Origin of the sequence: Myxococcus sp. CA033 (genome assembly GCF_013336625.1) — a bacterium.
Lineage (GTDB): Bacteria > Myxococcota > Myxococcia > Myxococcales > Myxococcaceae > Myxococcus > Myxococcus llanfairpwllgwyngyllgogerychwyrndrobwllllantysiliogogogochensis.
In genome coordinates this window covers 459647-514706 of sequence record NZ_JABUMU010000001.1, presented here as the reverse complement: position 1 = coordinate 514706, position 55060 = coordinate 459647, and the positions used below count along the sequence as shown (strand labels likewise).

The following is a 55060-nucleotide window of genomic DNA, read 5'->3' as shown; positions in this document are numbered from 1 at the left end:
AGGACACTCCGGGCGGACACCTGTGGGCGTCCTCCCACCCGGGGCTATTGCGATGGCCGTGCCAGGGGCCTGCCCCGAGGGCATGAGACAGGGTGTGTCCCTGGGGCCGCACGCGAGGGGAAAACCGTGGCGGGGGCGTGGGTGTCGTGCGACGGTGCCCGCGATGAAAATCGCCACCTGGAACGTGAACTCGGTGAGGGCCCGTCAGGAGCGGCTGCTCGAGTGGCTGAAGAGCGCGCAGCCGGACATCCTCTGCCTTCAGGAGCTGAAGTGCACGGAGGACGACTTCCCGATGGAGGCCGTGCGCGACGCCGGCTACCACGCGGCGGTCCACGGGCAGAAGACCTACAACGGCGTGGCCATCCTCGCGAAGGAGGAGCCACGCGACGTGGTGAAGGGGCTGTCGGACGGCGTGGATGACACGCATGCGCGCCTCATCGCCGCGACGGTGGCCGGCATCCGCGTGGTGAGCGCGTACGCGCCCAATGGCCAGACGGTGGACTCGCCCCAGTACGAGTACAAGCTCGAGTGGTACGGCCGCCTGCGGCGCTACCTGGACACGCGGCACAAGCCCGACGAGGCGCTGGTGCTCGGCGGCGACTGGAACGTGGCGCCCGAGGACATCGACACCTACGACCCGAAGCTGTGGGAGGGCCAGACGCTCTTCACGCTGAAGGAGCGGGATGCGCTCCAGCGGCTGCGCGCGTTCGGACTGACGGATGCGTACCGGAAGCTGTACCCGGACACGCAGCGCTTCTCGTGGTGGGACTACCGGATGCTCGGCTTCCCGAAGAACCTGGGGCTGCGCATCGACCACCTCTACGTGTCGGCGCCGCTGGTGCCCAGGCTGACGGGCTCGGACACGGACCGCGAGGCGCGCAAGGGCAAGCAGCCCTCGGACCATGCGCCGGTGTGGTTGGAACTGCGGGACTGAAGTGGGGAGGACAGGCGTGATTCAGCTGCGATGGCCGATGTTGTGCGTGGGGCTGGGGATGTTCCTCGTGGGCTGTGCGTCCGCGGGCAAGCCGCCCGAGGCCGCGGAGGCGCCCGAGCCCGTGCCCGCGCACCAGACCTTCACGCTGGAGTCCGCGAAGCTGAAGGAGGTCCGCCACATCGCCGTCTACACGCCTCCTGGCTACGACGCGGCGAAGGACACGCGCTTCCCGGTGCTCTACATGCCCGACGGTGGGCTCAAGGAGGACTTCCCTCACGTCGCCTCCGCCGTGGACGCGGCCATTCGCGCGGGCGAGCTGCGGCCGCTGCTCGTGGTGGGCGTCGAGAACACGGTGCGGCGGCGCGACATGACGGGCCCCACCACGGTGGCCACCGACAAGGAGGCCGCGCCCATCTCGGGAGGCTCGGACGCGTTCCGGGCGTTCTTTCGCGACGAGCTGATGCCGGAGGTCCGCCAGCGCTATCGCGTGACGGAGGAGCGGGCCATCATCGGGGAATCGCTCGCGGGGCTGTTCATCGTGGAGACGTTCTTCCTGGAGCCGGAGCTGTTCGGCACGTACCTCGCGCTGAGCCCCAGCATCTGGTGGAACGCGGAGTCGCTGGTGCGTCAGGCGGGTGAGCGACTCACGGCGCGCTCGGACCTGAAGGCCGCGCTGTACGTGTCCTCCGCGAACGAGGTGGATGACATCGTCCCCGCCGTCGAGCGGCTGCGCGAGGTCCTCCGGGTGAGCGCGCCCGCGGGCTTGAAGTGGGAGGTCGAGCCTCGGCCGGACCTCCGCCACGACAACATCTACCGGTCCACCGCGCCGGCTCTGCTGCGCAAGTGGCTGCCTCCGGTGGCCGCCGAGACCGCGCGGTAGGGCCGTTGTCGCGGGGGACCGCCGAGAGCGCCCCGCCTTCACTCCCGGCCTGGATTAGAGTCGGCGCCCCATGCCCGTCATCCGACTCGACTGTACGAAGTGCGACCGGACGTTTGCGCCGGGCTCCGTGCTGAACCTGTGCACGTCCTGCAGTGCTCCCCTCTTCGCGCGCTACGACCTGGAGCGCGCGGCGAAGACGCTTCGGCCCGAGGCCCTGGCGACGCGGGAGCGCTCCATGTGGCGCTATCACGAGGTGATGCCCGTGGAGGACCCCGCGCAGCGGCTCAGCCTGGGCGAAGGCTACACGCCGCTGCTCCATGCGCCGCGCCTGTCGGAGTGGCTGGGGCTGAAGCGCGTCATGGTGAAGGACGAGGGCGGAAATCCCACCGGCTCGTTCAAGGCGCGCGGCCTGTCGGCGGCGGTGTCCATGGCGAAGGTGCTGGGGGCGAAGGCGGTGTGCCTGCCCTCCGCGGGCAACGCCGGGAGCGCGCTGGCGGCCTATGCGGCGCGGGGTGGCCTGGAGGCGCACGTCTTCGTGCCCAAGGACATCGCGAGCCTCTTCCTCATGGAGACCCGTGCCTACGGCGCGCACGTCGAGACGGTGGACGGCCTCATCACCGACGCGGGCAGGGTGTGCGCCAGCCTCGCGCGTGAGCATGGCTGGTACGAGTGCGCCACGCTGAAGGAGCCCTACCGCGTGGAGGGCAAGAAGACGATGGGCTACGAGCTGGCGGAGCAACTGGATTGGACGCTGCCGGACGTCATCCTCTACCCGACGGGCGGAGGCACCGGACTCATCGGCATGTGGAAGGCGTTCGAGGAGATGGAGACCATGGGGCTCATCGGCTCGAAGCGTCCCCGGATGGTCGCGGTGCAGGCGGAGGGCTGCGCGCCCATCGTGAAGGCGCATGCGGAAGGTCAGCCGGATGCGCCCATGTGGCCCGGGGCGACGACGCACGCGCACGGCCTTCGCGTGCCGAAGGCGCTGGGCGACTTCCTCATCCTCCGCGCCGTGAAGGCCAGCGGAGGGACGGCCATCTCCGTCACCGAGGAGGAAATCGTGCAGGGCACGAAGGAGCTCGCGGCCTCCGAGGGACTCTTCGCGGCGCCCGAGGGCGGGGCCTGCGTGGCCGCGCTGCGCAAGCTCCAGTCCGCGGGCCAGGTGGCGCCGGACGAGTCGGTGGTGGTCTTCAACACGGGCACGGGCTTCAAGTACGTGGAGAACATGGCCCCGCTCTGGTGAGCGCGGCCACGAGCCCCGTCGACAGCGGCGTCGCCTCCTTCGTCGAGGTGCGCCGCGATTCCCAAGCGGGCCTCGCGACAAGGTGCGGTGCGTCAAGCCTGGCCGAGTCCCTCAAGGGGCAACAAGTCGCACCTGAATCGCGGTGTGGCGCCCATGATGAGCGACGCGCTCGATGCGCCACTCGAACGGCGAGCACCCGTGCAGGAAGCGCCGCGGGTGGCCCAAGATGGGGAGTGCGCTCAATAGAAGCCACGCTCGACTCGTGACGCGCCACGGGTGCGCCTCGAACGGTGAGGAGTCTCCCTTGAATCATGTCCCGCGCCGCCTGCTGAGAGCCGCACCCCGCGATGTTTCCTCCAGCGCGAGCAGTCCCTCGCCCGGAGAGCCCGCCCTCCTGTGTGAGGGCACCGGCCGCGCGAAGGTGCGCCGGGAGGTTCGGGGGGACTCGGGGCGGCGGGTGCGTGTCTTCGTGGGTGGAGTACTGGCCCTGTGCCTCACCCACTGCGCGACCTCACCCACGGCCTCGCGCACGGCCCCACCGCCACAGGTCCCTGAAACGCCCACCGTGGCCTCGGATGGCCGCGTGCACGCCCGACCCCATGCGGCGACCACCGAGCCAGGGCCGCTGGGGCTGCATCCGCTGGGCCTTGGTGGCGCGCGGGACGGACTGCTCTACGTGCCTCGCTCCTATCGTCCGGAGCAGCCCGCGGCGCTGATGCTGGTGTTGCACGGCGCGAGGGGAAACGCGGGACAGATGCTGGAGGCGATGCAGGCGTTCGCGGAGGCCGAAGGCCTCATCCTGTTGATACCGGAGTCGCGAGGCGTGACGTGGGACCACAAGCTGGCCACCCCGGGCGCGGACCTGGCATTCCTCGACCGGGCCCTGGCCCATGTCTTCGCGCGCTATGCCGTGGCGAAGGAACGTCTCTCCGTCGCGGGCTTCTCGGATGGGGCGTCGTATGCGCTGGCGCTCGGCATCCTCAACGGAGACCTGTTCCCGCGCATCCTCGCCTTCTCACCCGGGTTCGTTCACGCGGCGGAGCCTCGAGGCGTGCCGCGCGTCTTCATCTCCCACGGGGACAAGGACGCGGTGCTCCCCGTCGAGCAGGCGGGCCGGCGCATCGTCGCCGAGCTGGGTGCCGCGGGCTTCGACGTGCGCTACCACGAGTTCGCGGGCGGCCACTCCCTTCCCGCAGACGTCCTCCGCGTCGCCGCGCAATGGCTTCGCGAGACGACCGCGCCCGTGAGCGCGGAGTGACTCACGGGCGGGGCTTCCGTTCAGCTCACAGCCACTTCGGACGAACCCAGTCCAGGAGGCCATCCTTGGCGCGCTTGAAGGGCTCCGTCACGTTGTCCCAGACCTCCTTGCCCGCGTCCTTCACGCCGTCGACAACCTTGTCCTTGAGCTCCTTCAACTCCCCCGTGGCCTTGGAGAAGTCCCAGTTCGGGTCGCCCTTGCCCTCGCGCAGTTGCTTCACCGCGTCGTCGAGGTAGGCAGTGTGGTCCTTGCCGCCTTCGCCGACGAACGGGCGCTTGCCGTCGAAGTAGCCCTGTTTGACGGCGTCCTGGATGATCTCGCCCTGCTGCTCGGGGTTGAGGTCTCCCCACTTCTTGCCGGACTTGATGCCCTCTTCCCAGTTGTAGCCCTGCCCCGCGCTCTGGGCGACCAGGGCCTTGGCCGCGTAGTCCGCGCCATGGTTCTGGTATTGCCAGACGTGGGTGGCCTCGTGGGTGAGGAGGTCCTTGGAGGGCGGGAAGTTGGACGAGCCGTCCTGCTTCGTCGGGTTGACGAGAATCTTGTTCCCCACCGTGAAGGCGGGCGTGTAGCGCGTGAGGTTGTCGAAGAGCGCGGCCGGGCCGTTGACCACGCTGACCTTGTCCAGGTCCACGCTGTCGCCGAAGACGCCCTTCAAGTCCTTCTTCTGCGCGTCCGTCAGCGCCTGACCCTCGACCTTGTCGGCCGCATCCTGGACCTTCTTGAGGAGCTCCTTGCCGGGGATGGGCACGGAGGGAATGAAGTCATCCACGATGTTCCGGGTCACCGCCTGCGCCACCGGCTTCGCCTGCGGCTTGGGCGCTACTTCTTCCTCGGGCCGGCGGTAGACAGGCTGACGCTTCTCGATACGAACAGGGGCCATTGCGTGACTCCTCTTGGGGAGGGGGGCTGAGTCATTTGAATTGTCTGAAGTTGCCTCCGCTTTGTTTCCTCAAATTGTGAGATGTGTGAGTCCATGACGACGCCACCGCCCGAGTCCCTCCCTTTTCCGGAGAGTCTCTGCCATCGCTGCGCGGCGCCCCCGCGCTATGTCCAGACGCGGACCTCCGTCTTCATCCTGTGCCCGCTGTTGCCCGGGAAGTATCCGCCGCAGCCGGTGCGGGCTTGCGCGCTCTTCCGCCCCGCGGAATCCAATCCCAGTTGAAATGGATGAGGGCAACGGAGGGAGCAAGCCCTCGTTGTCGCGGGCAGGTGGGCGAGGAGGGTAATTGCGAGTGCTTCCGGCCGTCCCCAACTGTGGCGCGCAGTCCAGTCACTGGGAGGAGGGACTTGATGGTCGCCAGGAAGAGCACGCGCGCCTCGACGCGCACCCGTACGATGACGCCCCGGAAGAAGCGGACCGTTTCCCGCACGAGCCGCGCCAAGCCGCGTCGTGTCAATGCGACGAGTCGGCGCCGCGTGGGGGCCCGAGTCACCACGGCCAGCAGCAGGTACACGCGGCCCGCGCTGAGGGAGCGCATCAAGAAGCGCCTCATGGCGGGCACCCGAGGCGGACGCGCGGGCCAGTGGAGCGCTCGCAAGGCGCAGCTTCTGGCGACGGAGTACGAGAAGGCCGGGGGCGGCTATCGCGGCCGGAAGACGGGCACCCAGAAGTCGATGGTGGCGTGGACCCGCGAGGCGTGGGGGACTCGGACCGGCGGCACACGTGCGCGTCGCGGGGCCACCACCGCTCGCTACCTGCCGAAGGAGGCGTGGGGCCGGCTCAGCGCGCGGCAGAAGCAGGCAACGGACCGCCGCAAGCGGATGGCATCGCGTCGCGGGCAACAGTACGTGGCGAACACGCCTGCCGCGCGTCGCGCTCGCAAGATGGCGTCACGGCGATGACGCCCAGGAGTCCCGCCGTGGGGTGATGCACGGCGGGCTCCCGGTTCAGGGGCAGCGTCACGATGTTCCCTGGAAACGCCACTCGAGGCGACGGGCGCGGTGCCACTTTGGGAGGAGGCGTGTTGGCTTCTCTCCACTCGTCCTCCGCGCGGCCGTGTTGTTCGCGGACGTGGAGCCTCAGGCCGCCTCGGGTGAGGAGGGCTGGAAGTTCGGCGCGACGATTCGGGCGAGCTGGGGCATCCGGCCGTGTTTGCACTCCACGAGGAACGCGTGGAGCGACTCCGCGGACAGGCCGTGCAGCATGAGGCGGAAGCCCGCGCGCAGCGTGGTCAGGGGCACCATGGGGTGGCGGTTGTTCACCAGTGCGACGAGTCCCGGGGCCTGGAGCAGCGTGGCCACGTAGATGGCGATGGTCTCGTCCAGTTGCAGCGAGTTGCTCGCGCGCCAGAAGTCCCGGTCGGTGAGGAACAGTTGGTAGACGGGGGTGAAGACCTCAATCGCGGACTGGAGGTCGAGGAAGTTCGTCCACCGGTCGGGCAGCTCCTCCAGGGGGAACTCGTCCGACACGCCGCTGAAGTCCAGCCGCGTGGGAGGGGTGAGCGTCTTGCCCTGGTCTCTGAGCGCGCGGTTCAGGCGGATGACGAAGTTGAAGAGGTTGAGGTCGTGGTTGAGGAAGATCTCATCCTTGACGTGCTCGAGGTTCGTCGGACGGATGGGGCTGGTGGGGACGTTCAGCTCCTTCGTGTTCCGGGCGATGAAGTCGAGAATCTCCGAGCCCACGTGGAAGTGACGCAGGATGAGGAAGTTCGCCTCGGGGCTGACCCAGACGCGCAGGCCCCAGGCGAGCAGCCGGTGCAGCCACTTCGACGAGGTGAAGCGGTTGGGGATGAAGATCTTCATCACCTGGAAGAGGACGATGTACATCCGGGCGAGTGGCCGGACGACGGGCAGCAGGAACTGTCGCGAGCGCGAGCGCTGGTCCACGAGCAGGGCCGCCTTGGTGCGCTCATGCATGGGCAGGCTGCGGTCCAGGAACAGCGCCACCCAGGGGTCAGGGTCCCTCGGGTCATGCGGTTGATTGTTCAGCAGCTCGATGGGGTCCATGGTGTGCCTCTCGCAAGGAGCTTAGCGGCTGGGCAGCTCGCGGAAGATGAGACCGTCGAGACCCAGCCTGCTGACTGTCTCCCTGAAATGCTCAGTGCCGATGACCATGGAGGCGAAGTTCCCCACGCGAAACAGGTCCAGCTCGGACGGGAGTGAAGCCGCGTCGAGGATGGGGTCCTCGGGGCGACTGAATCCATGTCGCCCGCAGGTGGGGCAGGGTGGAGGTACCTCTGGGGGAATGCAGTCAGGATGAAGTCGACCGTGTGGTTCGACCTGTAGCTCGAGGAGGTCCGGTCCGTTCTTGCTTCGGAAGCGCAGTTCGGTGGGGCAACCGAGCAAGCCACGCACCCGTTCCGCGACCAGCGCATCAAGGACCTCGCGCTGCACGAGAGGCTTGAGCCCCGCCACCCAGGAGATGCGAGCGAACTGGCCGCTGGCCCTGCCCGTCAGCGGTCCGAAGCCTGTTCCAGGGGGCAGCAATGCATGCGGCGGCGCAAGGGGGCGCACCAATTCTCGCAGTCGAGCGAACTCGGGGATTGGCTCGGGCCTGGCCCTCTCGAACTCCCGATGCTCTGGCAGTCGCGAGAGGTCAACGGCGGGGTACTCGTATCCCACGTCACTCCAGTTGGCGCCGCAGTCGTGGCAGCTCACACCGGGCAGGGCCCACTTGTGCCAGCCGTCCACGTCTCCGCTGTACTTCGCCCTCAGCGCTTTGTCCTCGCGCACCCAGAAGAAACGCCTCATCCGTCTTCACGCTCCCGGGCGGGAATAGTAGGGCTGGATGGGGCCGCCGACGAGGTCGAACCGATGAATGAGCTCCCCCGCGTGCTTGAAGATCTCCGGAGGAGCGGCTCGTGGGTTCTGCTCCTTGAAGTCACGCCACGCATCGTTCCACGCGCCCCCTCCACGCCTCAGACATTCCCCAGCTCCTCCAACTGAAGCAGGTACAGGCGTGCTGTCACCTTCGCCGTCTTCACGATGCGCGCGGCCAGCTCCGGGGTGAGGATGCCCGAGCCGAGCGCTCCGTCCAGTCTGTCCAGGTGCGTGGCGTCGTTGTCGCCGTGGTAGAGGAAGAAGCGCACCTGCTCGTCTTCCAGCGAGAGCTGCTCCCGGATGGCCATGCCCCAGCGCCGCGCCACGCGACTGCCCAGGCCCTCGATGATGAACATCGCGCCCAGCAGGTCGAACGGATTCTCCTGGCTGGCGCGATGGAACATCCACGCCGACAAGGCCTCACTGCCGATGTTCTTCGGCGCACGGGTGATGGCCTCGTGCGTGCCCCCCACCGACACGTAGTGCCGCTCCAGCATCTCGTAGTCCCGATGCTCATCCCGTGCATGGCGGATGAAGGACGAGCGCAGCGCCAGGTGCTCGGCGGTGATGCTCGACGCCGCGCGGGCAATCCAGCGCGAGCCCTCCACCACCTGCTGCCGCATGTTGATGAGCAGCTCGCGGTAGTCCTCCACCGTGAAGACGCCACGTGACAGCTTGTCGAGCACCGGCACACGCTGGAGCTTCGCCTCGAAGTCCACCCAGACACGCGTCAGCTCGCGCACCAGCTTCTCTCGGACCGGGTCTCCGCCCTCCTTGGGGCTCAGGGGCAACGGCCCCAGCTCCTCGGTGGCTCCGTTCGCCGGTGTCTCGGGGCCCGACACGATGTTCTGCGTGTTGGCCGCCGGAGTTGTGACGCCCACGTCGGGGACGACGGCTCGGCCCGGAGCAACGACAGTGAGCATCGCATAGCAGGCGATGAAGCCGCCGCTCTCCGGGACCATGCAGAAGATGCGCTGACCCGGGCGCACGCGGCCCTCGTTCACCAGCTCCTCCAGCATGAGGAAAATGGACGCGCAGCCGGTGTTTCCTCGCGTGGAGAGGTTGGTGAACCACCGCTCCTCGGGGATGCGCACGCCGCCCCGCTCCAGCAGCTTGACGATGGGCTGCTTGAAGAAGTGCGAGGAGTAGTGGATGCAGAACCAGTCCACCTCGTCCGGCTTGAGCCGGCCCTGGTCCATCAACGCGAAGAACCCATCCACGCCCAGCCCTACCAGCGACTCCAGCCGGCGGATGTCCTGCTTGATGTTGAAGGCCCCCGACGCGGCGGCCTCGGCGAACGTGGGCGAGTCAATCCACCCCGGCCCGAAGCCTCCATCGGCACCTCGGTTCGCTCCCACGTACATGCCCAGTTCGTGCCGGTTCGCATGGGAACGGATGTCCATCCACTCCACCTTGAGGCTGGGCCGGGTGGGGTGCGGTCGGTCCTGCACCACCGCGGCGCCCGCGCCGTCGGAGAGCATCCAGCGCAGGAACTCCGCCTCGAACGGCACGGTGTCCTCACCCGTGACTTCCTCGTAGTGGCTGGCCTTCAGCAGCCGGCTCACCAACTCGCTGGCGCAGACAACGGCGCGTCGAGCCTCTCCGCTGGCGACCTGGAGGGTGGCCGCGCGCAGTGCCTGCATCCCGCTGGAGCAGATGCCATGAAGCGAGGCCACCTCGCACGCGGGCCCGCCCAGCGCACGGTGCACCTGGCTGGCGAAGCCGGGAAGCACCAGGTCCGCCTGCGTGGTCGCGGTGACCAGCAGGTCCATCTCCCCCAGGGAAATGGGCGAGCGCGACAGCGCATCATGGATGGCGTGGACCGCCAGGTCCCAGTTCCTGAACAGGCTGCGCTGCTCACGGTCGATGGCGTAGTGGCGCTGGGTGATGCCGTTCTGCGACAGGACGCGGGCCCGGGCCCGGGAGGGACGTCCTCGAACCTTGCCGAGATAGTCCTCCATCTGCTCGTTGGAGATGGGCTCGCCCGGCAGGAACTTCCCGAGGCTCGTGATGAATGCGTCGTGGGGCATGGCCGGACCATATGTCGTCATGCCACGGGAGTCCCTGGGGCTCCTGTGCCGGGGAGGTGGCGCTTCAGGTCAGCCGGGACTTGAGTCGCGCCGCATACCGACGGCTCATGGAGAGCGGCGCCCCCGCGCCCCGGACGTGGACGCGAAATCCCTCGTCGCCTTCGCTCTCCACGCGCTCCACGCAGCCCAGGTTGATGATGGTGCCCCGGTGGATGCGGACGAAGTGCTTCTCCGGCAGCCGCGCTTCCCACTCCGAGAGCGGGCGGGGGAGCAGATGGCGCTGGCCGTCACGCGTCACCAGCTCCGAGTAGTCCCCGGCGCTGCACACGGCCGAGAGGTCCGAGACTTGAATGAAGCGCACCCGGCGCTCCCCGGACAGGAAGAGGTGGTCATCGAGCGCCAGCGGCCGAGGCGCTTCCTCCGGTGTCGCGGGCATCACGCGTTGGAGCACCCGGTCCACCGTGGCGCGCAGGCGCTGCGGGTGCACGGGCTTGAGCAGGTAGTCCAGGGCGTTGACCTCGAAGGCTCGCAGCGCGTGCGCGTCGTAGGCGGTGACAAAGACGACCTGGGCCCGGACCTCCACGCGCGACAGCAGGTCGAAGCCCGAGGCGCCCGGCATCTGCACGTCTAGGAAGAGCACGTCGGGGTCCAGCTCCGCGATGCGCTGCGCGGCCTCGTCCGCGTCCGCCGCTTCGCCCACCACCTCCAGCTCCGGGTGGGGCTTGAGCAGCTTGCGCAGTTCGTTGCGCGCCAGTCGCTCGTCATCCACCAGCAGCACTCCGAGCTTCGCGCTCATGCCGCCTCCCGCCGTGCCAGCTCCACATGAAGGGAGGCCTTCACCCAGCCGCCATCCGCGCCCACGGTGAAGCGATGCCGGCCCGGGTACGCGTGCTCCAGTCGCTCGCGGACATTGGCAAGGCCAGTGCCGGTGCTCTCGGGCCGAGACGTCGGCTCGCGCCATGAGCCGGTGTTGGCCACCTCGACCTCCAGCGTGTCGCCCTGTCGCGAAGCTCGAATGCGCAGCTCCAGCGGTCCCTTCTGACTGTCGAGTCCGTGCTTCACCGCGTTCTCCACCAGGGGGTGAATCAGGAAGCCCGGCAGCCGTGCCTCTTCCGCGCCGGGCCCCACGTCGAACGTGACGCGCAGCCGTTCCTCGAAGCGGATGCGCTGAATCTCCAGGTAGCTGCGAATCGCGCGCAGCTCCTCTCCGAGCGGCACCTCCCGCTCTCGCGTCTCCAACAGTGAGTAGCGGAAGAAGTCGGCCAGCTCCGTGATCATCTGCCTCGCGCGTCCGGGCTCCTCGTCCACGAGTGCGCGGATGGAGTTGAGCGCGTTGAAGAGGAAGTGGGGGTTCACTTGATAGCGAAGCATCTGCCAGCGTGCCTCGGTGGCGAGCGACAGGGCTCGCAGCGCGCGCTCCCGCTCCGCCTCCAGGTCGAGCCGGTAGGCATTGCCCAGGAACAGCGCGCTCCACGCCAGGAGGACGATGGTGCAGTTGAGCGCATCGTGCGTGAAGGCCGGATGGAACACGGGGACCAGCCCGAAGCTCCAGCGCAACAGCCCCAGCCACACCACGGCCAGCAGCGAAGAGAGCGTCAGGCCCACCGTGCCCAGCACCCAGGCCGGTGCGCGCCGCGCCCACAGCCGTGAGAGCACCCTCGCCATCGTCAAGCTGATGCCCAGGCCCAGCAGGGAGCGCACCAGCTTCAGTCCGATGACGAAGAGGTGCTCCTTCGTGCCGCCATGCTCCAGGTTGGGGATGGACAGGACATAGCCGGCGAGCGCGTACGCCCCCCAGCCCCAGAGCTGGACCTTCCAGAACCGAGCACCAAGCCGCATGCTCGGGGTTCTAGCGCTTCTGGATGTGAACCACCTTGTTGATGATCTTCCAGGCGCCGTCGGTCTTGATGACGGTGAGGTAGTCCGTCATGAACGCGTCGGGGTGGTCGAGCTCGACCTTGGCGACGCCCACGTCACCGGTGACGTCCAGGCTGACCAATCGGCGCTTGCGCTTCGCTTCGTCCGCGGCGGGCTTCCCGTTCACACCCGCGAGGTACTCGGCGGTGGTCTTCCTCACGAGCGCTCCATCCCGGTTGAGGAACATCTTCATCTCGTCGTGCATGGCCTCCCGGAAGGGGGCCACCTGTCCGGTGGCGTGGCCTTTCAGATAGAGTTCCACGGCGCGTCGCGCGCCAGCCTCGTCTTCCGAAGGGGCGGGCGTGCCGAGCGCGCTGCCCGAGGCGAGTACCGCTCCCACGATGACCGAGCCCACGGCGACCGCGTTCCTGAGGTGCTGCTTCATGGGGTGTCTCCTGTTTGCGTCGAGGTGTCGGCGACAGGGGTAACGGAGACTCGCCTGTCCGCACAGCGCGCTTCTTCCAACGGCGTCAGACACCGCTGGACGGTGCTGGCAGGCGACGAGCGGCGCGCCAGGAGCCGCCGGTTCCCACGAAAAGCGCACCGAGAAATCCCGATTTATGTCTCCTACCTGCCAGACAGGCGGGCAGCGGGGAGCGGTACGCCTGCTTCTCGGAGCCCTGGTGGTGGAGGTGTTTCGCATAGAGTGCTGCCGCCCGAGCAGGTCGCCCCGGTTGCGACGGTTCGGGATGGTGGCGCATCGGAACATGAGGACGGGAGACGCATGGACTGCGACTGGCTCATCATCGGCTCGGGCTTCGGCGGCAGTGTCAGCGCGCTGCGGTTGACCGAGAAGGGCTACCGCGTGGTGATGCTGGAGAAGGGCCAGCGTCTGCTCGCCGCCGACTTCCCGAAGACGAACTGGGACCTGAAGCGCTGGTTGTGGATGCCCCAGCTCGGCTGGCGCGGCCTGTTCAAGATGACGTTCTTCCGCCACGTCACCGTGCTGTCCGGCGTGGGGGTGGGCGGAGGCTCGCTCGTCTACGCGAACACGCTGCCCGTTCCGAAGGATGACTTCTTCGAGGCCACCTCGTGGGGGCACCTCGCGAACTGGAAGGAGGAGCTGTCCGGGCACTACCGCACCGCGCGACGGATGCTCGGCGCCACGCTCAATCCGCTCACCACGGTGCCGGACCGGGTGCTCGAGGAGGTGGGCAAGGACATCGGCCGTCAGGGCTTCGAGCCCGCCACCGTGGCGGTCTACTTCGGCGAGCCGGGCGTCACTGTGAAGGACCCCTACTTCGGAGGCGAGGGCCCGGAGCGCACCGGCTGCATCGCGTGCGGCGGCTGCATGCTCGGCTGTCGCCACGGCGCGAAGAACACGCTGGACCGGAACTACCTCCACCTCGCGGAGAAGCGCGGCCTCACGCTGCACGCCGACACCGAGGCGACGTGGGTGCGCCCGCTGCCGGAGGGGGGCTACGAGGTGGAGGCGCGCCAGGGCACCGGCCTGTTCTCCCGGAAGACGCTGCGCTTCACCGCGCGCAACGTCGTCTTCGCCGGGGGCGTGCTGGGCACCGTGGACCTGCTGCTGCGCTTGAAGGAGCGTCCGGACGGACTGCCCCGGCTGTCGGAGCGACTGGGTGACAGCGTGCGCACCAACTCCGAGGCCCTGGTGGGCATCGTGAGTGGGCACAAGGACCAGGACCTCTCGAAGGGCATCGCCATCGGCTCCATCCTGCACACCGACGAGCGCTCGCACCTGGAGCCGGTGCGCTACTCGGCGGGCTCGGGATTCTTCCGCCTGCTGATGGCGCCGCAGGTGCGCGGGACGACGATGCTCACGCGTGTGGCGCGGCTCTTCGCGCTGCTCGCGCGGCATCCATTGCGCTTCCTCAAGGCCTGGTTTGTTCCGGACTTCGCGCGGCGGACGATGATTCTCCTCTACATGCGCACGCTGGAAGGTCACCTGCGCATGCGGCGCGCGAGAGGGCTGACCACCGGCCTGCGCAGGGGCCTCACCACGGGCCTCCAGTCCGGCCCCGCGCCGACCTCCAACATGCCGGAGGCGTTCGACCTGGCGAAGCGCGTGTCCGACAAGCTCGACGGGTATCCCATGACGATGGTGAGCGAGACGGTGCTGGGCATCCCCACCACCGCGCACATCCTGGGTGGCTGCTGCATGGGGGACTCGGCGGAGACGGGCGTCATCGACCATCGCCACCGCGTCTTCGGCTACGAGGGCCTGTACGTGGTGGATGGCTCGGCCATCTCCGCCAATCCGGGCGTCAACCCTTCGCTCACCATCACCGCGCTCGCCGAGCGCGCGATGACGTTCATCCCAGCCGCGCACGCAGGCGACGAAGTGAAGAGGACCGTGTCGCCGGGTGTGTCGGAGACGGCGCCGCAGCTCACGCGCTGAGTTTGGGTTCAATCCCGGCAGTGCATTCGGACGACAGTGCCGTCGGTGGAGTGACGGCACCGGCCTTCGTAACTGAGGCGCTGAAGACGGCTACACGCGGATGACGGCGCGGAGGGGACAGCGCCGCCGAGGGTGACGGCGCCGACCTTCGCAACTGGCGTGCTGACGACGGCTACAGGCGGACCTGGAGCTCGTAGCGGCGGTTCTTCGCCTTCTTCGCCTCGGTGTTGTCCGGCTTCACCAGGGGGCGATCCGCGCCCAGCCCCACGGCGGTGATTTCGCTCCGGGAGATGCCTCGGGCGACCAACTCCTTGACGATGGCCTCCGCGCGCTGCTCGCTGAGCTGCTTGTTCTTCGCGGCGTCACCCGTCGAGTCGGTATGGCCAGAGACCTCGAACTTGTAGGTCTTCACTCCCGCGGCGGTGAGCTGCTTCTTGGCGTCGACGAGGGCGTTGGCGAGCTTCTTGAGCTTCGCGTCGCAGCCGGGGGCCAGCTCCGCGGTGCCCGTCTTGAAGCTGCACTGGTTCTTCTTCGCCTCGTCCGTCAGCTTGGTGTTGACCTTCTTCTCGACGGTGGACTTGCCCGCGTCACCCGCGGCCTTCTTGATGGAATCGAAGGGGCTCTGCGCGGCGGCCACGCTCGGGACGGCCAGCAGCGACACGGCGATGCACAACGCCTTGAGCTTCATACGTGGGACTCCTTGGGTTCCAATGGGGAAGGGAACCGGGGACGCAGGCTGCCCAGGGACTCCTCTGCCGTCCAGCACCACGATGCCTCCCGGCCGATGGAGCCGCCGCCCGCCTGCCGGGGTGGGAGGGAGTACCCTCGGGCTGGAGGTCCCGGGAAAACTTGCCTCGGCGTGTGGGCGGAGCAGCATGGACACCCGGAGTCCTTCCACGCAGCGACAGTGAGGCATCCGTGGGCAGCGGCAGTCGGACGGAGCGGTGGCGGCAGTTCCTCTCGGGGCACCGGGTGGGCTCGGACGTGAAGCCGGTGGAGGCGTTGGTGGAGAAGGCGCCCACCAGCTACGAGCATCTCCCGTTGGACGAGCGCACGCCGTACGACGTGGACTACGACCGCATCGTCTTCTCCAGCGAGTTTCGTTGCCTGCATGACAAGACGCAGGTCTTCCCCCTCTCGTCGAGCGACTACACGCGCACGCGGCTGACCCACAGCATCGAGGCGTCCTGCGTGGGGCGCTCGCTGGGCCAGCTCGCGGGCCGGGGACTGAAGATGCAGGACGTGAAGGTGGAGCCCTCGCACCTGGGCACCATCGTCGCCGCGGCGTGCCTGGCGCACGACATCGGCAATCCGCCCTTCGGCCACTCCGGCGAGGCGGCCATCCAGCACTGGGTGGAGCAGCGGCTCATGGCCCCGGGAAGCGCGCCTTCAAACCGCCCGAGCCCCTTCGGTTCTCGGGAGGAGTGGAAGGACCTGGAGAGCTTCGAGGGCAACGCTCAAGGCTTCCGAATCCTCAACCGGCTCCAGTCGCGCGAGCGACGGGGCGGGCTGCGCTACACGGCGGCGACGCTGGGCGCGATGAGCAAGTACCCGCGCCCGTCCGTCCTCCCTGGCGGCCGCGAGCCGGTGAAGGGGCGCGTGTCGGAGAAGAAGTTCGGTTACTTCCAGGACGACCGTGTCCTGGCGCTGGAGGCCTATCGCGCCGCGGGCCTGCGAGAGCGCGAGGAGGGCGTCTTCTCCCGGCACCCGTTGGCCTTCCTCGTCGAGGCGGCGGACGACATCTGCTACGCGGTCATCGACCTGGAGGACTCCGCGAAGCTCGGCCTGATTCCGACAAAGGACGCCTGCGAGCTGCTGGACAAGGTGCTGCCGTCACCGGTGAAGGGCGAGGTCCGGCCGCCTCCGGCGCACCCGGAGACGCGGATGGCGCAGGCGCGGGCTCGGGCGATTGGCGTGCTCATCCAGGCGTGTGTGCGCGTGTTCCTGGAGCACGTGGAGGCGATGGAGGCGGGGGAGTGGGAGACGCCACTGGTCTCCGCGCGGGACGAGGTCCGCGTGCCGCTGAAGGTCATCAAGGAGCTGACGCGGCGCCAGGGCTACGAGAGCGAGCGCGTGCTGCAAATCGAGAGCGCGGGCTTCAAGACACTGGGCGGCCTGCTCGACATGTTCGCGGGGGCGGTGGTGACGGACACGCCCAATCGCGAGGAGAAGAAGCTGCGACAGCTTCTCCCCCTGGAGCTGTTTCAGCGGCCAGACAATCCGCTGAAGAGCGAGGACATCGGTGAGGCGCTCGCGAGGTTGTCCATGTACCAGCGGCTCCTGTGCGTCACGGACTACATCTCCGGGATGACGGACGGCTTCGCGGTGGAGCTGTACCAGCGGTTGTCCGGCATCAAGCTGCCGACCTAGCGGCGCCCTCGCCGTGCCTCAGGCGTGCAAGTCCTCCGAGCGTGCCCCCGCGCGGCGCTCACGTCCGCGCTGGTCCAACTGGGACAGTGAGTTGTCGATGGCCAGGATGTTGCCCGACGGGTCCTTGAACCACGCGGACTTGATGTCCCCCATGGTGGCGATTCCATTGCGCGTCTGGATGCCCATCTCCGGAATGTCGTAGTCCTCGAGCTTCACGCCGGCGCTCCGCAGGCTGTCCACCGTCGCCTCCACGTCCTCCACGGCGAATGAGCACGCGGTCGCGGTGGAGCCGGAGGGCGTCGAGCGCTCATAGAGCAGCAGGTAGGAATCCCCGCCCGCGCGGAACATGGCCGCGCCTTCCTCCCCCAGCTCCGACACTTCTTCCAACCCCAGCACCTCGCTGTAGAACCGCCGGGCTGTCTTCAGGTCCGTCACCGCCAGGGTGGGCACCGCCTTCGTTCGTCCAAGTCCCATGGGCCTCGAGCCTCCTTCCGGGACAGGTGGGCACCAGGCGCGAGGCTCGCAAGCGATACCCCCGCCCGAGCCCCGGCTCTCCGAGGTGGCGAGGGAGGTGCGTCTCTCGGGTACCCCTGGCGCGACGTCGACGTAGGCCCCTCCTGGGGGCTCCGCTACACTCGGCGGCATCGTGACACCGCTGGAAGAAGAGACGCCGTCCTCCCCATGGCGGCGATGGCTGAGTCAGGTCGCGGTGTGGACCGTGCCCGGGACGCTCTCCGCGCTGGAGACGTACTTCTTCAGCCTGTCGAGCCCCAAGCCGCTGGAGCCTTGGCGCGCCTTCGTGTCACAGCTGCCAGCCTGGTACGTGTGGGTGCCCGCCACGCCCATCGTCTTCCACCTCGCGCGCAGGTGGCGGCTGGGGCGGCCCTTCCGTGCGCGCGCCTGGGCGAGCCACCTGTTGGCCTGTCTGGGCGTGGGGTGTCTCTTCGCGCTCGTGTACACCGCCTTTCAGCGCGCCTTCGTGCCAGCGATGGGCGCGGGTGGGCCTTCCTTCGCGATGATGCTGCTGCGCTACTCGCTGGGCTGGCTGCCGATGATGGCGATGACCTACGCGGCGGTGGTCGGTGTGGCGCAGTCGCTTGCCTCCCAGCAGAGGGCTCGGGAGAAGGAGCGTCAGGCCGCGGCGCTGGCCATCGAGCTCTCCGAAGCCCGGCTCCAGGCCCTCCAGGTCCAGCTCCATCCGCACTTCCTGTTCAACACCCTCAACGCCATCGTCGTCCTGGTGCGCGCGCAGGAGACGGACACGGCCGCGAGGATGCTCGTGCTGCTCGGTGACATCCTGCGCGGGTTGTTGAAGCAGGGCGCCACGCAAGAGGTCTCGCTGCGAGAAGAGGTGGCGGTGCTGTCGCGCTATCTGGAAATCCAGCAGCTTCGCTTCCAGGACCGCTTGCGCGTCGACTGGGACGTGGCCGATGCCCTCCTGGACGCGCGGGTGCCGCACCTGGTGCTCCAGCCGCTGGTGGAGAACGCCATCCGCCACGGGGTCTCCGCGCGCACGGCGGCGGGCGTGCTGCGCATCCGTGCGCGTCGCCAGGGAGACGCGTTGTCGCTCGAGGTGGAGGACGACGGGCCGGGGCTCCCGGCTGGCTTCGACCTGGAGCGCAGCCCGGGCATCGGCCTGTCCAACACGCGGGCGCGCTTGTCGCAACTCTATGGCGACGCGGGGCGTGTCGTCGTGGCTCCACCGAGAGAGGGCGTGGGCACGGTGGCCACCGTCACGCTGCCCTTCCACGCCGTCGTCACGGTGCCCGAGGCGGGAGCCGCGCGTGGCTGAGCTGAGCGTCCTGCTGGTGGACGATGAGCCGCTGGCCCGACGGGGACTGCGACAGGCGCTGAGCCGACACGCGGACGTGACGGTGTGTGGCGAGTGTCGTGATGGACGCGAGGCGGTGGCCGCCATCCACTCGCTGCGGCCTCACCTGGTGTTGCTCGACGTGCAGATGCCGGAGCTGGATGGCTTCGGCGTCATCCGGGAAGTGGGCGCGGCGCGGATGCCCGCGGTCATCTTCGTCACCGCATACGACACCTTCGCCGTCCGCGCGTTCGACATGCACGCGGTGGACTACCTGGTGAAGCCCTTCGCGGACGAGCGCTTCGACGAGGCGCTGCACCGGGCCCGGCAGCGGCTGCGGCAGGGCGAAGCGGTGGAGCTGGGGCGGAAGCTCGCGGCCCTGCTGGCGGACGCGGCGGGTCCCGCTTTTCCCGCGCAGGGGACAGGGGCCACTGAGCCACCCCCTTCGGAGCCCGCGCGTCCGGGCGAGCCCATGGAGCGGTTGCTGGTGAAGGTGGGCACGCGCTCGGTGCTGGTGCCGGTGGCGGACATCGACTGGATTGGGGCCGACGACTACTGCGTCACGTTGCACGTCGGGGACCGGGAGCATGTGCTGCGAGAGAGCCTCGCGGCCCTGGAGTCCCGTCTGGACGCGGAGCGCTTCGTGCGCATCCATCGCTCGGTCATCGTCAACGTGGAGCGCATCCGTGAGCTGCACCACGACTCGCCCACGGAGACGGTGGTGGTGTTGAGCACTGGCCAGCGGCTGCGCGTGAGCCGCACTCGCAAGGACGTGCTGGAGCGCAGGCTTGGCCGGGCCCGCTGAGCGGACCATTCACGCGAACGCTGGCGGCATCCTTCCGGGGCAACAGGGAAGGGTGGTCATTCAGTCTCCGAAGCGGGCGCGGCGACAGGTGAACCCATCGACCTGTCCACCGCGATGCCACCCCGGTGACCTGTCTGGGGCGGCGTCAAACGTCGGAGACGCGCACCACGAGCTTGCCGAAGTTGCGTCCCTGGAGCAGGCCGATGAGCGCTGTCGGCGCGTTCTCCAGGCCGTCGACAACGTCCTCACGCAGCTTCACCTGTCCGGCGGCGACCCACTCGCCCATGTCGCGGAAGAAGGCGTCGAAGCGGTCGGCGTAGTGGTCGAGGATGACCAATCCCTGCACGGTGATGCGCTTCTGCAACACGGCCGTCATCACCCGAGGCAGCAGGTTCGGCCCCGCCGGCGGCGTCTCTTCGTTGTAGTGCGAAATCAACCCGCACACCGGCACGCGCGCGCCGACGTTGAGCAGCGGCAGCACCGCCTCGAACACCGCGCCGCCGACGTTCTCGAAATAGATGTCGATGCCGTTCGGGCAGGCGGCCGCGAGGTGTTCGGCCAGGCGAGGGTCTCTGCGGTCGAGGCAGACGTCGAAGCCGAGCTCCTCGACCGCGTAGCGGCACTTGTCCGCGCCGCCAGCGATGCCGACCACGCGCGCGCCCTTGAGCCGGGCGAGCTGCCCGACCACCGCGCCGACCCCGCCGGATGCCGCGGCCACGACCACGGTTTCGCCCCGCTGGGGGCGGCCGATATCGAGCAGGCCCACGTAGGCGGTGAACGCGGGCATGCCGAGCACGCCCAGCGCCAGTGACGGCTGCGTCAGCGCGCCGAGCGGGACCAGGTCCTGCCCGTCCGACAGCGCGTAGTCCTGCCAGCCCGCTCTGCCGAGCACCAGGTCACCGGCGCGGAATCGCGGATGCCTGGACGCGACGACGCGGTTGACCGTGCCGCCCGCCATCGTGTCACCCAGCGACACCGAGGGTGCGTAGACCGGAGGGACTTCATCCATCACCTGGCGCATGTACGGGTCGAGCGACAGGTACAGCGTGCGCAGCAGCACCTGTCCTTCGGCGGGCGTCGGTACGGCGACTTCGTCGAGACGGAAGTCCCGGGGCGTCGGCGACCCGCGTGGACGCGCGGCGAGGACGACACGGCGATTGACGGCGGCATCTGGCTTCATGGGCTTGCTCCTGGGGTGTGGCGAGACGTTCTGCTGGAGCGCTCTGGCGCCGCCGCATGCACATGCACGGACGTCGCGAGAGCGGTGTGCGGACTGGAATAGACCGGTCGTCTAGTGAACTGGCAAAAAAGGGGGCACACCCGTGCCCCGTTCCCGTTCAGCGGGCTTTCGTGAGACCCAGCTGCTTCCGTGTGGCGGCCATGACCGCGTCCAGTGGCGCGCGGTCGCGAGAAATCTTGGCGAGCAGGCTGGCGCCAAGCCAGCTCTGGTAGAGCGAGGCCGCGACAGCGTGCGAGTCCAGTGGGGCAGACAGAGAGCCGTCCGTCCTGCCCGCTTCGATGCAGCGAGCCAGGCGTTCGACGACTCCACGCGTCCCCTGTTCCAGCTCCGCGCGCATGCTCTCGGACAAATCGCTGACCTCCGCGCCGAGCTTGACCACGAGGCACCGGCTCTTCGCGTCGTCACCAGTCTGCGAGTCGAGCCAGTCGCGGAAGTAGGCGGTCAACCGCCGTGCGGCCGTGCCCCGCTGCGACAGCAGTGCGTCCATTCGCCCCAGGTAGTCGGTGAAGTACGCCTCGATGACCGCCTGCCCGAACGACTCCTTGGATCCGAAGTAGTGGTAAAACGAGCCCTTTGGCACCTGCGCCGCCGTGAGCACCTCGGTCAGGCCGACTCCCGTGAAGCCCTTGCGCAGCAACAGTGGCTTGGCCACATCGAGGATGTGCTGGCGGATGTCGGTCGCGGCGGCGGGCGCGGTCATGCGTCGAACATAACGGCGAATTAGACCGGTCGTCTACTGAATCGGAACCCCAGTCCGTAGAACTCCACCCGCGCCGCGACGTCATCCACGGTCACGGTCCGCTCCTGGAAGACGCCGCGCTTACGAAGGAAGGTCTCGACCCTGGCATCCAGCGCCCCCATCCACGAGGGGATGGGCTGCGCGGTCTCCCAAGTTCTTCCAGGTGGCGTCAGTCCTCGCACACCCGTGGCCGGCGGGCGTGGAGCGTCACGGGGCCGGTGCGCGCACCTTCTCCACGGCGGTGGTCACGTCGGACCACTCCCTGGCGCTCAGGTGCATGCCGAAGACGCGACCCACCTCCAGCTTCTCGCGCGCGACGACCTCCACCGTCTCGGCGAGCTGTTGCACGTTGAAGAACGAGCCATCCGGCATCGGCTGCACCAGGTCGCTGGTGTACAGGAGGCGGTGCTCGGGCAGTCCGACGAAGAGCATGCGCTCGCCCGTCTCGGTGCGCACCGGCACCAGCTCCATGCGGTTCTTCCCGGAGCCCAGCGTGGTGCGCGTGCCGACGGGACGAATCGCACTGGAGCGAGGCGACTTCGCGAGCGCATCCGGCGTGAGGGTGCGGGGCGACTTCAAGAGGCGCTCCACCAGTGGACGGTTGAGGTCCAGCACATGGAGGGGCACCCCGCGAGCGACGTACTCCCGCAGTCCGCCGATGTGGGGCCACGCATCGCTGGTGGTCACCACGGCCTTCACCTTCACGCCCGGGAAGCGCCGCTGGGCCTCATCCATCACTCGCGCCGAGTAGCCCGAGGACAAGGGTGCCTCGATGATGACCAGACCGTCGTCCTGCTTCACGAGGACGACGTCCCAGGCGCCGGGCAGGTGCACCACGCCAGGCACCAGCTCGACGGCGGGCCGGTCGGGCCGGCCCAGTGGAGCGGTCTCCGCCGTGGTCTTGCTCCGCGCCGCGAAGCCCTTGCGCACGTCCTCGGGAATGGAGAAGTCCGACTCGGACAACTTCGGCTCCAGCTCCAGCCGCGTCACCGTGAAGGAGTGATAGGCGTTGCCATTGCGCTCCCATTCCCAGTGTCGGGGGTAACGCAGGCCCCCGGACTCCAGGGACCAGGACTGGAACGACAGCCGGGTGCGCACGTCACCCCAGACGCTCCAGAAGAAGTCACCAGGGTGCGCGTCCACGGTCTCCACCTGAGTGGGCAGCCCGGTCCGGGCATTGAGGAACAGCTTCGCCGTCGCGCTCCCACGGTGGAACGTCACCACATGGTGGGGCACGTCCTGCAACATGGTGTCGGGAAGAGCGCGCAGGTCGGCGGCCTCCAGCGCGGTGAAGAGGACCCGCTCGGGAGCGAAGTCCAGGCGCTCCTCCATGTCCTGGAGCTGCGCGGCGCCGGCGGGGAACAGCTTTCCACCGCGCTCCATCGCCACCACGCCGTCGGCCATCATCATCGTCACGGCCTGCCAGGAGTCGAGGCCCGCGGCCCCTCGGCTCTCCGTCTTCTGACGCAGGCGCCGGTGGCGCAGGTCCCGAACCTCCTCGAGCTGTTCGTACATGACGAGCCAGGGCGCGGCGGGGCGCTCGGACTGCTCCAGCAGGTTCCAGTGGCCGATGCCGTGAATGCGCAGGCTGGAGAGGGCCCGCAGCCGTGCTTCACCGCCCATGGCCTCCAGGGCGGCCTGGACGCGGGGCCGGGCGGTGTCTTCGGCGGAGCGCGCGGTGGAGGCGAACAGCAGCGTGGCGAGCACGAGTGACAGTGGAAGTCTTCTCATGCCCGCCAGGATGTCGCCGCGCGCATCGCCCTTCCGAGGCGTGCAGGGAATGGCGTGAAACGCGCGGCGAGTGGTGAGCCCGGTGCGGCGAACGGCGTCGCGGGCTTCAGTCTCCGGAGACGGCGAGCTGCCAGTCACCCGTCTTGCTGATGCCCACGCGCAGGCCGTAGTAACTGTCGCGCGTCTCCCGCATGCCCTTCAACTCCGCCTCCGAATAGACGTCGGAAAGCGCCTTCCAGTCCTCCGGGTTCTTGACGCCGGTCACGTGAAGCCAGGGCCAGTAATAGATGCCGCCTTGCAGCGCGTAGGGAAGGTCCAGCACGTTGACGAGGCGCGCGAGGATGGGCTCGCCCTCGGCCTCTCGTTCCTTCCAGTACGCCGCGACGTCGTCGCCATCGCCGAAGGTGAAGCGCACGCTCTTGCCCTTTTCGTCCGCCAGCTTGGAGAGCTGCGCGTAGTCACAGGCCCTGGCGGCGGCGATGATGCGGCGGCGCATGTCCTCCACGGCCTTCGGCGGCGGCGGCGGGCCCGTGCGCGGCTCCGGGAGAGGCAGGTCCATCGCGGAGCACTTCACGGCGCCCGCGTCGCCAGGGCTCCCAGCCAGGAGGCCCGCGTCCGTGGTGCCCGCGTCCTCCACGCGCGAGCCAGAGTCGGAGCTTGCGACAGTCCCACCACCCTCGGCCCGAGGACTCGCGGGCGCGGCGGGGGGCTGAGTCTCCGTGGACGGAGGCGGTGTGCTGGCATCCTCCCCCGACGGCGGAGTGGAGGCGCGCGGGGTACAGGCGAGGAGCGAGGCCGCGGCGCAGACGGACAGGAGCGTGAACCGGTTCATGGCCCGCCTATGTAGACCAGGGGCGGCGGGCGAAGGTCCGGTTTCAGTGCGCCGTGTCGTTCAAGTGCCGCCTTCTGGTGACTCGATGACGACCGCGAAGGGGTCGAAGGGCTTGTCGCTCTTCTTCTTCGTGGACGTATTGGGCATGCCGTACTCGCCGGTGGGGTGCTCCGGTCGCACGGAGGTGTACGGGTCGATTTTCACGGGGACGCCGAACACCTTCGGGTTCTTCTTCGGCTCCGACGGCCCGCCAAAGTTCGAACGGTTGTCTTCGCTCATTCCCGCAGTCTACCGCGTCGGCCGGCCGGTTGCTTTCGGGCCAGCCCTGCACGGACTGCTTGGGTCTCGTCGTGGACAGGGCGATACTCCCGGCCCATGTGTGGCCGTGTCACCGTTCGGACTTCTCCAGACCAGCTCGTGGTGGAGCTGGGGCTTGCTGGCATTCGCGCGGCGGTGGATCGCCCGCGCTTCAACCTGGCGCCCACGCAGTTGATGCCCGTGGTGCCCAATGACGGCGCGCGGATGTTGGATGCGTTTCGTTGGGGGCTCATCCCTTCGTGGGCGAAGGACGCGAGCATCGGCAACAAGCTCATCAACGCACGCGGTGAGACGGTGGCGGAGAAGCCCAGCTTCCGCAGCGCGCTCAAGCGGCGGCGGTGTCTGGTGGTGGTGGACGGTTGGTATGAGTGGAAGCAGTCCACGAAGCCAAAGACGCCCTTCCTCTTCCACCGTGAGGACGACAAGCCCCTGGCGCTCGCCGGGCTGTGGGAGGAGTGGACGGCGCCGGACACGGGTGAGGTGCTGCGCACGTGCACCATCATCACCACGGGCCCCAACGCGCTGATGGCGCCGATTCACGACCGGATGCCCGTCATCCTCTCTCCGCAGGCGCAGGAAGTATGGCTGCGTCCGGAGCCCCAGGAGGCGGCGGTGTTGTTGCCGCTGCTGGTGCCCGCCGTCGATGGCGGGATGGAGGCCTACGAGGTCTCGCGCGTGGTCAACATCCCCACGAACGACGTGCCCGCGTGTGTGGAGCGCGTGGCCGCATAGCGCGAGTGCCGTTACGCCTTGCGCCGCACGCGTGAGTCCAGGCTCCAGGGCCCTCCGCCGATGAGGGCCACCGCCACCATCACCGTGAGATAGAGCAGCGCCAGTTCCATGCGCCCGAACGGGTCCGCGCGGTGGCGGAACAACGCCACCAGCATGGTGAAGCCCGCCATCGCCGCGGCCGGCCGTGTGAAGAGCCCCACCGCCACGAGCACCCCGCCCACCAGCTCCGCCAACGACGCGCACCACGCGAAGAAGAGCGGAAAGGGGAACCCCAGCTCCGCCACGCCCGCGGCGAATCGGGACATGTCTCCGGTGACTTTCGGCAACCCATGCCCCAGTCCCAGCGCGAGCCCAAATACAGCCCGCACCAGCGTCCAGCCCAACGCCATTCTTCCCACCATGTCGTAGTCCTCCAAAGCGTTGCCGCATCCTCGCATGACGTCGTCGTGCCTCGAACCGAAGGATTCCCAGCGAGGCGTTCATTCCCTGTCGCGTCGCGAATCGCGGCGGACATTCCAGAAGGAAAAGGGGCGCCCTATGAGCGAGCAGCGAAGGTCGTCGTGTGTCCAGCGCAAGGGGATGCGACTGGGGCTCATGTCATGGCTGTGTCTGAGCGCGGTGGGCTGTGGCGGAGTCGCCGAGCCCGAAGTCGCGGGGCCCGAGCAGTCGTCTTCCGCGTCCGCGATGCAGGTGGAGCGCGTGCGTGATTCGGCGGAGCTCGCGAAGATGCGGGACTACGTCGATTCGCTCTACGACGCGAAGTCCGTGGTGCACCGCTTCACCAGCAAGGGAGGAGATGGCATCGACTGCGTGCCGTTGTACGCACAGCCCGCGCTGCGGCAGCCTGGCATGGAGAATCACCGCATCCAGCTCGCTCCGGGAACCGAGCCCGTGCTCCCGCCCGAGCGCCTCGCTCCGTCCCCCACCGCGCCCTCTGAGAAGTGGCGGGCTCAGCCCGCGACGCTGGAGGGCCTCGAGACGGCTCCGGACGACCTGGACGCCACCGGCGCGCTGCGCCGCTGCCCCGTGGGCTCCGTGCCCATTGTCCGACTGACGCTCGACACGCTCAAGCGCTTCGAGTCGCTGGAGGACTTCCGTCAGAAGGTGCCCGGTCACCTGCGGGGCAACGTCTCGGTGGAGACCGACAAGCTCCGCTCGCTGGCGAGCGCCACGCCGTCCGCGCGCTCGGGCCCCACGGACCTGCACCAGTACGCGCACACCGCGCAAGGGGTGAGCAATTGGGGCGCGGAGGCCATCTTCAACATCTGGAGCCCGTACACGGAGCTGTCCAGCGAGTTCAGCCTGTCGCAGATGTGGGTCGTCCGCGGCTCGGGCTCGAACCTGGAGACGGTGGAGGCGGGCTGGCAGAAGTACCGCGACCTCTACGGTGATGACCGGGCGCGCCTCTTCATCTACTTCACGCCCGACAACTACGGCAGCGGCGGCTGCTACAACTTGAGCTGCGGCGCGTTCGTCCAGGTCAACAACACCGTCAGCATCGGCGGAGGCTTCAACAACTACAGCGTCACCAACGGCGCGCAGTACGAGTTCAAGTTGATGTGGTTCAAGGATGGCACCACGGGCGCCTGGTGGCTGAAGTTCCAGGACATCTGGGTGGGCTACTACCCGCGCACGCGCTTCGACGCCGCGGGGTTGATGGACCGGGCCGACGTCATCGACTACGGCGGTGAAATCATCGACAACCGCAATGGCAACCTCCACACGTCCACGGACATGGGCGGCGGCGCCTATCCCGGCGTGGGCTGGGCCAATGCCGCCTACACGCGCAACCTGCTCTACGTGGACACCACCAACGTCTATCGGGAGCCGACCTCGCTGGGCGCCTGGCGCAATGACAGCAACTGCTACGACATCATCCAGTACAACAACCCCGGTGGCTGGGGCCGGTACTTCTACTTCGGTGGCCCGGGCTACAACGCCAACTGCATGTAGTCGCCCCGCGTGACGGGGGTGGGGAGCGGGCGCAAGGCGGGCCCGTTCCCCGTCGGAGTGCTCTGTCGGAGGGTGTCGGGGCAGGGGCGCGGGCCATGGCTGGCCCAGGACACGCGTCGAGGTCAGGTTGAAGGCTGGATGGGGGCCTCCTCTCACCGTGTCGGCCGGGCAAAGGGGCTCGGGCTCGCCCGGTGGTCAGGGTGGAGCCGAGCGGGGAGCCTCCGGAACGGGAGCGCCATGCAGACCGAGAACCCAACCCTGGACTTGGACAAGGTGGACGAGGCGGTGAGTGGGAACATCGTCGACGCGGGGCCGGACCACCTCACGGTGCACGACATCGGCGCGGGCGAGGACCTCACGCTGCGCATCGACGACCGCACCACCTACGGCTGGACGGATTCGCGCTACCGGGGGCAGTTGACCGACGCGGCCCAGGTCCGGGTGGGCTTCTATATCGCCGGAGGCGTGCACACGGCCGCGGAGATCATCGTGATGGACCCGGGGCAGGGCGAATCCATCGCGGCGGAGGTCCTGCCCAGCCAGTACCAGTGAGCACGCACCGGAAGGGGCGTAACGCCGCCTCCCGTAGACCCTGGCGCTATGACGCACGCTTGGGGGCGCGCAGGTCGGTGATGGCCAGGGGGTGGCGCGCGCCCTGGGGTGAGACGAGGGCCGCGTTGAGGATGAAGTCCTGGCCCATGCGCAGCTCCAGGGTGGTGGGCCCCTTGTGCGTGGTGCGCCAGTCCAGCTCGATGCGCACGGTGCCCAACAGCTCGCGCTCCACGGTGGTGGTGTCGAGCGACTCGAAGAGGGCGACGGAGATGGGGCCGGGGATGAGCGGCAGCTCCAGCGTCACGGACTTCGTCGCGGGAACCGGCGTGTTGGCGGGGATGACCTCGTGCTGCGCGCCGCCGGGCACCATGATGCCAATGGGCATGGGCACCACGTCCGCCAGCCCGTTGATGCCTCGCGCCAGGTTGCGTCCGAGGATGGCCGCGCCGACGGCGACACCCAGCTCCGGGTTGACCTCCTTGTCCGACGACAGGCGCTTGAAGTGGGAGAAGCGCTCGCGGATGACCGGCATGCGCGTCTGGCCGCCCACCAGCACCAGCTCGTCGACGTGCTCGGCCTTCAGCTTCGCGCGCTCCAGCACGTCGTCGCACGCGGACGCGGCTCGCTCGATGAGCTGGAACACCATCGACTCCAGTTGCTTGCGCGTGAGCGTGTAGTCGAAGTCGACGAAGCCGCCGTCCTTCTGGGCGATGCAGGGCACGCGCAGCACGGTGGAGTCACGCGCGCTGAGCGTCATCTTCGCGGACTCGGCGGCGAACACCAGCCGCTGCATCACCACCTGGTTGCCGCGCAGGTCGATGCCGTGCTGACGCTGGAAGTCCGCCACCAGCATCTCGACGATGCGCTCGTCGAAGTTGGCACCGCCCAGGAACGCGTCGCCGCCGGTGGCCAGCACCTTCACGATGCGGTTCTGCACCGCGAGCAGCGTGGCGTCGAACGTGCCACCGCCCAGGTCGAACACCATCACCGTCTGCTCGGGGTTGCGCAGATTGGCGTAGTAGAGCGCCGCCGCGGTCGGCTCGTTGATGATGGCGCGCACCTGGAGCCCGCACTGCTCGGCGGCCTGTCGCACCGCCTCGCGCTGGCGGATGCTGGCGTGCGCGGGCACGGTGAGCACGCACTCGCGGAAGGGCTCTCCGGCCGCGTGGGTCGCCAGCGTGAGAATCTGCCGGATGACCAGCTGGGTGACGTCCGTCAGCGACGTCACCTTCCCGTACATCTTCACCGCGGTGTAGCCGTCGGGTGCCTCGACGAGTTCGAAGGCGTACTTGTCCTTGTGCTGCGTCACGTACTCGGACTGGTAGCGGCGTCCGAGGAAGCGCTTGGCGCCGAAGACGGTGTGCCGAGGGTCGTCGATGATTTGCCGCCGCGCCGCGTAGCCGACGATGGCCTTGTCCGCCGCGTGGAACCACACCACTGAAGGCAGCGTGAAGCTCTTGTCCGTCACGGGCACCAGCCGCAGCTTGCCCGTCTTGTCGAAGAACGCCGCCGACGTGTTGGTGGTCCCGAAGTCGATTCCGAGGATGGGGGCCGTGCTCATTCGCCCCCGACTCTCCCACGTCCTGAGCAACGGTTCAGCTCCGGAGATTCCATGCTCTCCAGGCTCGCGGATTATTGCGCCCACGAGCTGTCCGTTCCACCACACCCGGGGTGGGTGTCCCTACACGTGCTCCATCACCATGACGGCGACGGTGTGGGGTGCGAGCGCCTCGTAGATGTGGGGCACGTCGCCGGAGAAGGTCGCGTAGTCGCCGGGGTTCAGCTCGACGGGAGCGTCGCTGGGGCCCGCGCGCAGGCGGCCCTTGCTGACGACCAGGTGTTCGACGCTGCCCGGAATGTGGGGCTGGGCGTGGCGGGCGGCGCCGGGCTCCAGGTTGATGACGTAGAGGTCCCTGCGCGCGCCCGGGGGGCAGGCGGACAGCATGATGCCGGTGAAGTGGGCCTGCTCGGAGCGGATGGCCGCGCCCTCGCCCGCTCGGATGACGCGCACCTCGCGGGTGGGTGGGTCGACGAGGCGACTGAAGGGCACACCCAGGGCCACGGCCAGCGCCCAGAGCGTCTCGATGCTGGGGTTGCCGGTGCCGGCCTCCAGTTGGGACAGCGTGGACTTGGAGAGGTTGGCGCGCCGGGCCAGCTCCGACAGCGACACGTCCGCGCGCTCACGCTCCCGGCGCAGCGCGATGGCGATGGCGTCCAGGGGGCGGGGTGGCTTGGGCGTTCGTTTTACCGGCATGGTCGTTCTTATTGACGAACGACAGGCTTCTGTCCACATTGATGCGCATGGGAAATGTGGATCGCGCCCTCGTCCGGGATGTGGGCGCCGTGGCGCTGGCGTCCGGAGTGGTGGGCGTGTCGTTTGGCGCGCTCGCGGTGGCGGCGGGGCTGTCGGTGTGGATGGCCCTCTTCATGTCGGTGGTGGTGTTCGCGGGAGGCGCGCAGTTCGTCGCGGTGGGCATGGTGGCGGCGGGCGCCACGCCGGTGGCGGCGGTGTTCGCGGGGCTGTTGCTCAACGCGAGGCATCTGCCGTTTGGAATGGCGGTGGCGGACGTGTTGGGGAAGCGGTGGCCCATGCGGCTGTTGGGCGCGCACCTGATGGTGGATGAGTCGGTGGCGTTCGCCCTGGCGCAGCGTGAGCCCGCGCGTAAGCGCGCGGCCTACTGGTTGTGCGGCGGCATGTTGTTCGTGGCGTGGAACCTGGGCGTCGTGGTGGGCGGGTGGGCGGGACGCGCGGTGGGCAATCCCGAGCTGCTGGGGCTCGACGCGGCGTTCCCCGCGAGCATGCTCGCGCTGCTGCTCCCGTCGCTGCTTCCTCCCAAGGAGGCGGACGCGTCCGATGCGGCGAAGAGCAGGGCCACGAAGGCGCGCCGGGTGGCGCTGGTGGGGGCGCTCATCGCGCTGGTGGCGACGCCGCTGTTGCCCGCGGGTGTGCCGGTGTTGTTGTCGATTCTCGCCGTGGGAGTGGCCCTGCGATGACGCTGTTGCCCATTCTGGTGCTGGCCCTGGGGACGTTTGGTTTTCGCATCGCCGGGCCGCTGCTGAGCGAGCGGCTCCAGTTGTCCGCGAGGGTGCAGGAGTTGATGTCCATGGCGACCATCGCGATGCTGGCGGCGCTCGTGGCCACGTCGACGTTGGTGGCGCAGGGAGGCTTCGTGGGGTGGTCGCGGCCGGCGGGGGTGTTCGTCGGCGCGCTCCTGGCCTGGCGGAGGCTGCCCTTCATCGCGGTGGTGGTCGCGGCGGCCGTCACCGCGGCGGGGCTGCGCCTGCTCGGAGTGCGGTAACTCCGAGGGGAAGACGGCCCGCTCCAGGACAGGGAGCGGGCCGTGAGCCACTCAGGGACAGGTGCCCTGGTTGTACCGCTTGGGATAGGGCGTCAGGGTGCCCGTGAAGACTGGATCCGCGCCACAGGCGCACTGCATCGTGCCGAGCACCGTCGTATAGGTCTTGTCGTAGTACTTGATGACGTACTGGCTCTCGCAGATGGCCTGTGCGGACACCTCACCCTCGGGCGAGGGGACTTCGTCTCCGCCTTCGTTGCCACCACCGCAGCCCACCAACAGCGCCGCCGCCAGCAGTCCTCCGAGAATGCTTCGCATGCGTCCTCCAGGAACGGGTCTCAGGTGCGTGTTGCACTTCGAGACTAGGTCATTGAACTCATCGCTGAAACCACGCCTCCGATGACGCAGCGCGCGCCCAGGCTTTCAGACAACCGTGGACGAAACCTTCAGCCTGTCTAGACGACAGCGTCCCGATAGCTCCCGCCCTGAGTACGGTCCGAGGGCGAAGTCCTCACGAGTTTGTGCGCGTGCTTCGAGTGGGAACGGTTCGTGATTGACGAATCGGGCCACCGTCGTGGAGCCAGACACCGTGGGTCGTGATAGCTGCGACACATGCGAACCAACGGACGATGGCTCGAATTGACGTTGCTGACGACAGCCCTCTGCCTGGCGGCCTGTGACTCGGATGACGACAACCCGGGTCCGGATGATGCGGGCGTGAGTGACGCCGGCACGGCGGACGCGGGTGGCTCGGATGCGGGCGTCAGCGACGCGGGCCCTGACGGCGGCCCCACGGACCCCGGCTTCGAGCAAGGTGACGGCGTCTCTCGCGAGTCCACCACGGTGGGCGGAATCGCGGTGGACCGCTACACATGGACGGACTCGCAGGGCCGTCCGCGCACGGTGTCGCTGAAGCGGCAGACGTCCGCGGGCAATGGCGGCTATGCCGTCCAGGTGACCTATCAGGTGCGGGCCGGCGGAGACTGGCGCACCGTGACGGTGGATGGCACGGCCGGCGGTGAGAGTGGCTTCGGCTACTTCGTCGGGCACGAGCTGTACCGGCAGTTCGACAACGGCTCGTCCGGCACCATCGCGGGCCTGCATGGAGAGGATGACTCACCGCTGGGGTATGGCTTCGCGGTGCAGGGCACGCACTCGGCCATCCTCCCGGGCTCCACGTTCGCGAGCCACACCTTCACCACGGCCTATCCGAAGTGGGGCACCCGGGTCGCCATGGCGGATGTGACGGCGAGCACTCCCGCGGCGTCGGCGGCCCATCAGAAGTTCATGGTGCCGCTCACCCTCCGGTGGGTCTTCCAGAAGGGCATGGACTTCCCGCGCATCGACACCCGGATGGACTTGGGCGAGGCGGTGGCGGGGCAGCTCTCGTTCGACATGCGCGGCCCCTACGGTGTCGTGGAGTTCGCGGACTCGGACACCCAGGCCGCGCTCAGCAACGTGCAGTGGGGTGACACGCGCAACCACTTCACCACGCAGGCGCCCGTGGCGAACCCGCTGACGACGCAGGCGGGCTGGACGTGGAACGAGCCCATCGGCACCACGCGCAAGTATCACAGCCTGCTCGCGCGGCACTCGAGCACGGGCGTGTTGTACGAGCTGGGCCTCGTCGAGCTGAAGCTGGGGCAGGACCCGGGACTCGTCTATGGCGGCTACAGCACCAACAACGGAACGACGAAGGCGGCCACGGGACGGGCGCTGTTGAGCGGGGACTTCTCCGCGGGCGAGTGGCCCTTCCAGTCCGCGCAGTACAGCGGGCTCAACGCGAACACGGGCGTGACGGGAAAGAAGTTCGCATGGGGCTCCAGCCCGTTCTACGGCTCGGCGCTCTCCTCCGTGTACTTCAACCCCGACTTCAGCACGTCCATCAACGCCTTCCCCGTGGGCAAGACGCTGCTCTACCGGACGTGTCTGGTGCTGGGCGTCTCCCCCTTCACCGACGCGAGCAGGAAGTCCCTGACGCGCGGGGTGGCGGAGAGCGCCTCTCCGAGCTGCGCGACGGCCGAGCCGCTCTGAGCCTTTCCTTCGAGGCCCCGTGACGAACGTCCGTCACGGGCCTCCAGCGGGGGCGGGCAGCAGCACGTCGACGACCTTCATGGCGAAGTTGTCGGCGTGGCCGTTGCCCCGGTTGGACAAACACACGACGGTGAGCCCGTCGTCGGGGAAGCGCACCATGTCGCTGCTGAAGCCCCAGTCCCCACCGGCGTACCAGAGGATGCGACGTCCGGCGTGACGTCCCCAGACGAGTCCAAAGGCATCATTGGCCTTGTGGTGCTCGAGTTCTCGCGGACGCCGCTACTCTCTCAGCCGCGTCTCCGGTGCTCCATCGCGGCAGGCGGAGGTGGTGTACGTCTCATGTCGTGAGCGGACACCCCAGGAGGCGTGTTGGCCCTGGCAGTTCTGGCTGCGCCAGCCGACCAGGACGGTGTGGCCCTGGTCCGCGAAGTATTGATAGCGCTCCTCCCTGCGGGCATTCCCCGCCGTCGGCCGCTCCTGTCTGACTTCAAGGGCTCCGGCTCCCTCCTCGATGGGGGCGCTGGTGCACGCGCTCAGCAGGAGTCCGGCTACGAAAACCAGGGGCAGGGCGCGGCGCTTCCTGTCGAACGTCATCGTGCTTCTTCCTCCCGGGGGTTGAGTCCCGAGGTTCGCGTTCAGGGCGTTGATGACGGTTCCAGTGTGTTTCCCGGTGTGGCCCCTGTAGGTCGCTCGCCCGCAGGCGCTCGAAGGCGGAGCGATGGATGTTCCACTGCTGAAAGGGACTGGGCTGGCAGTCCGCCCGGAGGGTGATGCGCGCGCCGTCAGCGACAGGCTCCGGAGCACCCTCCACGCACGCGCCTGTCGCCGCGTTCTTCAGTTGGACCCCTCGAAAGCCCGGCGGAGGCGCGGCCCCCACGGCCTCGAAGGGCGTGAGGACCCACTGCTGCTCCAGCCCGCCATTGCAGCTCACGGCGGTCAGACGTCCGCCTTGTGCGCTCAGGCACAACCCGCCCTCCCGGATGACCTCCCAGCGCGCGGGAGCGCCGGACACGGGCGCGAACTCCCAGTCGAGCGCGGGGGCATGGCAGGGCGCCGGGCCCACCCCGCCGGGGCGCTGCTTGGAGGGCATCAAGCAGTACTGCTGTTTTTGATGATGGAGGACTGTCAGCGGGCCTTCGCCCGCACGCGCGGTCCGGGCCTCGGCAAGCAGCACCCCGAGGGCGATGACGCGGACAGTCAGGCGACCACGGGTTCGTGTCTCCAAGGGGCCCCTCCCCACGCGTCAGGACAGTGCCAAACGCGGACAGGGTGGGCGGGGCGAGCCGGGCAGGTCCATCCCAGAAAAATGGGATTCTCTGGAATAGGTGGCCGATGGGTGTGATTGGCTCCAGGCATGGTGACCCGTTCGCGGATGGAGCGTGAGTTGCTGGGTGTGCTGCGGGACCTGGCGGCGGCGGAGCTGCCGTTGGGCAAGCTGTTCACCCAGCTCAACCTGATGCTGAAGGAGCCGCTGGGCGTCGATGCGAGTTGTTGGCATGGGACGGACCCCGCGTCGGGGATGGTGACGTCCACGGTGATGGAGAACCTGGACCCGCGAGGCTTCGAGCGCGCGGCCTATCTGGAGTTGTGGGCGCCGGAGCCGCTGACGTTCGCCGGCCTGCGGGCGTTGGGGAAGCGGGTGGACTCGCTGAGTCACGCGGCGAAGGGGAAGCTCGACGACAGCGCGCGCTACCGGGAGCTGATCGCCCCGTTTGGCTTTGGCGACGAGATGCGCGTCAACTTCGACCTTCCGTCGGGATGCTGGGGCGCGGCGACGTTCCTGCGCGCGAAGGACCGGGGTGCCTACACCGAGGCAGAGGTCGGGATGATGGACCGGTTCTCCTCGCACATCGGTCAGATGCTGTGGCGGTCCTACCGGGGCACCGTGCCCCAGGGCGAAGGGCAGCCGCTCCCGGGCATCGCGGTGCTGGGGCCGCGAGGGCATTTGATGTCCGCGGACCCTCGGGCCGAGGCCGTGCTGGCGGAGCTCGCCGAGACGTCACCCTCGTCCACGGGCGTGCCGTCCGGACTCATCACCGTCGCCGAACATGCGCGAGGGCTGGGCGCCGCGGGACGCATGGACGTGCCGTCGCGCTCCCGGGTGCGCACGAGCACGGGGCAGTGGCTCACGCTGCATGCCTCGTTGCTGGAGGGACGCCCCGATGGTCAGGTCGCCATCGTGGTGACGCCCGCCACGCCGGCGGAGGTGCTGCCCATGGCGTTGATGAGCCTGGGGCTCACCGCCCGTGAGCAGGACGTCGCCATCCTCGTTGCCCGAGGGAACAACACCAGCACCATCGCGCGGAGTCTGTTCATCACCCCGGCGACGGTGCAGGACCACCTGAAGTCCATCTTCACCAAGGCGGGGGTGCGCAGCCGTCGAGAGTTCATCGCCCGTCTCGTGGGCACCTCTGCGGGCCAGGCTCCGGCGGGTGTCACGGCGCGAGGAGCATGAAGCGCGCCGTGTCCCGTGTGGCTTCCGTGTGAGGATTTCGAGCCCGCCTCCGTCACGGAGCAGACGCTATGTCTCGGATTGGCCGCGCCGCAGGCCCAGGGCCTTCATCTTCTTGTAGAAGTGGCCCCGCTCGAGGTCCAGCAGCCGGGCCGCCTCCGTCACGTTGTCGTGCGTATGCGCGAGCACGTACAGGATGATCTCCCGCTCGGCGTCCTCCACCTGCTCGCGGAAGGTCTTGTCCGCGCGCGGATGGAAGCCCGCATGCACCGGGGCCGACAGCGGGGGAGGGGGCGCCACCAGGGCCGGAGCCGGAGTGCTGGCCGCCGCCACCACGGCCGAGTCCAGGGTGGGCGGAGGCGGAGTCCACGCCGTTGACGTCTCCACCACCGGAGGAGGCACGCCACCGCGCCCCCGAGGCAACAGCTCCAGCGCGTCCGTCCGGGTGACGATGGGGCCCTCGCAGAGGATGGCCAGGCGGTCGACCAGGTTGCGCAGCTCGCGCACGTTGCCCGGGTAGTCATAGGCGCTCATCACCGACAGCGCATCCGGCGACAGCGTCAGCGGGCGGCGCCCGTTCTTCGCGCAGGCCTCGCGCAGGAAGGTCCCGATGAGGTCCGGCAGGTCCTCGCGCCGCTCGCGCAGGGGCGGCGAGTGAATCTGTACGACGTTGATGCGGTAATACAAATCCTCGCGGAAGCGCCCGGCGGAGATCTCCTTCTCCAGATTCTTGTTCGTGGCCGCGATGACCCGCACGTCCACCTTGAGCGTCTCCGCGCCGCCCACCCGCTCCAGCTCGCCTTCCTGCAACACGCGCAGGAGCTTGGCCTGCATGGCCGGCGGCATGTCCCCAATCTCATCGAGGAACAGAGTGCCTTCGTGCGCCAGCTCGAACTTTCCGCGCCGCACGCTCACCGCGCCGGTGAAGGCGCCCTTCTCGTGGCCGAATAGTTCGCTTTCAATCAACTCGTGCGGCACCGCCGCGCAGTTGAGCTTCACGAAGGGGTTGGCCTTGCGCCGGGAGTGCTGGTGCAGCGCGCGGGCGATGAGCTCCTTGCCCGTGCCGTTCTCACCGGTAATCAGCACCCGCCCCTCCGAGGGCGCCGTGCGCTGGATGAGCGAGAAGATGCGCTGCATGGCCGGGCCACTGCCCACCATGTCGTAGCGTCCCAGCTGCTCGCGCAGCTCCCGCAGTTCCTCCATCGCCGCCTGGTGCTTGAGCACGTTGCGCAGCGCGACGAGCAACCGCTCCCGGGCGATGGGCTTCTCCAGGAAGTCGCGCGCCCCCAGCTGCGTCGCCTTCACCGCCGTGTCGATGGTGCCGTGTCCCGACATCATGATGACGGGCAGCTCCGGCTTGAGCTCCGTGAGCCGGGCCAGCGCCGTCAACCCATCCATGTCCGGCATCTTCACGTCCATCAACACCGCGTCCACCGGACGCGCGCTCACCACGTCGAGCGCCACCTGACCGCTGGCCGCCAGATGTGTCTGATACCCCGCCAGCTGCAACGACTGGCTCAGTGTCAGCAGAATGTTCTTCTCGTCATCGACGATGAGGACGGATGCGGGCATGTGGGGCGCTCCCGGCCTGGGGCCACGTCACGCGGCCACTCACGGGCAAGGGCCACAATCTCATGGAAATTATTTGGACATTCAAGGGTTTCGGCGCGCCGAGGCGTGTCTCGAAAGGGACAAATGCTTTGACTCACCCTGGCGACTGCGACTACACGCGACCCGAATACCCGCCCCCTGCGGGTGCTTATTTCGTCTTCAAGATTTTCGGGAGGAATGATGCGTCGGATTTCTCTTTGGGCGGGCCTCGGCCTCGCCATGGCCGTGCTGACCGGCTGCCCCCCCAGCTACCCCAACTGCAACGATGACTCGACCTGCTCCGAGAAGGGCGAGGTCTGTGTCCAGGGCCAGTGCCAGGAGTGCGCCACCGACGCGAACTGCAAGGAGGGCTTCACGTGCCAGGGCAACAAGTGCGCGCCCAAGCCCCCCGAGTGCACGGTGGACAACCAGTGTGGTGATGGCCGCATCTGCGAGGCCGGCAAGTGCGCCGAGGCCCAGTGCAAGGACGACTCCAGCTGCCCCTCCGGCGGCAAGTGCCAGGCGGGCCGTTGCCAGGCCCCCACGGACACCTGCGCGTCCAACTCCGACTGCGGTGAGGGTCAGGAGTGCAGCGCCGGCCGTTGCGTGACGGCCTCCGCGGACAAGTGCGACTGGAGCCCGGTGCGCTTCGGCTTCAACGAGTCCTCGCTGACCTCCGAGGCCCAGCAGCGCCTGTCCGACCTGGCCACGTGCCTGAAGACGGGCCAGCAGGGCAAGCTGACCCTCGCGGGCCACGCCGACGAGCGCGGCACCGAGGAGTTCAACCTCCAGCTGTCCAACCGCCGTGCGCAGGCCGTCAAGCGCTACCTGACGGACCTGGGCGTGAAGTCCAACGCGGTGACGACGGTGGGTTACGGTGAGACCCGGCCGGCGAACAACACCTCGTCCGAGGACGCCTGGTCCGAGAACCGCCGCGTCGAGTTCCAGCGCTAGTTGAGGCTGGGGTAGGCTGTGCGCCACATGGCCGTCCACGAGCCGGAAGCGCGGCAGTCCTATCTCGTTTTTGCCTGCGGTAGCAGCTGGTACGCGGTGCCCGCGGAGAGCGCGGCGGAGGTCGTTACCTTCCCCGAGCTCACGCGGGTACCGGGCTCCCCTGCCCATCTGCTGGGCGTGTTCGCCCACCGAGGAGAGGTCATCCCGGTGGTGGACATGGGCCTGCTGGTGGCGGGGGTGAGCCAATCCTCGCGGCGGGCCGTGCTGGTGCGGCTGCCGCGCGGCACCCTGGGCCTCACGGCGAGCACGGTTGCGGGGGTCTCCCCGGTGACGGGCGCGCTGGAGCCGCTGGGCTCCACTGGCGTCCAGGTCCACCTGAAGGGCCCCGCCAAGAGTGGTCCCCGGGATGTGGCCGTCATCGACCCCGAAGGGCTCTTCGACCATCTCAGCCAGGGGGCTTGACCCATGGCTCCAGCCAGTCCCGTCCGGGGCATGCTGTTCTGCCATGCGGGCCCGCATCGGCTCGCCTTCGCCGCGCATGAGGTGCTGTCCATCACCTCGCCGGGCGAGGAGGCGGATGCGGCCTCCGCCGGGCTGGCCTTCCACGCGCCGGCGGGTGCAACCCGGGTGTTGGTGGCGATTTCGGGCGGCGCGGTAGGGGTGGACACGCTCGAAATCGACGCGGAGTCGCATCCGGTGCTGCCCGCGCCCTGTGTGACGGTGCATGCCTCGGGCGGCAGTCTGCGGGGCTTCGTGCTGGCGCGTGGGGTGTTGTGGCCGTTGTTGGGGCTGGCGGACTTCGAGCGCTTCCTGCGGGGCGTGGCCCGGGGGGCGGCATGACGGCGCCCACGGACTTACGGGGCCTGGCCCGGTGGCTGGCGCGTCCGGTGGCGCCGGCCAGCACCCTGGGCATCTCCCTGGCGCTGCTGCACGGCCTGCTCACGGATGCGCTTCCCGTCGCTTCCTGGATGCGCTTCCTGGTGCTCGTCGTCGTCGTCACCGCGCTGTCGCTGTGGCTCATCCAGCAGCACGCGAGGCGCTCGCTGCGGGTGCTGTATGCCGTGGGGGCCGGGCAACTGCAGGCCACGCCGGAGCATCTGAAGTCGGCGCTGTTGGAGGCCCGGGGTTTTCCCGAGCGGTGCTTCTCCTTCGCCCTCCAGAGCTGGCTCGTGGGCGCCGTCGTCGTGGCCTTCGTCTTCATTCCCTGGGCGGATGCGCCGCTGTCGCTGGGGCCGCGCATCCTGCTCGTCGGTGCGTCGCTGGGCTCGCTGACGGCGCTGCTCATCTACCTGCTGGTGGTGCGTCGCTGCCGGGAGGCGGTGGAGCTCATCGCGGCCCGTGGCCTGTCCCCGCTGGAGGTGGTGGCCACGGCGCCGCCCCGGCGGTTGCACATCCGCCGCCGCATGGTGCTCTTCACCGCCATCGCGGTGCTCACGCCGTCGCTGTTCATCCTCGACGCCACCGTCACCCGCACCCTGCGCGCCATGGATGACGTGGTGCTGGCCCGCTCGCCGCTGGAGCAGGACGCGGCGCTGCGGCGGGCGGATGACGGGCGGGGGCTGGCGGTAGCGGGGCTCGTCGCCATCCTCGTGCTGCTGACGGCGCACCTGGGCGGCACGGTCATCGCGGCGCCCCTGCGCGCCATCACCGAGGACGCCACCCGTATCGCCCAGGGCGACCTGCGCCCCCCTCGGGTCATCGCCGCCGAGGACGAGGTGTGGGCCACGTCCGCCGCCTTCGCGCAGATGCAGGCGCAGCTCGGGCAGGCGCTCACCCAGCTTCGGCGCGCGGGCCTCCAGATTTCCACCACGACGGAGCAGCTCGTCGCTACGTCCGGCGAGCAGGAGTCGGGCGCGGACGAGCAGGCCAGCTCGCTCAACGTGACGAGCGCGACGACGGAGGAGCTGGCGCGCTCGGCGCAGCAGATCGCCGGCAACGCGGAGTCGGTGTCCACCATCGCCGAGTCCACGTTCGCCGCCGCGCAGACGGGCCAGCGGGGCGCCGCCGCCTTCCTGGGCGCCATGCAGCGCATGAAGCAGGACAACCAGGCCATCGCCGACGCCGTGGTGCGGCTCAACAAGCGCGTGCAGCAGATTGGCAAGGTGGTGGAGTTCATCAACGAGATCGCCGACAAGTCGGACCTGCTGGCGCTCAACGCGGAGCTGGAGGGCACCAAGGCGGGCGAGGTGGGGAGGGGCTTCTCGCTGGTGGCCGCGGAGATGCGGCGGCTGGCGGAGAACGTCATCCGGTCCACCAAGGCGATTGAGCAGCTCATCGCGGAGATTCGCGACGCGACCCATGCGGCGGTGATGGCCACCGAGGCGGGGCTGAAGGCGATGGATGCGGGCACGGTGCTGGCGGCCGAGGTGGACGAGAGCCTGAGCCTCATCCTGGAGCTGGCGCGGCAGACGTCCCATGCGGTGCGCAGCATCTCCCTGGCCACGCAGCAGCAGCAGACGGGCACCGACCAGCTCGCCGCCGCCATGGGGGACATCCTGCGCGTCACCGAGCAGAACTCGGCGGCCACCAAGCAGATGGCGGTGGCCAACGCGGACCTGTCCACCCTGTCGAGGGACCTCAAGCGCGTGGTGGAGCGCTTCCACGTCGTGGCCGGGGAGGACGCATGAGCGCGCGCGGTGGCTCCCGGCGGGCCTCGTTCAGCCGACACCTGATGATTCCGGTGCCGCTGGCCAACCTCATGGGCGCGGCGCTCGGGCTGCACTACGCCCGGCTCACGCTCTCCGATGCGCTGGCGGAGGAGGGCCGGCTGTCGTGGCTGCTCCAACTGGGCGGATTGCTGTGTGGGCTGGCGATGGCGGTGGGCGCGGCGGCGGCGCTGGGCCGGCTGCGCACCCTGCGCGGGCTGGAGCGCGGGGATGTCCCCGTGACGCCGGAGTCCCTGAAGGCGGCGGTGCTGGAGGTGACGCGCGCGCCGGACGAGGCCTTCCTGGGCTCGCTGGGGCTGTGGCTGCTCACCACCGTGGGCCTGGGGGCCTCGCTGTGGGGGCTGGCGGGCGCGGACATGGACATGTCCCGACGTATCGCGGGGCTGGGGCTATTGTTCGGCCCGCTGACGGCGCTGCTCGTCCACTGCCTGGTCATCCTGCGCTCGCGCAAGGTGGTGCTGTGGCTGGCGGAGCTGGGCATGACGCACTCGCAGCTCATCGCGGCCATGCCCCGGCGGGCGGAGATTCGCGCGCGACTGGTGGCCTTCGCCTTCATCTCCGTGGTGACTCCGGCGGTGTTGTCGGTGCAGCTCTCCTCGGCGCTGGGGGAGCGGGCCCTGGCCCAGTTGGTGGCGTATGGCGAGCCCACGGCGGCGCTGGCCTCGGCGCTGCGTCTGGAGGCACTGGCCTCGGGAGGGCCGCTGGTGCTGCTCGTCTTCGGACTGGCGCTCACCACGGCGTACCTGGGAGGCACGCTGCTGGGGCGGCCTTTGCGAGAGCTGTCGAGCGAGGCGCGGCGCATCGCCGAGGGTGACCTGGCGAGCCCGCGCGTGGTGCCGGCGGAGGATGAAATCTGGGACGTGTCCGCCGCCTTCACGACCATGCGCGCGCACCTGGCGGACGTGATGTCGCAGTTGCAGCGGGCCGGGGCGCAGATTTCCGCCACCACCGAGGAGATTCTCACCACCTCCGGGCGCTACGAGATGGGGGCCGCGGAGCAGGCCAGCTCCCTGGACCAGACGAGCGCGACGACGGAGGAGCTGGCGCGCTCGGCGCGGCAAATCGCCGAGAACGCGGGCTCGGTGGCGCAGATTGCCCAGCGCACGCTGGGGGCGGCGCAGCAGGGGCAGCGCAGCGCGGAGTCGTTCCTGGGGTCGATGGAGCGGATGCGCCAGGACAACGGCGCCATCGCCTCCGCGGTGGTGCGGCTCAACAAGCGCGTCCAGCAGATTGGCAAGATTGTCGAGTTCATCAACGGCGTGGCCGACAAGTCGGACCTGCTGGCGCTGAACGCGGAGCTGGAGGGCACCAAGTCGGCGGAGGTGGGCCGGGGCTTCTCGCTGGTGGCCGCGGAGATGCGGCGGCTGGCGGAGAACGTGCTGGAGTCGACCAAGGAAATCGAGGGGCTCATCGAGGAGGTCCGCGAGGCCTCGGCCGCGGCGGTGTCCGCCACGGAAGGCGGCGTGCGCGCGGTGGAGACGGGGACGACGCTGGCGCAGCAGGTGTCGGAGTCGCTGCGGCAAATCACGAAGCTCGCGGGGAAGACGTCGGACGCGGTGCGCAGCATCTCCCTGGCCACGCAGCAGCAGCAGACGGGCACCGACCAGCTCGCGGAGACGATGGCGGACATCCTGCGCATCACCCAGCAGAGCCTCAATGCCACCAAGCAGGTGAGCAGCGCGAACACGGACCTGCTCGTGCTGGCGCGTGACTTGCGGGAAGTGGTGGAGCGGTTCCAGATTGGGCAGGAGACGCTGCGGGAGGAGGGCGGGTGAACCCGAGCGAGCGCCTCCTCAGGCAGTTCCGGGACCTGGTGACGGTGCGCCTGGAGCGCATCAACCGGGCGCTCATGGAGCTGGAGGCGGGGGCGAGCGTGGAGGCCGGGCGGGGCGCGCTGCGCGAGTTGCACGGGCTCAAGGGCGAGGCCCGGATGATGGGCTTCGACGACATCAACGTGCTGGTGCACGAGATGGAGGAACTGGTCCGCTGCACGGAGCCTCGGCGGTATGCGTTGTCGGCCGACTCCACGGACGCGTTGCTCAGCGCCGCGGACGTGGTGCTGGTGCTGTCGGGTGCCCAGCCCTCGGCCGAGGCGTCGCCCGAGGTAGGGCGGCTCGTGGTCTGGCTCCAGACGTGTACTCGCGCGGAGGCGGAAGGGCTGCCGGCCGTGGGGAGCCCGACGGAGGCCGCCAGGCAGGAGTCCCCGGTGTCCCGTCGAGTCGACGCGGGCGAGTCGCTGGCCGCGCTGGCTCGAGCCGCCGCCGTGGCTTCCGAGTCGAACTCCGCGGGGTCATTTCTGGGGGGCGCGGAGGGCAAGGGCGTCGCGACTCCTGGGGCACCTCGCGACACATCGTCTCCGAGCACTGGGATGGGGCGTGTCGGAGGAGCGCCCTTCGATGGGACTCCTCGAAGCGAGTCGATGGGCACTGGGGTGGGAAGGGCCGGCGGCGGTGCCTTCGCTTCCGTCGATGAGGCTGTTCGGAGTGGAACGGGCGCTGGGATGGGGCGTGTCGGAGGAGCGTCCTTCGATGGGACTCCTCGGATCGAGTCGACGAGCACCGGGATGGGAAGAGCGGGCGGCGGCGCTTCCGTCGATGGGACTGCGCGGGGCGAGTCGGGCAGCGGAATGGAGCGTGTTGGAGGAGGCGCTTCCGGAGAGGGAACTCCTCGGCGTGGCTCGGGCACGGGGATGTGGCGGGTCAGTGGTAGCGCGCCCATGGAGAGCCCGCCTCGGACCACGGCGGGAACCCAGCTGCCGACGGGCGGCACGTCTGCGTCATCGCGTGCACGGAACTGGCCTTCCGTGCCCCGTCCGGAGGGTGCTCCCGCCGCGAGCCCTCCTCGGGCCGGTCCCGGCGCGGGGGCCTTGCTGACGGCCTCGCCGGCGACTTCATCCAGCACGGGAACTCGCGCTCCTGTTCCCGCTGGAGGGCAGCAAGGCGGTGCCACGGCGGTGTCCCGTCAGCCCGAGACGCGCATGGACGCGGTGCGCATCGATGTGGCCAGCCTGGACCTGTTGACGAGCGCGGTGACCAACCTGGCCCAGGTGGCGCGGCGACGTGAGCGCGCCAACGCTCGGCGGCTGGCCCTGGCCCGGGAGCTCGGGCAACTGGCCCGCGCGGCGGAGGACCTGGGCCCGGCGGCGGTGGCCCTGGTGGCCCGTCTGGGCACGGCCAAGGAGCTGGCCGCCGACCTCCATCGCGAGTCCAAGCTCCTGTCCAACGAGGAACTCCGAGACCTGGGCCTCGTGGTGGAGGAGGTGCAGGGCCTGCGGATGCTGCCGCTGTCCGTCCTCTTCGAGCCCTACCCGCGCATGGTCCGCGACCTGTCGCGCGCCCTGGGCAAGGAAGTGGAACTCGTCGTCGACGGAGAGGACACGCGCGCGGACCGGGCCGTGGTGGAGGCGCTGCGCGAGCCGCTGATGCACCTGGTGCGCAACGCCCTGGACCACGGCCTGGAGACGCGGGTGGATCGGGTGACGTCGGGCAAGCACCCTCGGGGGTGCCTCACGCTGCGCGCCGCGCGAGAGGGCAGTCGCATCATCCTCCGCGTCGAGGACGACGGCCTGGGCCTGGACCCCGCCGAGCTGCGCCGGGTCGCCGTGCGCCGGGGCACTCTGGACGAGAGCGCCGCCAACGCGCTGTCGGATGCCGCGGCCCGCGAGCTCATCTTCCTGTCCGGCTTCACCTCGCGCGAGGTCGTCACCGACGTGTCCGGTCGGGGCGTGGGGCTCGATGCCGTGCGCGCCTCCATCCAGGGGTTGGGCGGCGACGTGGGCGTGGAGTCCGCGCCAGGGTGGGGTACCATCTTCGAGCTGCGCGTCCCCGTCTCCCTCACCGTGGCTCCGCTGCTCTTCGTCCAGGTGGGCCAGGAGACGCTCGCGCTGAGCGCCACCCACGTCTCGCGAGCGCTCAAGGTGGAGCCCGTGCACCTGTGCGAGGTGGCCGGCCGGCCCTCGCTGCTGGTGGAGGGCAGGGTGCTCCCGCTGGCCTCCCTGGGCTCGCTCCTGGGCCTTGCTCCGGAGCGGGAGGTGCGCGAGGGCGAACTCGTCCTGGTGGTGCGCAGCCAGAGCGGCGCCGCCGCCGTCGTGGTGGACCGTGTCCTGGAGGAGCGTGTCCAGGCCATCCTCCCCCTGCGTGGCGTGCTGGCCCGGTTCGGCCACCTGGCGGGGGCCACGTCCCTGGCGGACGGGAGGCTCGCGATGGTCCTGTCCGCCGCCTGGCTCACCGCCAGCGCGCATGGGACCTCCCCCCTGAAGCTGCCCCGCTCGGCCGTGCCTGGGGCTGAGTCCCGGCGACGCCGCATCCTCGTCGTGGACGATTCGCCGCTCACCCGGGAGCTCATCTCCAACCTCCTGGAGGCCGTGGGGTACGACACGGTGATGGCCGCCGACGGTGCGGACGCGCTGGACGCCCTGGAAGGGGCGTCGGTGGACCTTGTCGTGACGGACCTGGAGATGCCGGGGATGGACGGCCTGGAGCTGACCCGGCGCCTGAAGGGGCACCCCACCCAGGCCCGGCTACCCGTCGTCATCCTCACCACCCGTGGTGGCGAGGAGGACCGGCGGCGTGGGCTGGCGGCCGGGGCGGACGGCTACATCACCAAGGGAGATCTGGTGCGCCAGGACCTGGTGGATGTGGTGGGCCGGCTCTTGTCCTGAAGGGTCCCCTCTCAACCTCCTGAGGACAGGGCGAGCATTGGCTATACTCGCCACCTCGCGTACGGGGTATGGACAGGGCATGGGCAAGAAAGTGTCGGTGCTGGTGGTCGATGACTCACTCATCTGCCGACAGCTCATCTGCGAGGCGCTGAGCAAGGACCCCGACATCGAGGTCGTCGGTTCCTGCGCGGACGGCAAGCAGGCCGTGGAGATGACCAAGGAGCTGCGCCCTCACGTCATCACCATGGACGTGGACATGCCCGTCATGGACGGGTTGACGGCCACCGAGCACATCATGGCCGAGTGCCCCACCCCCATCCTGGTGCTGACGGCCGACCCGCGCTCGCAGGCGCCGGAGCTGACGTACCGCGCGCTGGAGCTGGGCGCGCTCGCGCTGCAAATCAAGCCCGCCATCGACGCCGGCCCCGAGGCGTGGAACCTGGTGCGGGAAATCAAGCTGCTCTCCTCGGTGCGCGTCATCCGCCACCTGCGCCGCTCCCAGAAGGGGAACATCACCCCTCCTCGGGTGACGACGTCGGTGCTGCCCGCGGTGTCCATGGGCGTGGTGGTGGTGGCCGCGAGCACGGGCGGACCGCAGGTGCTGTACCGGATGCTCTCCGAGTTGCCGCCGGACTTCCCGGCGCCCATCGTCATCGTCCAGCACATCAACGCCGCCTTCGCGGAGTCGCTGGCGGGGTGGCTGGGCAACACGAGCCGGTTGAAGGTGCGGCTGGCGCAGGACGGCGAGCCGCTGATGCCGGGGCACGTGCTCATCGCCCCGCCGGGGTTGCACACCATGATTCCCTTCCGGGGGCGCGTGGCGCTCAAGGCGGGCGTGGAGCGGGACGGGCACATGCCGTCCGGGACGACACTGCTGGAGAGCGCGGCCAGGACCTACGGCCGCCGGGCGGTGGGGTTGGTGCTGACGGGCATGGGCGCGGACGGCGCGGAGGGGCTCCTGGCCATCCGTCAGGCGGGAGGGTTGACGCTCGCGCAGAACGAGGAGTCCTGCGTGGTGTTCGGCATGCCCGGCGCGGCGGTGGAGCGCAAGGCGGTGGACCACCTCATCCATGGGGACGAAGTCGCCGCCACGCTGGCGCGACTGGCCCGGGGTGAGTCGCTCGCAGTGGGGCGCTGAGCCGCCAGTGCGTGCTCCGGGCGCGCCATGGGCTTCCGTGCGCGCCTTCCTCACGGCGCGTACGGGCATGGCCTTGAGCGGACCTCAGATTCGCCGCCTGGATGATCGGCTGGTGGAGCGGTGTCGTGGGCTGACGCCGCACCAGTACCTGGCCTTCCTCAAGTCGCCGTCGGGCGCGGCGGAGCTGGAGGGGCTCATCTCCGCGGTGGTGGTGAACAAGACGGACCTCTTCCGAGACGAGGTCCAGCTCACCGACTTCCGGGAGCGGGTGCTGGCGCCGCTGGTGGCGCGCGCGGGGGGACGGCCGCTCCGAATCTGGAGCGCGGGCTGCTCCACGGGCGAGGAAGTGGCGACGCTGCTGGTCCTCCTGGCGGAGGCGGGCGCCAGTCCTGGCAGCACGGTGCTGGGGACGGACATCTCCGAGGCTGCGCTGCGGAGGGCGTGCGCGCTCTCGTTCGCTCCGGAGCATCTGCGCCGGGTACCCGCGGGGCTGCGTGAGCGCTACTTCGTGCCCATGGGCTCGAGGCTGGCGCTGGTGTCGGCGCTGCGTGAGCGCGCCAGCTTCCAGGTCCACAACCTGATGGACGTGCCCTATCCCCGGCCGGTGGGCGAGGGGCACTTCGACGTCATCTTCTGCCGCAACGTCCTCATCTACTTCACGGTGGAGTCGTTCCACCGGACGGTGGCGACGCTGGCTGACAGCCTCGCGCCCGGAGGGACGCTGGTGCTGTCCGCGTCGGAGCCCTTGCTCCAGGTGCCTCCGACGCTGCGGGTGGAGCGCACGGCGGCGGCCTTCTTTCACGTCCGCGTCGAAGAATCCGGAGCAGGGCAGGGGGCGCCGCATCCTGGCAACGAGGTCCCGGTGGCTTCCCTCGGAAAGGCCGCGGCCCCTGGTGTTCCAGGCCGGTCATCGGCGGCCGAGGGCGCAGCGCTGTCGGGCGCACGGGATTCCGGCCGGATCTCGGCGTCGGGAGCGAGCCGAGCATCGTTGATTCCCATCGAGGTGGGTCGGGCCTCGGCGTCGAGAGTGGGCCGGGAGCCCTCGAATCCCAGCGACGCGGGGCGCCCTTTGGCGTCGGGAGCAGGCCGCGCGCCTGCGAATCCCGGCGACGCGGGGCGCTCTTTGGCGTCGGGAGCAGGCCGGGAGCCTGCGAATCCCAGCGACGCGGGGCGCTCTTCGAAAGCGGGCCGGGAGCCGTCGAGCCCCCTCGACTCGGGACGGACGTCCGCGTCGGGAGTGGGCCGGGAGCCGTCGAGCCCCCTCGACTCGGGACGGACGTCCGCGTCGGGACCACGCCGGGAGCCTGCGAATCCCAGCGACACGGGGCGCTCGTCGGCGTCGGGAGCGGGCCGCGAGCCGTCGAGCCCCCTCGACTCGGGACGGACGTCCGCGTCGGGAGCGGGTCGGGAGCCCTCGAATCCCCTCGACGCCAGCCGTGTCACTGCCCTGCCCTCGCTGGCCTCCGTCGAAGCCGATCTGCTCTTCGCCTGTGTCCTCGACGGAGCCGCCTCGGGTGTCTCCGACGCGGTGGCGGAGCGGGACTTGCGCCGTTGCCTCTCGCTGGACCCGGACCACGCCGCCGCGCGCTACCTGCTGGGGCTGCTCCTGGAGCAGTGCCGTCGCCCCCTGGAGGCCGCCGTCGAGTACCGCCGGGCCCTCGAGTCCCTGGAGGAAGGCAGGGCCCGCACGGTCCCCTTCTTCCTCAACCCCGGCCGGCTCCGCGTGGCCTGCGCACACGCCGCCGGACGCCTGTCTCCCCTCGGCGGCAGTCGCTGACAGGGCAGGCGGCCGGGCCGGGATGCCAGGGGCTTGCGAGAAGTCCGGACGGAGCGCCGATTTGGCCGTAAGATGCCGGCCCCATGCGAAGGCTCGTCCTGCTCGCGCTGCTGGCGCTCCCTGGTTGCTTCTATCCCGCTGACCGTGGCCGCGCCCTCGAGGCGAAGGTCGACCGGCTCGGCACCGACTCCGCGCAGATGCAGGCGGAGCTGAAGGAGGCGCGCGAGCAGCTCGCCGCCACCCTGCCGAAAATCGACGAGAAGGTCGCCGAGGTCACCAAGGCCCTGGATGGCCTGGACACCGCCGCGCGCCGCAAGGACGCGGACATCGGCGTCCAGCTCCAGAAGACGATGGAGGACCTGTCCCAGCTGCGAGGCCAGGTGGAGACCTACCTCCACAAAATCACCGAGCTGGAGACGGCCCTCGGCGCCCAGGACCAGAAGCTGCTCGCCCTGCAGGGCACGGCCGCCGTGAAGGAGGCCGAGGCCAAGAAGAAGGCCGAGGAGCTCCAGCGTCCCACCAACCCCAAGGACTTCCTCGCGCTCGCGCAGGAGCGGGCGAAGGCCGGCGAAGTCCTCGTGGCGCGCCAGCTCTTCACAGAGCTGATGAAGAAGTGGACCAAGGACCCGCTCGTGGGCGAGGCCCACTACGGCCTGGGTGAGACCTACTTCACCGAGTCCAAGTGCCGCGAGGCCCTCTTCGAGTACGGCAAGGTGGTGCAGGACCACCCGAAGACGCCGTCCGCGCCGGACGCCTACCTGCGCTCCTCCGAGTGCTTCGCCCAGCTCAAGATGAAGGACGAGTCGCGGATGGCGCTCGAGGAGCTGGTGAAGAGCTACCCCAAGGCCTCCGCGGCCAAGACGGCCAAGGAGCGCATCGCCGAGCTGGACAAGGCGAAGACCCCCGCCAAGAAGGGCGGCAAGAAGTGAGCTTCCGTCCCCTGCGGCTCGCCGTGCTGGCGCTCCTGCTCGTGCCCTTGGTCGCGGGCGCGGCGCCCAAGCAGTTGGTGCTGCTCTTCACCGGAGACAATGGGGGCGAAATCGCCCCCTGTGGTTGACGACACAACCCGTCTGGCGGTCTGGCCAGAAGAAAAGTCACGATAGAGCAGGAGCGCGCCAAGGGCGTACCGGTCCTCGTGTTGGACGCGGGCAACGCGCTCTTCAGGAGCCGGGACAGCGGCGGCGCTCCGGACGCACGCGCACGCGCGGAGCTGTTGCTCGCGCAGATGGACGCGCAGGGCACCACCGCCATGGCCGTGGGCGCGCGAGACCTCAACCTTGGCGTGGACTTCCTGCGCAAGCAGACGCGCAAGTCGAAGCTGAAGCTCTTGTCGGCGAACCTCGTGGACGCGAAGGGCACGCTTCTGTTCCCCGCCTCCACGGTGGTGGACGTCGGCGGGCTCAAGGTCGGCGTGGTGGGCGCCTCCCCGGCGACGACCCAGCCCGAGCCCATGGAGCCGTTGGCCCAGGGCAAGGCGGCAGGGGTGATGCGGCAGGGCCTTCCGGTGGCTCCCGCCGTGGCCGCCGAGGCGAAGCGGCTGCGCCAGAAGGAGCGCGTGGACCTGGTGGTGCTGCTCGCCGCCGTGCCCTACGACGAGGTGCTCAAGCTGGCCAACGAGGTGGAGGGCGTGGACTTCGTGATGCAGTCCCACGAAGGCCGGGGCTCCGGCATCCCCCAGCGCATGGCGATGACCACCGTGGTGCCGCCTGGAGACCGGGGGCGCCAGCTGGCGAAGCTGGAGCTGTCCATCAGCGGCCCCGGCCGGTTCGTGGACAACTCCGAGGTGGCTCGCACCCGGGATGGCCTGCGAATCGTGGAGACCAACCTGGGCAAGGCCAGGGAGCGGCTCGCGAAGTCCACCGACGAGGTTCAGAAGCGCTCGCTCGAGTCAGCGGTCGCCAGCCTGGAAGCCCGGCGCACGGCGCTGGAAAAGACGGTGGCGGGGGGCGCAACGCCGGCGGCCCGGACGCATCTATTGTCGTACATCCAGCTTGGGAGCGACGTGCCGGCGGACCCGGCCGTTCAGAAAGCGGTGGAACGCATCGAGCCTCCCGGCTCGGCGGCCCACTAGCCCGGGCGGATCTTGTGCCCCGGTCGGCGCGCCGTTATAAGCGCCGGCCATTACAGTGTCGGACCTCCCAGCCGTTGGCGGTTGGGGGCAAGGCACCTTGGAGAGCGTCATGAAGCCGGAACTGCACCCCGTCTATCCGCCGTCCCGCATCACCTGTGCCTGTGGCAACATCGTCGAGACCCACTCCACCCGCGGCTCGTTCTCGGTGGAAATCTGCTCGAACTGCCACCCCTTCTTCACGGGCAAGTACAAGCTCATCGACACGGCCGGTCGCATCGACCGCTTCAAGAAGAAGTACGCCGCGAACCCTACGAAGGGCGCCGACGCTGCTCCTGTCGAGGGCAACATCGCGGTCCCCGTCGCCAAGGCCAAGAAGGCCAAGGCCTGAGTCGGGCCGTCGCGCTTCGTAGCCACTGAAGCAGCACCGTCGAGCAGGGTGTCGGAGAGCCTCCACGAGAGGCGCTCCCGCCCTGCTCGCGGTGTTTCTACGACTTGAGTCACTCGTCAAGTTTCAGGGTGCTACAGGTCAGAAAATTGCTGTAGCAGCCTGTTGAGGCACATTCCGCCGCGTCCCACGACGAAGAGTCCGACGGAGGCGTGATGTTCGCGGAAGCTGCTGCCCCAAACCTGAAGGTTGTCCGGCGCTCCCTCAACGAGAGCGTGCACGCGAAGGGCGACGCCTGGACGCTCCTGCGAGGGGACAGCCTGGAGCTCCTGAAGCAGTTCGAGCCCCAGACGTTCGACATGATTTTCGCGGACCCGCCGTACTTCCTCTCCAACGGCGGCACCACCTGCAAGGGTGGCAAGCGCGTGTCGGTGGCGAAGGGTGGCTGGGATGTGTCGCGCGGGGTGGAAGAGGACCACGCCTTCACCACCGCGTGGCTCGCCGCCTGCCAGCGGCTGCTCAAGCCCACCGGCACCCTCTGGGTGAGCGGCACGCAGCACGTCATCTTCAACGCCGGCTTCGCCATGCAGAAGCTCGGCTACAAGCTGCTCAACACCGTCACCTGGTTCAAGCCCAACGCGAGCCCCAACCTGGCGTGCCGTTACTTCACCCACTCGACGGAGCTGCTCATCTGGGCCTCCCCGAAGTCGGGCGGCAAGCTCCAGCACGTCTTCAACTACTCGAAGATGAAGGCGGACAACGGCGGCAAGCAGATGCGTGATGCCTGGGCGCTTCCTCCCTCTGGCGACGCGGAAGTCACCGCCGACGGCGAGGGCCGCCTGTGGACGCTCACCGTCCCGCGCGGCGGCGAGGAGAAGGCCTTCGGCAGCCACCCCACGCAGAAGCCCGTGGCCCTGCTGGAGCGCATCATCGAGGCGAGCACCCCCGAGGACGCGCTGATTCTGGACCCCTTCAACGGCAGCGGCACCACGGGCGTGGCGGCCCTCAAGCTGGGCCGCCGCTACGTGGGCATCGACATGGATGAGAAGTACCTGGACCTCGCCGAGAAGCGCCTCGTGGCGCAGTCGGCGAAGTAGTCCCCGTGCCGCGAGTCCCCGCGCCGCTTCTCAGGCGCGGGACAAGATGAGCTCCACGCCCTGACGGGCGATGGGGTGGTAGCGCTCCCCGTACTGCTTGAAGAGCGAGCGCGCCAGGGCCCGGTGCTCCCGGGACGCGGCGAGCACTCCGTACAGGGGCTTGAGGTACTTCATGCGCCCCACCTCGCCCAGGAACGCCTCGGTGCGCCCCACCGCCGGCTCCCAGCCCGCGCGCAGCGCCGCCACCAGCCACGCCACCAGCACCTCCGAGTTACGGCTGCGCGTGAAGGCGAAGCGCTCGTCGAGCTGACGGAACAAGTCCCTGGGCGCGTCCGAGGGCATCCACTCCAGGAAGAGCTGCCACTCCGCGGGCGTCCAGTCCTTGGCCGCCTCCACCGACGGCACCGTGCCCCGGGCGCGCTGCAAGGCCTCCAGCCGGCTGGAGCGCGGCGAGGGCGCGCTCGCGGGCACGCCGGGCCGCTGCAGATAGGCCTCCGCGTCGACCTTCGCCAGCACCCCGGGCAGCTCCCGCTCGGTGAAGGCGATGAACTCCTCGGTGGTGAGGGCGCGGAAGCGGTACGTGGCCAGGTAGCGGCGCAGGAAGCCGTCGAAGGCCTCGCGCCCCACGGCGTCCTCCATCGCCCGGAGGAACAGGTAGCCCTTCTCGTACGGAATCTGGGAGAAGGCCTCGTCCGGGTCCACGCCCGTCAGGTGCGTGCGCAGCGCCGTCAGGTGCGGGTGCTCGCGGAAGTGGTGCAGCGCCTCGTCCAGCGCCCGCCGCCCCAGGGCCGCGTTCAGCGCGGCGACCTCCGGCCCCGCCAGCGCCTCCAGGATGCGGCGCTCGGCGAAGACGGTGAAGCCCTCGTTGAGCCAGAAGTGCTCCGCGGACGCATTCGTCACGAGGTTGCCGGTCCACGAGTGCGCCAGCTCGTGCGCCACCACGTTGACCAGGCTCTTGTCCCCGGCAATCAGCGTGGGCGTGAGGAACGTCAGCCTCGGGTTCTCCATGCCGCCGTACGGAAAGGACGGAGGCATGGTGAGCAAATCGAACCGCTCCCAGTCGTACGGCCCGAAGAGCGACTCGGCGGCGCGCAGCATGTCGTCCACGCCGGAGAACTCCTCGGCCGCGTCCTCCAGCAGCTCCGGCTCCGCCCATACGCGCGAGCGGGGGCCCAGCTCCTTGGGCGCCAGGCTGCCCACCGCGAAGGCCAGGAGATATGGAGGCACCGGCTGCGGCATCTCGTAGTGCTCCTCCGCCTCCACGCCGTGCTCCTCGCGGCGCACGAAGCTGGCCGCCATGACGGCCTTGAGCGCCTTGGGCACTCGCAGCGACGCGCGGTAGCGGATGCGGATGCGAGGCGTGTCCTGCAGCGGCACCACGCTGCGCGCGTGGATGGCCTGGCATTGGCTGTACAGGAACGGGTGCTGCCCGCCCGCCGTCTGCGAGGGCGTCAGCCACTGCAGCGCGCTCGCCGTGGGCGTGGTGCGGTAGTGCACCGTGAGCTGTCTCACCCCCGAGGGCAGCTCCACCCTCAGCCGGCTGCCCAGAATCGGCTCCGGTGGGGCGAGCATGTAGGGCAAGGGGCGACCATTGCCGTCTACGACTCTGAGAATCTCCAAATCCCGCGTGTCCAGGTCCAGCGGACCCGCGGACGCTTCCTTCAGCGTCAGGGTGGCCTCCGCGTGCAGGCGGTGGGTCCGGAAGTCGACGCGAGCCTTCCAGTCCAGGGTTTCCGTCTCAGGCTGCGTGCTGTCGTTGTAGGAGTGCGGGTCGGGGCGAGCCATGGAGGTCCGGTTTGTAGTCCTTGGGACGACCCATGGCGAGTGCTCCCACCTTCCGAACAGATTGACTTTCGGGTCAATCGCCTACATTTGTGCAGTCCCTTCTTCCCTCAAGGGAGCCTCTTCCAATGACGACGCGGATCCGCAAGGTAGCTGTGCTGGGCGCCGGAGTGATGGGCAGCGGCATCGCCGCCCATCTGGCCAACTCGGGCGTGCGCGCGCTCCTCCTGGACATCGTTCCGCCGAAGGCCGCACCGGGCGAAGACACTTCGACCAAGGCCTTCCGCAACAAGTTCGCCCTCGGGGCGCTGGCCAACATGCGCAAGCAGAAGCCCAGCCCCATCATGTCCGAGCAGGTGTTCACCGCCATCGAGGTGGGCAACTTCGATGACGACATGGCGAAGATCGCCGACTGCGATTGGGTCATCGAAGTCGTGAAGGAGGACCTGACCGTCAAGCAGGCCCTCTTCGAGAAGGTGGAGAAGCACGCCCGCAAGGACGCCATCATCTCCTCCAACACCTCCGGCATGTCGATTGTCGGGATGACGCAGGGCCGGGGCGCGGCGTTCAAGAAGAACTTCCTCGTCACGCACTTCTTCAACCCCGTCCGCTACATGAAGCTGTTGGAGTTGGTCGCCGGCACGGAGACGGACCCGGCGGTGATGAAGACCATCCACCGCTTTGGCGAGGAAGTGCTCGGCAAGGGCATCGTCTACGGCAAGGACACCACCAACTTCATCGCGAACCGCATCGGCGTGTACGGGATGATGCGGACCATCGCCGCCATGGGCCCCGCGGAGCTGTCCATCGAAGAGGTGGACAAGATTTTCGGTCCGGCCATGGGCCGCCCCAAGTCGGCCGTGTTCCGCACCGCGGACATCGTCGGTCTGGACACCTTCGTCCACGTGTCGAAGAACTGTTACGACACGCTGACGCAGGACGAGGAGCGTGAGGTCTTCGCCATCCCCGGCTTCCTCCAGAAGATGGTGGAGAAGGGCATGCTCGGCGACAAGAGCGGCGGCGGCTTCTACAAGAAGGACAAGAGCAGCGGCGGGAAGGAAATCCTCGCGCTGGACCTGAAGACGCTGGAGTACCGCGCGCAGGGCAAGGTGCGCTTCGAGTCGCTGGGCGCCGCCCGCGAAGTCGAGAACGTCAAGGAGCGCGTCGCCGTCGTGCTGAACGGCACGGACAAGGCCGCGAAGTTCGCCGAGCAGGTGACGCTGGACGTGCTGGCGTACACCAGCCGCCGCATCCCCGAGATCGCCGACGACGTGGTCAACGTGGACCGTGGCGTGCGCTGGGGCTTCGGTTGGGATTTGGGTCCCTTCGAGGTCTGGGACGCGTACGGCGTGAAGAAGGGCCTGGCGCGGATGAAGGAGCTGGGCCTCAAGCCGGCGAAGTGGGTGGAGGACATGGTGGCCGCGGGCCGCGAGTCCTTCTACGGCGTGGAGGGCGGCAAGGACACGTACTGGGACATCCCCACGAAGTCCGTGAAGGTGGTGCCGGAGAACGCCCGCACGCAGCGCGTGGAGTACCTCAAGCGCGGCAACAAGAAGGTGGCCGGCAACGACTCCGCCACCCTGTGGGACCTGGGCGACGGCGCCACGCTGCTGGAGTTCCACACGAAGATGAACTCCATCGATGACCAGATCATCGAGATGATGAACACGGCGCTGGACGAGACGGAGAAGAA

The 55060-nt window shown here is 69.1% G+C and carries 53 protein-coding genes and 1 pseudogene (1 of these 54 only partly in view); 31 read left to right on the top strand and 23 right to left on the bottom strand.

Going from position 1 to position 55060, the window contains the following annotated elements; all coding sequences use genetic code 11:
• Nucleotides 1–163 precede the first annotated feature (163 nt).
• The 4 genes from xth to HUA78_RS02005 all read left to right on the top strand — a co-directional run bounded on the left by xth (nt 164) and on the right by HUA78_RS02005 (nt 4315).
• Nucleotides 164–934, top strand: a complete 771-nt coding sequence (gene xth, locus HUA78_RS02020; protein WP_141645701.1) for an exodeoxyribonuclease III — start codon at nt 164–166, stop codon at nt 932–934.
• Between the two features lie 58 nt (nt 935–992).
• The gene (locus HUA78_RS02015; RefSeq protein ID WP_254623561.1) at nt 993–1814 is read left to right on the top strand and encodes an alpha/beta hydrolase; all 822 of its coding nucleotides are present in this window, start codon (nt 993–995) and stop codon (nt 1812–1814) included.
• A 70-nt stretch (nt 1815–1884) separates the two neighbouring features.
• Complete coding sequence (locus HUA78_RS02010; RefSeq protein WP_174453416.1) at nt 1885–3057, top strand: threonine synthase; 1173 nt, start codon at nt 1885–1887, stop codon at nt 3055–3057.
• Between the two features lie 304 nt (nt 3058–3361).
• Entirely contained in the window at nt 3362–4315 is a 954-nt protein-coding gene (locus HUA78_RS02005; protein ID WP_217439730.1) for an alpha/beta hydrolase, read from the top strand.
• 25 nt (nt 4316–4340) lie between these two features.
• On the opposite strand, the gene HUA78_RS02000 is transcribed toward HUA78_RS02005, so the two are convergent.
• Nucleotides 4341–5195 (bottom strand): DUF4157 domain-containing protein, encoded by an 855-nt coding sequence (locus HUA78_RS02000; protein WP_174461310.1) that lies wholly within the window; start codon nt 5193–5195, stop codon nt 4341–4343.
• Between the two features lie 93 nt (nt 5196–5288).
• Here HUA78_RS02000 and HUA78_RS01995 point away from each other — a divergent pair, with 93 nt between their 5' ends.
• Both HUA78_RS01995 and HUA78_RS01990 read left to right on the top strand, forming a co-directional pair.
• Complete coding sequence (locus HUA78_RS01995) at nt 5289–5477, top strand: hypothetical protein (RefSeq protein WP_174475538.1); 189 nt, start codon at nt 5289–5291, stop codon at nt 5475–5477.
• A gap of 128 nt (nt 5478–5605) precedes the next feature.
• Nucleotides 5606–6157, top strand: a complete 552-nt coding sequence (locus HUA78_RS01990; RefSeq protein ID WP_141645705.1) for a hypothetical protein — start codon at nt 5606–5608, stop codon at nt 6155–6157.
• A 177-nt stretch (nt 6158–6334) separates the two neighbouring features.
• On the opposite strand, the gene HUA78_RS01985 is transcribed toward HUA78_RS01990, so the two are convergent.
• From HUA78_RS01985 to HUA78_RS01955, 7 genes and pseudogenes are all read right to left on the bottom strand, one after another.
• Complete coding sequence (locus HUA78_RS01985) at nt 6335–7261, bottom strand: hypothetical protein (RefSeq protein WP_141645706.1); 927 nt, start codon at nt 7259–7261, stop codon at nt 6335–6337.
• 21 nt (nt 7262–7282) lie between these two features.
• A complete protein-coding gene (locus HUA78_RS01980) occupies nt 7283–8005 on the bottom strand; it encodes a double-CXXCG motif protein (RefSeq protein WP_174461307.1) in 723 nt (240 codons plus the stop codon).
• Nucleotides 8006–8011: 6 nt separating this feature from the next.
• Nucleotides 8012–8212, bottom strand: a pseudogene (locus tag HUA78_RS01975) (DUF2380 domain-containing protein); the annotation flags it as partial.
• The gene (locus tag HUA78_RS01970) at nt 8173–10104 is read right to left on the bottom strand and encodes a 3-oxoacyl-[acyl-carrier-protein] synthase III C-terminal domain-containing protein (RefSeq protein WP_174475537.1); all 1932 of its coding nucleotides are present in this window, start codon (nt 10102–10104) and stop codon (nt 8173–8175) included. The gene HUA78_RS01970 and the pseudogene HUA78_RS01975, both read right to left, overlap by 40 nt.
• A 64-nt stretch (nt 10105–10168) precedes the next feature.
• Entirely contained in the window at nt 10169–10900 is a 732-nt protein-coding gene (locus tag HUA78_RS01965; protein ID WP_174475536.1) for a LytTR family DNA-binding domain-containing protein, read from the bottom strand.
• The gene (locus tag HUA78_RS01960) at nt 10897–11943 is read right to left on the bottom strand and encodes a sensor histidine kinase (protein WP_174453420.1); all 1047 of its coding nucleotides are present in this window, start codon (nt 11941–11943) and stop codon (nt 10897–10899) included. Before HUA78_RS01960 ends, HUA78_RS01965 begins: the two co-directional genes overlap by 4 nt.
• Nucleotides 11944–11953: 10 nt before the next feature.
• A complete protein-coding gene (locus tag HUA78_RS01955) occupies nt 11954–12406 on the bottom strand; it encodes a nuclear transport factor 2 family protein (protein ID WP_174453421.1) in 453 nt (150 codons plus the stop codon).
• Between the two features lie 339 nt (nt 12407–12745).
• On the opposite strand from HUA78_RS01955, the gene HUA78_RS01950 reads away from it, so the two are divergent.
• On the top strand, nt 12746–14383 hold the full coding sequence (locus HUA78_RS01950; RefSeq protein ID WP_141645710.1) for a GMC family oxidoreductase: 1638 nt from the start codon (nt 12746–12748) through the stop codon (nt 14381–14383).
• Nucleotides 14384–14555: 172 nt separating this feature from the next.
• On the opposite strand, the gene HUA78_RS01945 is transcribed toward HUA78_RS01950, so the two are convergent.
• On the bottom strand, nt 14556–15071 hold the full coding sequence (locus HUA78_RS01945; protein WP_141645711.1) for an OmpA family protein: 516 nt from the start codon (nt 15069–15071) through the stop codon (nt 14556–14558).
• A gap of 230 nt (nt 15072–15301) precedes the next feature.
• Between HUA78_RS01945 and dgt the strand changes: the two genes are divergently transcribed.
• A complete protein-coding gene (gene dgt / locus HUA78_RS01940) occupies nt 15302–16753 on the top strand; it encodes a dGTP triphosphohydrolase (RefSeq protein ID WP_371745472.1) in 1452 nt (483 codons plus the stop codon).
• A gap of 18 nt (nt 16754–16771) precedes the next feature.
• Here the strand turns inward: dgt and HUA78_RS01935 are convergent, their stop codons facing one another.
• Nucleotides 16772–17227, bottom strand: coding sequence for a VOC family protein (locus HUA78_RS01935; RefSeq protein WP_174475535.1), 456 nt, complete (start codon nt 17225–17227; stop codon nt 16772–16774).
• A 172-nt stretch (nt 17228–17399) separates the two neighbouring features.
• Here HUA78_RS01935 and HUA78_RS01930 point away from each other — a divergent pair, with 172 nt between their 5' ends.
• Nucleotides 17400–18545 (top strand): histidine kinase, encoded by a 1146-nt coding sequence (locus HUA78_RS01930; RefSeq protein ID WP_217442321.1) that lies wholly within the window; start codon nt 17400–17402, stop codon nt 18543–18545.
• Nucleotides 18538–19368 carry a response regulator gene (locus tag HUA78_RS01925; protein WP_174475533.1) on the top strand — a complete coding sequence of 277 codons (831 nt, stop codon included), beginning with the start codon at nt 18538–18540 and terminating at the stop codon, nt 19366–19368. Before HUA78_RS01930 ends, HUA78_RS01925 begins: the two co-directional genes overlap by 8 nt.
• A 145-nt stretch (nt 19369–19513) precedes the next feature.
• Here HUA78_RS01925 and HUA78_RS01920 read toward each other — a convergent pair whose 3' ends face one another.
• The 5 genes from HUA78_RS01920 to HUA78_RS01900 form a co-directional block, all read right to left on the bottom strand.
• On the bottom strand, nt 19514–20548 hold the full coding sequence (locus HUA78_RS01920; protein WP_174475532.1) for an NADP-dependent oxidoreductase: 1035 nt from the start codon (nt 20546–20548) through the stop codon (nt 19514–19516).
• Nucleotides 20549–20705: 157 nt separating this feature from the next.
• On the bottom strand, nt 20706–21308 hold the full coding sequence (locus HUA78_RS01915; protein WP_174475531.1) for a TetR/AcrR family transcriptional regulator: 603 nt from the start codon (nt 21306–21308) through the stop codon (nt 20706–20708).
• Nucleotides 21309–21554: 246 nt separating this feature from the next.
• Nucleotides 21555–23078, bottom strand: coding sequence for a hypothetical protein (locus HUA78_RS01910; RefSeq protein WP_174475530.1), 1524 nt, complete (start codon nt 23076–23078; stop codon nt 21555–21557).
• Between the two features lie 106 nt (nt 23079–23184).
• The gene (locus tag HUA78_RS46125) at nt 23185–23910 is read right to left on the bottom strand and encodes a hypothetical protein (protein WP_254623522.1); all 726 of its coding nucleotides are present in this window, start codon (nt 23908–23910) and stop codon (nt 23185–23187) included.
• Nucleotides 23911–23970: 60 nt separating this feature from the next.
• Complete coding sequence (locus HUA78_RS01900; RefSeq protein WP_174453428.1) at nt 23971–24189, bottom strand: hypothetical protein; 219 nt, start codon at nt 24187–24189, stop codon at nt 23971–23973.
• 96 nt (nt 24190–24285) lie between these two features.
• Here HUA78_RS01900 and HUA78_RS01895 point away from each other — a divergent pair, with 96 nt between their 5' ends.
• Entirely contained in the window at nt 24286–24960 is a 675-nt protein-coding gene (locus HUA78_RS01895) for an SOS response-associated peptidase (RefSeq protein WP_141645719.1), read from the top strand.
• A gap of 11 nt (nt 24961–24971) precedes the next feature.
• On the opposite strand, the gene HUA78_RS01890 is transcribed toward HUA78_RS01895, so the two are convergent.
• A complete protein-coding gene (locus tag HUA78_RS01890) occupies nt 24972–25361 on the bottom strand; it encodes a DoxX family protein (protein WP_141645720.1) in 390 nt (129 codons plus the stop codon).
• A 136-nt stretch (nt 25362–25497) separates the two neighbouring features.
• On the opposite strand from HUA78_RS01890, the gene HUA78_RS01885 reads away from it, so the two are divergent.
• Both HUA78_RS01885 and HUA78_RS01880 read left to right on the top strand, forming a co-directional pair.
• Nucleotides 25498–26913 carry a neprosin family prolyl endopeptidase gene (locus HUA78_RS01885; protein WP_174475529.1) on the top strand — a complete coding sequence of 472 codons (1416 nt, stop codon included), beginning with the start codon at nt 25498–25500 and terminating at the stop codon, nt 26911–26913.
• Between the two features lie 237 nt (nt 26914–27150).
• Entirely contained in the window at nt 27151–27465 is a 315-nt protein-coding gene (locus HUA78_RS01880; protein WP_141645722.1) for a hypothetical protein, read from the top strand.
• A 46-nt stretch (nt 27466–27511) separates the two neighbouring features.
• Here HUA78_RS01880 and HUA78_RS01875 read toward each other — a convergent pair whose 3' ends face one another.
• Nucleotides 27512–29026, bottom strand: a complete 1515-nt coding sequence (locus tag HUA78_RS01875) for an Hsp70 family protein (RefSeq protein ID WP_174475528.1) — start codon at nt 29024–29026, stop codon at nt 27512–27514.
• Nucleotides 29027–29146: 120 nt separating this feature from the next.
• On the bottom strand, nt 29147–29719 hold the full coding sequence (locus HUA78_RS01870; protein ID WP_174461298.1) for a helix-turn-helix domain-containing protein: 573 nt from the start codon (nt 29717–29719) through the stop codon (nt 29147–29149).
• A gap of 47 nt (nt 29720–29766) precedes the next feature.
• Here HUA78_RS01870 and HUA78_RS01865 point away from each other — a divergent pair, with 47 nt between their 5' ends.
• The gene (locus HUA78_RS01865; RefSeq protein ID WP_174475842.1) at nt 29767–30459 is read left to right on the top strand and encodes an AzlC family ABC transporter permease; all 693 of its coding nucleotides are present in this window, start codon (nt 29767–29769) and stop codon (nt 30457–30459) included.
• A complete protein-coding gene (locus HUA78_RS01860; RefSeq protein ID WP_174453431.1) occupies nt 30456–30764 on the top strand; it encodes an AzlD domain-containing protein in 309 nt (102 codons plus the stop codon). Before HUA78_RS01865 ends, HUA78_RS01860 begins: the two co-directional genes overlap by 4 nt.
• 51 nt (nt 30765–30815) lie before the next feature.
• Here the strand turns inward: HUA78_RS01860 and HUA78_RS01855 are convergent, their stop codons facing one another.
• Nucleotides 30816–31079: a hypothetical protein gene (locus tag HUA78_RS01855; protein WP_141643875.1), complete on the bottom strand. Its 264-nt coding sequence runs from the start codon at nt 31077–31079 to the stop codon at nt 30816–30818.
• Nucleotides 31080–31373: 294 nt separating this feature from the next.
• On the opposite strand from HUA78_RS01855, the gene HUA78_RS01850 reads away from it, so the two are divergent.
• A complete protein-coding gene (locus HUA78_RS01850; RefSeq protein ID WP_174475527.1) occupies nt 31374–32795 on the top strand; it encodes a hypothetical protein in 1422 nt (473 codons plus the stop codon).
• A gap of 33 nt (nt 32796–32828) precedes the next feature.
• Here HUA78_RS01850 and HUA78_RS47185 read toward each other — a convergent pair whose 3' ends face one another.
• Nucleotides 32829–32954: a hypothetical protein gene (locus HUA78_RS47185; protein ID WP_256433093.1), complete on the bottom strand. Its 126-nt coding sequence runs from the start codon at nt 32952–32954 to the stop codon at nt 32829–32831.
• A gap of 120 nt (nt 32955–33074) precedes the next feature.
• A complete protein-coding gene (locus HUA78_RS01845; protein ID WP_174475526.1) occupies nt 33075–33389 on the bottom strand; it encodes a DUF6289 family protein in 315 nt (104 codons plus the stop codon).
• A gap of 760 nt (nt 33390–34149) precedes the next feature.
• Between HUA78_RS01845 and HUA78_RS01840 the strand changes: the two genes are divergently transcribed.
• Nucleotides 34150–35250, top strand: coding sequence for a helix-turn-helix transcriptional regulator (locus HUA78_RS01840; protein WP_174475525.1), 1101 nt, complete (start codon nt 34150–34152; stop codon nt 35248–35250).
• Nucleotides 35251–35316: 66 nt separating this feature from the next.
• On the opposite strand, the gene HUA78_RS01835 is transcribed toward HUA78_RS01840, so the two are convergent.
• Nucleotides 35317–36819, bottom strand: a complete 1503-nt coding sequence (locus HUA78_RS01835) for a sigma-54 dependent transcriptional regulator (protein ID WP_174475524.1) — start codon at nt 36817–36819, stop codon at nt 35317–35319.
• Between the two features lie 219 nt (nt 36820–37038).
• On the opposite strand from HUA78_RS01835, the gene HUA78_RS01830 reads away from it, so the two are divergent.
• The 13 genes from HUA78_RS01830 (at nt 37039) to HUA78_RS01770 (ending at nt 51585) form a co-directional block, all read left to right on the top strand.
• Nucleotides 37039–37791 carry an OmpA family protein gene (locus HUA78_RS01830; RefSeq protein WP_141643905.1) on the top strand — a complete coding sequence of 251 codons (753 nt, stop codon included), beginning with the start codon at nt 37039–37041 and terminating at the stop codon, nt 37789–37791.
• A gap of 27 nt (nt 37792–37818) precedes the next feature.
• Complete coding sequence (locus HUA78_RS01825; RefSeq protein ID WP_174461291.1) at nt 37819–38253, top strand: chemotaxis protein CheW; 435 nt, start codon at nt 37819–37821, stop codon at nt 38251–38253.
• A gap of 3 nt (nt 38254–38256) precedes the next feature.
• The gene (locus tag HUA78_RS01820; protein WP_174453437.1) at nt 38257–38631 is read left to right on the top strand and encodes a protein CrdC; all 375 of its coding nucleotides are present in this window, start codon (nt 38257–38259) and stop codon (nt 38629–38631) included.
• Complete coding sequence (locus HUA78_RS01815) at nt 38628–40418, top strand: methyl-accepting chemotaxis protein (protein WP_141643882.1); 1791 nt, start codon at nt 38628–38630, stop codon at nt 40416–40418. Before HUA78_RS01820 ends, HUA78_RS01815 begins: the two co-directional genes overlap by 4 nt.
• Nucleotides 40415–42232, top strand: coding sequence for a methyl-accepting chemotaxis protein (locus tag HUA78_RS01810; RefSeq protein WP_174468122.1), 1818 nt, complete (start codon nt 40415–40417; stop codon nt 42230–42232). Before HUA78_RS01815 ends, HUA78_RS01810 begins: the two co-directional genes overlap by 4 nt.
• A complete protein-coding gene (locus HUA78_RS01805; protein ID WP_174475523.1) occupies nt 42229–45117 on the top strand; it encodes a response regulator in 2889 nt (962 codons plus the stop codon). Before HUA78_RS01810 ends, HUA78_RS01805 begins: the two co-directional genes overlap by 4 nt.
• 79 nt (nt 45118–45196) lie before the next feature.
• Nucleotides 45197–46255, top strand: coding sequence for a chemotaxis-specific protein-glutamate methyltransferase CheB (gene cheB / locus HUA78_RS01800; RefSeq protein ID WP_141643885.1), 1059 nt, complete (start codon nt 45197–45199; stop codon nt 46253–46255).
• A gap of 67 nt (nt 46256–46322) precedes the next feature.
• On the top strand, nt 46323–48032 hold the full coding sequence (locus HUA78_RS46120; RefSeq protein WP_254623521.1) for a CheR family methyltransferase: 1710 nt from the start codon (nt 46323–46325) through the stop codon (nt 48030–48032).
• Nucleotides 48033–48115: 83 nt separating this feature from the next.
• Complete coding sequence (locus HUA78_RS01785) at nt 48116–48961, top strand: tetratricopeptide repeat protein (RefSeq protein ID WP_141643886.1); 846 nt, start codon at nt 48116–48118, stop codon at nt 48959–48961.
• The gene (locus tag HUA78_RS47180; RefSeq protein WP_256434327.1) at nt 48958–49089 is read left to right on the top strand and encodes a hypothetical protein; all 132 of its coding nucleotides are present in this window, start codon (nt 48958–48960) and stop codon (nt 49087–49089) included. Before HUA78_RS01785 ends, HUA78_RS47180 begins: the two co-directional genes overlap by 4 nt.
• 78 nt (nt 49090–49167) lie before the next feature.
• Nucleotides 49168–50103: a 5'-nucleotidase gene (locus tag HUA78_RS01780; protein WP_174453440.1), complete on the top strand. Its 936-nt coding sequence runs from the start codon at nt 49168–49170 to the stop codon at nt 50101–50103.
• Nucleotides 50104–50212: 109 nt separating this feature from the next.
• Nucleotides 50213–50491 (top strand): 50S ribosomal protein L31, encoded by a 279-nt coding sequence (rpmE, locus tag HUA78_RS01775; RefSeq protein WP_174453441.1) that lies wholly within the window; start codon nt 50213–50215, stop codon nt 50489–50491.
• Nucleotides 50492–50703: 212 nt separating this feature from the next.
• Complete coding sequence (locus tag HUA78_RS01770; RefSeq protein ID WP_141643889.1) at nt 50704–51585, top strand: site-specific DNA-methyltransferase; 882 nt, start codon at nt 50704–50706, stop codon at nt 51583–51585.
• A 30-nt stretch (nt 51586–51615) separates the two neighbouring features.
• On the opposite strand, the gene HUA78_RS01765 is transcribed toward HUA78_RS01770, so the two are convergent.
• Nucleotides 51616–53370 carry a M1 family metallopeptidase gene (locus HUA78_RS01765; RefSeq protein WP_174475522.1) on the bottom strand — a complete coding sequence of 585 codons (1755 nt, stop codon included), beginning with the start codon at nt 53368–53370 and terminating at the stop codon, nt 51616–51618.
• Between the two features lie 125 nt (nt 53371–53495).
• Between HUA78_RS01765 and HUA78_RS01760 the strand changes: the two genes are divergently transcribed.
• A protein-coding gene (locus HUA78_RS01760; RefSeq protein WP_174461285.1) for a 3-hydroxyacyl-CoA dehydrogenase/enoyl-CoA hydratase family protein crosses the window boundary here: on the top strand, nt 53496–55060 show its 5' portion. The gene runs 826 nt beyond the window's last position; the window shows 1565 of its 2391 coding nt (coding positions 1–1565); the start codon lies at nt 53496–53498; its stop codon lies off the right edge, out of view.

What these genes read in the sequence shown, in the direction of transcription:
- HUA78_RS02015 (WP_254623561.1), top strand. Translation starts at nt 993, where the DNA reads ATGTTCCTCGTGGGCTGTGCGTCCGCGGGCAAGCCGCCCGAGGCCGCG.
- HUA78_RS01810 (WP_174468122.1), top strand. Translation starts at nt 40,415, where the DNA reads ATGAGCGCGCGCGGTGGCTCCCGGCGGGCCTCGTTCAGCCGACACCTG.
- HUA78_RS01850 (WP_174475527.1), top strand. Translation starts at nt 31,374, where the DNA reads ATGCGAACCAACGGACGATGGCTCGAATTGACGTTGCTGACGACAGCC.
- HUA78_RS01920 (WP_174475532.1), bottom strand. Translation starts at nt 20,548, where the DNA reads ATGAAGCCAGATGCCGCCGTCAATCGCCGTGTCGTCCTCGCCGCGCGT.
- HUA78_RS01825 (WP_174461291.1), top strand. Translation starts at nt 37,819, where the DNA reads ATGGCCGTCCACGAGCCGGAAGCGCGGCAGTCCTATCTCGTTTTTGCC.
- HUA78_RS01980 (WP_174461307.1), bottom strand. Translation starts at nt 8,005, where the DNA reads ATGAGGCGTTTCTTCTGGGTGCGCGAGGACAAAGCGCTGAGGGCGAAG.
- HUA78_RS01990 (WP_141645705.1), top strand. Translation starts at nt 5,606, where the DNA reads ATGGTCGCCAGGAAGAGCACGCGCGCCTCGACGCGCACCCGTACGATG.
- HUA78_RS01875 (WP_174475528.1), bottom strand. Translation starts at nt 29,026, where the DNA reads ATGAGCACGGCCCCCATCCTCGGAATCGACTTCGGGACCACCAACACG.
- HUA78_RS01860 (WP_174453431.1), top strand. Translation starts at nt 30,456, where the DNA reads ATGACGCTGTTGCCCATTCTGGTGCTGGCCCTGGGGACGTTTGGTTTT.
- HUA78_RS01815 (WP_141643882.1), top strand. Translation starts at nt 38,628, where the DNA reads ATGACGGCGCCCACGGACTTACGGGGCCTGGCCCGGTGGCTGGCGCGT.
- HUA78_RS01935 (WP_174475535.1), bottom strand. Translation starts at nt 17,227, where the DNA reads ATGGGACTTGGACGAACGAAGGCGGTGCCCACCCTGGCGGTGACGGAC.
- HUA78_RS01910 (WP_174475530.1), bottom strand. Translation starts at nt 23,078, where the DNA reads ATGAGAAGACTTCCACTGTCACTCGTGCTCGCCACGCTGCTGTTCGCC.
- HUA78_RS01855 (WP_141643875.1), bottom strand. Translation starts at nt 31,079, where the DNA reads ATGCGAAGCATTCTCGGAGGACTGCTGGCGGCGGCGCTGTTGGTGGGC.
- HUA78_RS01770 (WP_141643889.1), top strand. Translation starts at nt 50,704, where the DNA reads ATGTTCGCGGAAGCTGCTGCCCCAAACCTGAAGGTTGTCCGGCGCTCC.
- HUA78_RS01895 (WP_141645719.1), top strand. Translation starts at nt 24,286, where the DNA reads ATGTGTGGCCGTGTCACCGTTCGGACTTCTCCAGACCAGCTCGTGGTG.
- rpmE (WP_174453441.1), top strand. Translation starts at nt 50,213, where the DNA reads ATGAAGCCGGAACTGCACCCCGTCTATCCGCCGTCCCGCATCACCTGT.
- HUA78_RS01890 (WP_141645720.1), bottom strand. Translation starts at nt 25,361, where the DNA reads ATGGTGGGAAGAATGGCGTTGGGCTGGACGCTGGTGCGGGCTGTATTT.
- HUA78_RS01950 (WP_141645710.1), top strand. Translation starts at nt 12,746, where the DNA reads ATGGACTGCGACTGGCTCATCATCGGCTCGGGCTTCGGCGGCAGTGTC.
- HUA78_RS01885 (WP_174475529.1), top strand. Translation starts at nt 25,498, where the DNA reads ATGAGCGAGCAGCGAAGGTCGTCGTGTGTCCAGCGCAAGGGGATGCGA.
- HUA78_RS01785 (WP_141643886.1), top strand. Translation starts at nt 48,116, where the DNA reads ATGCGAAGGCTCGTCCTGCTCGCGCTGCTGGCGCTCCCTGGTTGCTTC.
- HUA78_RS01870 (WP_174461298.1), bottom strand. Translation starts at nt 29,719, where the DNA reads ATGCCGGTAAAACGAACGCCCAAGCCACCCCGCCCCCTGGACGCCATC.
- HUA78_RS46125 (WP_254623522.1), bottom strand. Translation starts at nt 23,910, where the DNA reads ATGAACCGGTTCACGCTCCTGTCCGTCTGCGCCGCGGCCTCGCTCCTC.
- HUA78_RS01965 (WP_174475536.1), bottom strand. Translation starts at nt 10,900, where the DNA reads ATGAGCGCGAAGCTCGGAGTGCTGCTGGTGGATGACGAGCGACTGGCG.
- HUA78_RS46120 (WP_254623521.1), top strand. Translation starts at nt 46,323, where the DNA reads ATGGCCTTGAGCGGACCTCAGATTCGCCGCCTGGATGATCGGCTGGTG.
- HUA78_RS01995 (WP_174475538.1), top strand. Translation starts at nt 5,289, where the DNA reads ATGACGACGCCACCGCCCGAGTCCCTCCCTTTTCCGGAGAGTCTCTGC.
- HUA78_RS01845 (WP_174475526.1), bottom strand. Translation starts at nt 33,389, where the DNA reads ATGACGTTCGACAGGAAGCGCCGCGCCCTGCCCCTGGTTTTCGTAGCC.
- HUA78_RS01900 (WP_174453428.1), bottom strand. Translation starts at nt 24,189, where the DNA reads ATGAGCGAAGACAACCGTTCGAACTTTGGCGGGCCGTCGGAGCCGAAG.
- HUA78_RS01960 (WP_174453420.1), bottom strand. Translation starts at nt 11,943, where the DNA reads ATGCGGCTTGGTGCTCGGTTCTGGAAGGTCCAGCTCTGGGGCTGGGGG.
- HUA78_RS01970 (WP_174475537.1), bottom strand. Translation starts at nt 10,104, where the DNA reads ATGCCCCACGACGCATTCATCACGAGCCTCGGGAAGTTCCTGCCGGGC.
- HUA78_RS01915 (WP_174475531.1), bottom strand. Translation starts at nt 21,308, where the DNA reads ATGACCGCGCCCGCCGCCGCGACCGACATCCGCCAGCACATCCTCGAT.
- HUA78_RS01865 (WP_174475842.1), top strand. Translation starts at nt 29,767, where the DNA reads ATGGGAAATGTGGATCGCGCCCTCGTCCGGGATGTGGGCGCCGTGGCG.
- HUA78_RS01835 (WP_174475524.1), bottom strand. Translation starts at nt 36,819, where the DNA reads ATGCCCGCATCCGTCCTCATCGTCGATGACGAGAAGAACATTCTGCTG.
- HUA78_RS01765 (WP_174475522.1), bottom strand. Translation starts at nt 53,370, where the DNA reads ATGGCTCGCCCCGACCCGCACTCCTACAACGACAGCACGCAGCCTGAG.
- HUA78_RS01830 (WP_141643905.1), top strand. Translation starts at nt 37,039, where the DNA reads ATGCGTCGGATTTCTCTTTGGGCGGGCCTCGGCCTCGCCATGGCCGTG.
- HUA78_RS01985 (WP_141645706.1), bottom strand. Translation starts at nt 7,261, where the DNA reads ATGGACCCCATCGAGCTGCTGAACAATCAACCGCATGACCCGAGGGAC.
- HUA78_RS01880 (WP_141645722.1), top strand. Translation starts at nt 27,151, where the DNA reads ATGCAGACCGAGAACCCAACCCTGGACTTGGACAAGGTGGACGAGGCG.
- HUA78_RS02010 (WP_174453416.1), top strand. Translation starts at nt 1,885, where the DNA reads ATGCCCGTCATCCGACTCGACTGTACGAAGTGCGACCGGACGTTTGCG.
- HUA78_RS01840 (WP_174475525.1), top strand. Translation starts at nt 34,150, where the DNA reads ATGGTGACCCGTTCGCGGATGGAGCGTGAGTTGCTGGGTGTGCTGCGG.
- cheB (WP_141643885.1), top strand. Translation starts at nt 45,197, where the DNA reads ATGGGCAAGAAAGTGTCGGTGCTGGTGGTCGATGACTCACTCATCTGC.
- xth (WP_141645701.1), top strand. Translation starts at nt 164, where the DNA reads ATGAAAATCGCCACCTGGAACGTGAACTCGGTGAGGGCCCGTCAGGAG.
- HUA78_RS01820 (WP_174453437.1), top strand. Translation starts at nt 38,257, where the DNA reads ATGGCTCCAGCCAGTCCCGTCCGGGGCATGCTGTTCTGCCATGCGGGC.
- HUA78_RS02000 (WP_174461310.1), bottom strand. Translation starts at nt 5,195, where the DNA reads ATGGCCCCTGTTCGTATCGAGAAGCGTCAGCCTGTCTACCGCCGGCCC.
- HUA78_RS47185 (WP_256433093.1), bottom strand. Translation starts at nt 32,954, where the DNA reads ATGGTGCGCTTCCCCGACGACGGGCTCACCGTCGTGTGTTTGTCCAAC.
- HUA78_RS01945 (WP_141645711.1), bottom strand. Translation starts at nt 15,071, where the DNA reads ATGAAGCTCAAGGCGTTGTGCATCGCCGTGTCGCTGCTGGCCGTCCCG.
- HUA78_RS01955 (WP_174453421.1), bottom strand. Translation starts at nt 12,406, where the DNA reads ATGAAGCAGCACCTCAGGAACGCGGTCGCCGTGGGCTCGGTCATCGTG.